Source organism: Burkholderia sp. MSh2 (assembly GCF_000731655.1).
Lineage (GTDB): Bacteria > Pseudomonadota > Gammaproteobacteria > Burkholderiales > Burkholderiaceae > Burkholderia > Burkholderia paludis.
The window spans coordinates 113,969-169,464 of the sequence record NZ_JPGM01000013.1; the positions used below are offsets into that span (position 1 = coordinate 113,969).

General features: G+C 67.8%; 50 protein-coding genes (1 of these 50 cut by a window edge). 20 read left to right on the top strand and 30 right to left on the bottom strand.

What is annotated here, in order from left to right; translation table 11 throughout:
* Positions 1-443, top strand: partial view of a transcriptional regulator FtrA gene (gene ftrA, locus GQ57_RS10340; protein WP_425321988.1) — the end only. 535 nt of this gene lie to the left of the window's left edge; only the last 443 of its 978 coding nucleotides appear in the window; its start codon lies beyond the left edge, outside the window; it ends in the stop codon at positions 441-443.
* 285 nt (positions 444-728) lie between these two features.
* Here the strand turns inward: ftrA and GQ57_RS10345 are convergent, their stop codons facing one another.
* Together GQ57_RS10345 and GQ57_RS10350 are read right to left on the bottom strand one after the other, a co-directional pair.
* The gene (locus GQ57_RS10345; RefSeq protein ID WP_034197794.1) at positions 729-1,172 is read right to left on the bottom strand and encodes a GNAT family N-acetyltransferase; all 444 of its coding nucleotides are present in this window, start codon (positions 1,170-1,172) and stop codon (positions 729-731) included.
* A 153-nt stretch (positions 1,173-1,325) separates the two neighbouring features.
* On the bottom strand, positions 1,326-2,333 hold the full coding sequence (locus GQ57_RS10350) for a serine hydrolase domain-containing protein (protein WP_034197795.1): 1,008 nt from the start codon (positions 2,331-2,333) through the stop codon (positions 1,326-1,328).
* A gap of 700 nt (positions 2,334-3,033) precedes the next feature.
* On the opposite strand from GQ57_RS10350, the gene GQ57_RS10355 reads away from it, so the two are divergent.
* The 3 genes from GQ57_RS10355 (at position 3,034) to GQ57_RS10365 (ending at position 5,905) form a co-directional block, all read left to right on the top strand.
* Positions 3,034-4,650 (top strand): tyrosinase family protein, encoded by a 1,617-nt coding sequence (locus GQ57_RS10355; RefSeq protein WP_034197796.1) that lies wholly within the window; start codon positions 3,034-3,036, stop codon positions 4,648-4,650.
* Positions 4,651-4,726: 76 nt separating this feature from the next.
* Positions 4,727-5,158 (top strand): hypothetical protein, encoded by a 432-nt coding sequence (locus GQ57_RS10360; protein WP_034197797.1) that lies wholly within the window; start codon positions 4,727-4,729, stop codon positions 5,156-5,158.
* 333 nt (positions 5,159-5,491) lie between these two features.
* On the top strand, positions 5,492-5,905 hold the full coding sequence (locus GQ57_RS10365) for a hypothetical protein (RefSeq protein WP_152601881.1): 414 nt from the start codon (positions 5,492-5,494) through the stop codon (positions 5,903-5,905).
* Between the two features lie 119 nt (positions 5,906-6,024).
* Here the strand turns inward: GQ57_RS10365 and GQ57_RS10370 are convergent, their stop codons facing one another.
* The 4 genes from GQ57_RS10370 to GQ57_RS10390 all read right to left on the bottom strand — a co-directional run bounded on the left by GQ57_RS10370 (position 6,025) and on the right by GQ57_RS10390 (position 13,327).
* On the bottom strand, positions 6,025-9,186 hold the full coding sequence (locus GQ57_RS10370; RefSeq protein WP_034197798.1) for a multidrug efflux RND transporter permease subunit: 3,162 nt from the start codon (positions 9,184-9,186) through the stop codon (positions 6,025-6,027).
* A gap of 22 nt (positions 9,187-9,208) precedes the next feature.
* Entirely contained in the window at positions 9,209-10,570 is a 1,362-nt protein-coding gene (locus GQ57_RS10375; protein ID WP_034197799.1) for a metallopeptidase TldD-related protein, read from the bottom strand.
* Positions 10,570-12,021 (bottom strand): TldD/PmbA family protein, encoded by a 1,452-nt coding sequence (locus GQ57_RS10380; RefSeq protein ID WP_031401740.1) that lies wholly within the window; start codon positions 12,019-12,021, stop codon positions 10,570-10,572. Before GQ57_RS10380 ends, GQ57_RS10375 begins: the two co-directional genes overlap by 1 nt.
* 820 nt (positions 12,022-12,841) lie before the next feature.
* Positions 12,842-13,327, bottom strand: coding sequence for an aminoacyl-tRNA deacylase (locus tag GQ57_RS10390; protein WP_031401741.1), 486 nt, complete (start codon positions 13,325-13,327; stop codon positions 12,842-12,844).
* A gap of 455 nt (positions 13,328-13,782) precedes the next feature.
* On the opposite strand from GQ57_RS10390, the gene GQ57_RS10395 reads away from it, so the two are divergent.
* A complete protein-coding gene (locus GQ57_RS10395) occupies positions 13,783-14,070 on the top strand; it encodes a YciI-like protein (protein ID WP_031401742.1) in 288 nt (95 codons plus the stop codon).
* 13 nt (positions 14,071-14,083) lie between these two features.
* On the opposite strand, the gene corA is transcribed toward GQ57_RS10395, so the two are convergent.
* Complete coding sequence (corA, locus tag GQ57_RS10400; protein WP_034197801.1) at positions 14,084-15,061, bottom strand: magnesium/cobalt transporter CorA; 978 nt, start codon at positions 15,059-15,061, stop codon at positions 14,084-14,086.
* A gap of 199 nt (positions 15,062-15,260) precedes the next feature.
* On the opposite strand from corA, the gene cydX reads away from it, so the two are divergent.
* Positions 15,261-15,407: a cytochrome bd-I oxidase subunit CydX gene (gene cydX / locus GQ57_RS38480; protein ID WP_034197802.1), complete on the top strand. Its 147-nt coding sequence runs from the start codon at positions 15,261-15,263 to the stop codon at positions 15,405-15,407.
* Complete coding sequence (locus GQ57_RS10410; RefSeq protein ID WP_031401745.1) at positions 15,404-16,021, top strand: AAA family ATPase; 618 nt, start codon at positions 15,404-15,406, stop codon at positions 16,019-16,021. The genes cydX and GQ57_RS10410 overlap by 4 nt, the downstream gene beginning before the upstream one ends.
* Positions 16,022-16,113: 92 nt before the next feature.
* Here the strand turns inward: GQ57_RS10410 and GQ57_RS10415 are convergent, their stop codons facing one another.
* Together GQ57_RS10415 and GQ57_RS10420 are read right to left on the bottom strand one after the other, a co-directional pair.
* Positions 16,114-17,214: a saccharopine dehydrogenase family protein gene (locus GQ57_RS10415; protein WP_031401746.1), complete on the bottom strand. Its 1,101-nt coding sequence runs from the start codon at positions 17,212-17,214 to the stop codon at positions 16,114-16,116.
* A 493-nt stretch (positions 17,215-17,707) separates the two neighbouring features.
* Complete coding sequence (locus GQ57_RS10420; protein WP_031401747.1) at positions 17,708-18,172, bottom strand: Lrp/AsnC family transcriptional regulator; 465 nt, start codon at positions 18,170-18,172, stop codon at positions 17,708-17,710.
* A 255-nt stretch (positions 18,173-18,427) separates the two neighbouring features.
* Here GQ57_RS10420 and GQ57_RS10425 point away from each other — a divergent pair, with 255 nt between their 5' ends.
* On the top strand, positions 18,428-18,973 hold the full coding sequence (locus tag GQ57_RS10425; RefSeq protein ID WP_031401748.1) for a Spy/CpxP family protein refolding chaperone: 546 nt from the start codon (positions 18,428-18,430) through the stop codon (positions 18,971-18,973).
* Positions 18,974-19,101: 128 nt separating this feature from the next.
* Positions 19,102-19,533 carry a PGDYG domain-containing protein gene (locus tag GQ57_RS10430; RefSeq protein ID WP_031401749.1) on the top strand — a complete coding sequence of 144 codons (432 nt, stop codon included), beginning with the start codon at positions 19,102-19,104 and terminating at the stop codon, positions 19,531-19,533.
* Positions 19,534-19,566: 33 nt separating this feature from the next.
* Here GQ57_RS10430 and GQ57_RS10435 read toward each other — a convergent pair whose 3' ends face one another.
* The 8 genes from GQ57_RS10435 to GQ57_RS10470 all read right to left on the bottom strand — a co-directional run bounded on the left by GQ57_RS10435 (position 19,567) and on the right by GQ57_RS10470 (position 27,598).
* Positions 19,567-19,929 carry a DUF3022 domain-containing protein gene (locus tag GQ57_RS10435; protein WP_031401750.1) on the bottom strand — a complete coding sequence of 121 codons (363 nt, stop codon included), beginning with the start codon at positions 19,927-19,929 and terminating at the stop codon, positions 19,567-19,569.
* Between the two features lie 13 nt (positions 19,930-19,942).
* Positions 19,943-20,731, bottom strand: coding sequence for a YhfC family intramembrane metalloprotease (locus GQ57_RS10440; RefSeq protein WP_031401751.1), 789 nt, complete (start codon positions 20,729-20,731; stop codon positions 19,943-19,945).
* A 54-nt stretch (positions 20,732-20,785) separates the two neighbouring features.
* Entirely contained in the window at positions 20,786-21,829 is a 1,044-nt protein-coding gene (locus tag GQ57_RS10445) for a LacI family DNA-binding transcriptional regulator (RefSeq protein WP_031401752.1), read from the bottom strand.
* Between the two features lie 340 nt (positions 21,830-22,169).
* A complete protein-coding gene (locus GQ57_RS10450; RefSeq protein ID WP_031401753.1) occupies positions 22,170-23,135 on the bottom strand; it encodes an NAD(P)-dependent oxidoreductase in 966 nt (321 codons plus the stop codon).
* Positions 23,136-23,140: 5 nt separating this feature from the next.
* The gene (locus GQ57_RS10455; protein WP_031401754.1) at positions 23,141-24,421 is read right to left on the bottom strand and encodes an MFS transporter; all 1,281 of its coding nucleotides are present in this window, start codon (positions 24,419-24,421) and stop codon (positions 23,141-23,143) included.
* A gap of 361 nt (positions 24,422-24,782) precedes the next feature.
* Positions 24,783-25,775, bottom strand: a complete 993-nt coding sequence (locus GQ57_RS10460; RefSeq protein ID WP_031401755.1) for a sugar kinase — start codon at positions 25,773-25,775, stop codon at positions 24,783-24,785.
* A 28-nt stretch (positions 25,776-25,803) separates the two neighbouring features.
* Positions 25,804-26,568 (bottom strand): xylose isomerase, encoded by a 765-nt coding sequence (locus GQ57_RS10465; protein WP_031401756.1) that lies wholly within the window; start codon positions 26,566-26,568, stop codon positions 25,804-25,806.
* A gap of 136 nt (positions 26,569-26,704) precedes the next feature.
* Positions 26,705-27,598, bottom strand: coding sequence for a LysR family transcriptional regulator (locus tag GQ57_RS10470; protein ID WP_031401757.1), 894 nt, complete (start codon positions 27,596-27,598; stop codon positions 26,705-26,707).
* A gap of 112 nt (positions 27,599-27,710) precedes the next feature.
* Between GQ57_RS10470 and GQ57_RS10475 the strand changes: the two genes are divergently transcribed.
* Positions 27,711-28,778: a YeiH family protein gene (locus GQ57_RS10475; protein ID WP_031401758.1), complete on the top strand. Its 1,068-nt coding sequence runs from the start codon at positions 27,711-27,713 to the stop codon at positions 28,776-28,778.
* A gap of 103 nt (positions 28,779-28,881) precedes the next feature.
* Positions 28,882-30,615 carry a ClcB-like voltage-gated chloride channel protein gene (locus GQ57_RS10480; protein WP_031401759.1) on the top strand — a complete coding sequence of 578 codons (1,734 nt, stop codon included), beginning with the start codon at positions 28,882-28,884 and terminating at the stop codon, positions 30,613-30,615.
* A 74-nt stretch (positions 30,616-30,689) separates the two neighbouring features.
* Here GQ57_RS10480 and GQ57_RS10485 read toward each other — a convergent pair whose 3' ends face one another.
* Complete coding sequence (locus GQ57_RS10485) at positions 30,690-31,310, bottom strand: TetR/AcrR family transcriptional regulator (RefSeq protein WP_031401760.1); 621 nt, start codon at positions 31,308-31,310, stop codon at positions 30,690-30,692.
* A gap of 179 nt (positions 31,311-31,489) precedes the next feature.
* On the opposite strand from GQ57_RS10485, the gene GQ57_RS10490 reads away from it, so the two are divergent.
* The 4 genes from GQ57_RS10490 (at position 31,490) to GQ57_RS10505 (ending at position 38,446) form a co-directional block, all read left to right on the top strand.
* Entirely contained in the window at positions 31,490-32,599 is a 1,110-nt protein-coding gene (locus GQ57_RS10490) for an efflux RND transporter periplasmic adaptor subunit (protein ID WP_031401761.1), read from the top strand.
* Positions 32,596-35,745 carry an efflux RND transporter permease subunit gene (locus GQ57_RS10495; RefSeq protein WP_034197804.1) on the top strand — a complete coding sequence of 1,050 codons (3,150 nt, stop codon included), beginning with the start codon at positions 32,596-32,598 and terminating at the stop codon, positions 35,743-35,745. The genes GQ57_RS10490 and GQ57_RS10495 overlap by 4 nt, the downstream gene beginning before the upstream one ends.
* Positions 35,746-35,747: 2 nt before the next feature.
* Positions 35,748-37,307 (top strand): efflux transporter outer membrane subunit, encoded by a 1,560-nt coding sequence (locus GQ57_RS10500; RefSeq protein WP_034197805.1) that lies wholly within the window; start codon positions 35,748-35,750, stop codon positions 37,305-37,307.
* A 110-nt stretch (positions 37,308-37,417) separates the two neighbouring features.
* Positions 37,418-38,446: a MerR family transcriptional regulator gene (locus GQ57_RS10505; protein ID WP_034197806.1), complete on the top strand. Its 1,029-nt coding sequence runs from the start codon at positions 37,418-37,420 to the stop codon at positions 38,444-38,446.
* 48 nt (positions 38,447-38,494) lie between these two features.
* Here the strand turns inward: GQ57_RS10505 and GQ57_RS10510 are convergent, their stop codons facing one another.
* The 5 genes from GQ57_RS10510 to GQ57_RS10530 all read right to left on the bottom strand — a co-directional run bounded on the left by GQ57_RS10510 (position 38,495) and on the right by GQ57_RS10530 (position 42,085).
* Positions 38,495-39,076 (bottom strand): hypothetical protein, encoded by a 582-nt coding sequence (locus GQ57_RS10510; protein WP_326929125.1) that lies wholly within the window; start codon positions 39,074-39,076, stop codon positions 38,495-38,497.
* 103 nt (positions 39,077-39,179) lie between these two features.
* A complete protein-coding gene (locus tag GQ57_RS10515; RefSeq protein WP_034197808.1) occupies positions 39,180-39,404 on the bottom strand; it encodes a helix-turn-helix domain-containing protein in 225 nt (74 codons plus the stop codon).
* 8 nt (positions 39,405-39,412) lie between these two features.
* The gene (locus GQ57_RS10520; protein ID WP_034197809.1) at positions 39,413-39,973 is read right to left on the bottom strand and encodes a DUF2975 domain-containing protein; all 561 of its coding nucleotides are present in this window, start codon (positions 39,971-39,973) and stop codon (positions 39,413-39,415) included.
* Between the two features lie 130 nt (positions 39,974-40,103).
* Positions 40,104-40,631, bottom strand: coding sequence for a M949_RS01915 family surface polysaccharide biosynthesis protein (locus tag GQ57_RS10525; RefSeq protein ID WP_031401768.1), 528 nt, complete (start codon positions 40,629-40,631; stop codon positions 40,104-40,106).
* A 71-nt stretch (positions 40,632-40,702) separates the two neighbouring features.
* A complete protein-coding gene (locus GQ57_RS10530) occupies positions 40,703-42,085 on the bottom strand; it encodes a sigma-54 interaction domain-containing protein (RefSeq protein ID WP_034197810.1) in 1,383 nt (460 codons plus the stop codon).
* A 217-nt stretch (positions 42,086-42,302) separates the two neighbouring features.
* On the opposite strand from GQ57_RS10530, the gene GQ57_RS10535 reads away from it, so the two are divergent.
* The 3 genes from GQ57_RS10535 to GQ57_RS10545 are packed head-to-tail and all read left to right on the top strand — an operon-like array spanning position 42,303 to position 45,742.
* The gene (locus tag GQ57_RS10535; RefSeq protein WP_425321987.1) at positions 42,303-43,220 is read left to right on the top strand and encodes an MBL fold metallo-hydrolase; all 918 of its coding nucleotides are present in this window, start codon (positions 42,303-42,305) and stop codon (positions 43,218-43,220) included.
* 29 nt (positions 43,221-43,249) lie between these two features.
* Complete coding sequence (locus tag GQ57_RS10540; protein WP_034197812.1) at positions 43,250-44,917, top strand: bifunctional protein tyrosine phosphatase family protein/NAD(P)/FAD-dependent oxidoreductase; 1,668 nt, start codon at positions 43,250-43,252, stop codon at positions 44,915-44,917.
* 18 nt (positions 44,918-44,935) lie between these two features.
* Positions 44,936-45,742 (top strand): sulfite exporter TauE/SafE family protein, encoded by an 807-nt coding sequence (locus tag GQ57_RS10545; RefSeq protein ID WP_034197813.1) that lies wholly within the window; start codon positions 44,936-44,938, stop codon positions 45,740-45,742.
* A gap of 494 nt (positions 45,743-46,236) precedes the next feature.
* On the opposite strand, the gene GQ57_RS10550 is transcribed toward GQ57_RS10545, so the two are convergent.
* The 4 genes from GQ57_RS10550 to GQ57_RS10565 form a co-directional block, all read right to left on the bottom strand.
* On the bottom strand, positions 46,237-47,061 hold the full coding sequence (locus tag GQ57_RS10550; RefSeq protein WP_031401773.1) for an ABC transporter permease subunit: 825 nt from the start codon (positions 47,059-47,061) through the stop codon (positions 46,237-46,239).
* Positions 47,058-47,984 (bottom strand): ABC transporter permease subunit, encoded by a 927-nt coding sequence (locus GQ57_RS10555; protein ID WP_034197814.1) that lies wholly within the window; start codon positions 47,982-47,984, stop codon positions 47,058-47,060. The genes GQ57_RS10550 and GQ57_RS10555 overlap by 4 nt, the downstream gene beginning before the upstream one ends.
* The gene (locus GQ57_RS10560) at positions 47,981-49,141 is read right to left on the bottom strand and encodes an ABC transporter ATP-binding protein (RefSeq protein ID WP_031401775.1); all 1,161 of its coding nucleotides are present in this window, start codon (positions 49,139-49,141) and stop codon (positions 47,981-47,983) included. The genes GQ57_RS10555 and GQ57_RS10560 overlap by 4 nt, the downstream gene beginning before the upstream one ends.
* Before the next feature lie 86 nt (positions 49,142-49,227).
* The gene (locus GQ57_RS10565) at positions 49,228-50,322 is read right to left on the bottom strand and encodes a polyamine ABC transporter substrate-binding protein (protein WP_031401776.1); all 1,095 of its coding nucleotides are present in this window, start codon (positions 50,320-50,322) and stop codon (positions 49,228-49,230) included.
* A gap of 394 nt (positions 50,323-50,716) precedes the next feature.
* On the opposite strand from GQ57_RS10565, the gene GQ57_RS10570 reads away from it, so the two are divergent.
* The gene (locus tag GQ57_RS10570) at positions 50,717-50,920 is read left to right on the top strand and encodes a DUF1289 domain-containing protein (RefSeq protein ID WP_010095552.1); all 204 of its coding nucleotides are present in this window, start codon (positions 50,717-50,719) and stop codon (positions 50,918-50,920) included.
* Positions 50,921-50,995: 75 nt separating this feature from the next.
* Here GQ57_RS10570 and GQ57_RS10575 read toward each other — a convergent pair whose 3' ends face one another.
* From GQ57_RS10575 to GQ57_RS10585, 3 genes are all read right to left on the bottom strand, one after another.
* Complete coding sequence (locus tag GQ57_RS10575; RefSeq protein WP_034197815.1) at positions 50,996-51,637, bottom strand: OmpW/AlkL family protein; 642 nt, start codon at positions 51,635-51,637, stop codon at positions 50,996-50,998.
* A 65-nt stretch (positions 51,638-51,702) separates the two neighbouring features.
* Entirely contained in the window at positions 51,703-52,893 is a 1,191-nt protein-coding gene (locus tag GQ57_RS10580; protein WP_034197816.1) for an NAD(P)H-dependent flavin oxidoreductase, read from the bottom strand.
* A gap of 123 nt (positions 52,894-53,016) precedes the next feature.
* On the bottom strand, positions 53,017-54,453 hold the full coding sequence (locus GQ57_RS10585; RefSeq protein ID WP_034197817.1) for an aldehyde dehydrogenase family protein: 1,437 nt from the start codon (positions 54,451-54,453) through the stop codon (positions 53,017-53,019).
* A gap of 173 nt (positions 54,454-54,626) precedes the next feature.
* Between GQ57_RS10585 and GQ57_RS10590 the strand changes: the two genes are divergently transcribed.
* Complete coding sequence (locus GQ57_RS10590) at positions 54,627-55,373, top strand: hypothetical protein (protein WP_031401780.1); 747 nt, start codon at positions 54,627-54,629, stop codon at positions 55,371-55,373.
* Positions 55,374-55,496: the final 123 nt, after the last annotated feature.

Sequence of the window (55,496 nt, forward strand, 5' to 3'; positions counted from 1 at the left end):
GCCGGGATTTCGGCGCGCAAATGGCGAATCGGGTCGCGCAACGGCTCGTTCTGCCCGCGCACCGCTCCGGCAATCAGGTTCAGCGCGTCGCCCGACCCATTCCCGCCCGCTCCGGAATGGCGCTCGGCGCGTTACTCGACCATGTGCGCGCCGATTTATCGCGTCGCTGGACCGTAACCCGCCTCGCATCGGACGCCGGCGTCAGTGTGCGCAGTCTTCACCGTCACTTTCGGGAAACGACCGGTCTCGCGCCAGGAGAGTGGCTGATTGCCGAGCGGGTTTCGCGAGCGCTCGAACTCCTGGAGGAAACCACGTTGTCGGTCGAAGACGTTTCGATCGAGGTCGGCTTCGGCAGCGCATCGACGCTACGCGCACATTTCCGCAAAACACTCGGTGTGCTGCCGTCGGCCCGTCGAAAAAACACGTCGGATCAACCGGACTGAGCCGGCGGTTTCGGAAAGACGACAATATCCGACCCGGTCGCGCCGTCACGGATTCGCGAAACGACGTGCCGTCGTGCGAGGCGGCGCACCAGTCCCATCTCGTCCAAGCCATGCCCGCTCGAGACTGCGCTTGCCCCCACATTGCCCGCCCCGCCCTTCCGCTTGCGCCGGACACCGCCGACAACCAGAGCCCGACGATGAGCCGGCGTCGATTCGACTCCGTCCAGGCCGTAGTCGTCAGAATCCGTCAGCCGTTTGCGCGAGACCTCCGGTAAAGACACCGCTCTATGAGTGAAGCTTCCTGGAAAGTCTCTGGCCGTCCCTCAAGAAGCCATGTCGCTCGTAGAAACGGTGGGCAGCCGGTCGGTGGTCGCCGCTCGTCACCTCCAGCTTTACACATCCGACCTGCCTGAACCAGTGTTCTGCCGCGGCGATCAGTGCGCTACCCACTCCGTTTCCGCGGTATCGCTCATCGACGACCATGCTGGTTATGCGCCCGAGATTGCCCGGCGCGTGGAAGAGAGGAAGTGCGTGGAGGCTGATGCTCCCGACGACCTCATCTCGCGCGGATGCCACGATGATTTTGTCGGTCGGGCTCGGGAGCAGCGCTTCAATCTTCTCGAGGACCAGCGCCGGCGTTGTCTGGTAACCGAGTTGCTGCAGCAAGCGCGCGATTGCGGCGTGATCCGACGCTCGCGGTTCGCGGATGAGGATGTCCAATGGCGTCATCAGGCACAGCGCTCCAGGATCAAATATCTTCGTAGTCCATGATAGTTTCCGCCATCGGCAGCACCCTTGGCAGGGAGATCAAACAGCAAAGCGGATCGATGCCGAGAGAGGTTCGTCAGTCTGCAACGACGGCGAAATGGCAGCCGGGTGCACTTACAAACGTCCAATGCGCAGCCACTGGATGGCCGGATGATCGCCGGCGACGACTTCCGGGGCAACTGCATGGACAAGCCGCATCCCGCGCGCCGAGTTTGCGAACCATACGACAGCATCCCGGGTCGCTCGATTGGCAAGGACGAACGCCCGGAATCCGGGGCTATTGCCCCAATGAAAGAAACAGCCCTGAGCGGGTTCGAGCCCCCAGCCCAGCCCCCAGGCAACACGAAGATCGGGCGGGTTGTCGCCTTGCAAGTCTTCCGCATCGTCACCTTGGCGCGTGTGGACGCGCGGCAAAAACCACTGATCGTAGCTCGAGCCCGACAGTCCCCGGCCTGCGAGCACATTCCGTACGAACGCGAGATAGTCGGAAGCCGTTGTCAGAAGGGACCACGAGGCCTGCGCCGTGCTTACCCGGCACTTTGGCACGGGCTCGCCCTCCCACTCATGCCCCTGCGCATGATTTTCCGAAAAGCGCTCCTGCCATTCCAGGCTCGAACGACTCATCCCCCAGGGCTCGAACACGCGCTCACGCGCGAGTGCCTCGAGCGAGCGTCCGGTCGCCGTTTCCATCGCCCGTTGCAGCCATGCGAACGCGCTGCTGCCGTAGCTGAATCGCTCGCCCGGGTTGAAATATGTCCGCAGCGGAGCCTTGTCGCGCACGATATTGGGGAGGCCGCTCGTATGGGTGAGGACGTGGAACGCGCTTATCTGCCGCGATCCTGGATCGCCCGGCACATACTCTCCGCAAATGTCGAAGAGCGATTGCCGGAGGTCCAGAAGCCCTTCCTCCGCTAGCTGAAGCGCGACAAAGGAGACAACCGGTTTGGTGAGGGACGCTGCTTCAAAAACCGTTTGAGCATCGACCGGGGCGCGGTCATGCCCGCCCCGGATCCCGAAGTGGTATTCGGTGCCTTCCGTTCCTCCGCGAAGCGTGGCGAGTGACACGCCAGGAATGGGGCCGGTTGCCGTCACTGTCGCGAGAAATTTGCCCAGATCGGTCATCTGATTACCCTTCGGGTAATTGCCGGGACGGAAATTGTACCGACCGCGCCTCTGCCCGGCGAGTCGGGGAGTCGCGGGCTGACGTCCGAGGCGATGTCAGCGACACGCATCGGTAATCCCCTCGACGCACGCCAAGCCAAGCCAACAGTCGAAGATTGCAAGGCCGTTGTCGGCCGATTGAATGAATAAGCGCCGTTATGCCTTCGCGATTATCCAGCGCCCGGATTTTACGATATCGATTCAAACAACATCGATCATTTCCAAAAACCGAACAACCCCCTTCCCCATAAACATTTTCATAACCACTCCAAACTCTTCCTTGCGGAAACATAGTCCATCTGCTTTATTTACTCATACTCAATCAGGATAAAACGCTATCGGGGTATCACGGCTATTTTGCCATTCATGCCTGGCGAATCGGCACCGATTCGCCACGGCATCCCGCGCACACTAAAAACGCAGCCCCCTTTACCAGAGGGCATGCCACGCCAGTTGCGGGTGTCCTCACCACTCATGGAGGCGATCGAACGACCGCAGGCCTGCCTATACCTGCCGATTAACGCTTTCAAAACGTCAACCATTATCTGAATAAAACGAATCCGCTTGAATGCGAGTTCCGACCACCCTTTTCATCACCTGTTCGCATTCAAACCCTGCCGGCCAAACCGCAACGTCACCCAAGAAGGACATTGGACACATCATGAATAACGCACCCGGAATCAGAGTTCGTCCGTCGATCGAATCGTTGCAGGTCGAATATCGGAAAGGCAACAAGAAGCCGCTGGAAGACGTGATGCGCGCGTGGAAAGGCATCAAGGAATTGCCGCCCGACGATCCGAACTCGTTTTTCATGATCGGCGGCTTCCACGGCGAGCCGTTCCGCGGCGCCGGCTGGGGCTCGGCGTCTTACTGGGGCGGTTATTGCAACCACGGAAACGTGCTGTTTCCCACCTGGCACCGTGCCTATCTGCTGCGGCTGGAACAGGCGCTGCAGAGCATCCCCGGTTGCGAGCACGTGATGCTGCCGTACTGGGACGAAACCAGCGAAGAGTCGCTGACGAAGGGCATTCCGTGGGCACTGACCGACCCGGATTTCGAGCTCGACGGCGTAAAGATTCCGAATCCGCTGACCTCCTTCACGTTCAACAGGGCGATCAAGGACCACATCAACGGCGACGATCCGAACTACAGCAAGCCGCTGCCTTACGTCACGGTTCGCTACCCGCTATCGGGGCTCGTGGGTACTCCCGAGGACCAGGCCGCCACCAAAGCGCACAACGACAAGTTCCCCAACGCCAACGAGAACGTCATGTTGCTGAACCGGAACATCGTGGACTGGCTCACGTCCTACATCGTCGTGAAGGGCAAGGTGGTGCCGACCAACGTGAAGAGCTTGTTCGAGCGGTGCCTGGACGCGCCCAACTACACGCTGTTTTCCAACACGTCGTCCGCGGCCCAGTGGAACGACAATGTTCCGGAAGGCACGATTCCCGTCGTCTCGCTCGAGGAGCCGCACAACAACATTCACCTTGCGGTCGGCGGGTTCGACGTACCGTCCTACAACCGCTCGCCGATTCCGGGCGCCAACGGCGACATGGGCGAAAACGACACGGCGGGCCTCGACCCGATCTTCTATTTCCACCACTGCTTCATCGATCGCGTGTTCTGGCTGTGGCAGAAGCGCCATGGCTTCACGCAGCACCTCGACGTCATCGCCGAGTATCCGGGCACCAACTCCGTCGACGGGCAGGGGCCGACGCCGGGCACGGTGCCCAACTCCTGGCTCACGCTCGAATCGCCGCTCGATCCGTTCAAGAAGAGCGAGAACGGCAAGGAGCGCGCCTATACGTCGCTCGACTGCATCAACATCGAGGAACAGCTCGGTTACACGTACGGCCCCGGTTCGCTGGAAAACCTGCCGAAGCTTTCGCTGGCGGCGATGACCGTGCCGGCGGGCAACAGCAGCAAGGTCGTGCGCGTCTCCGGGCTGAATCGTGCGCCGATTGCCGGGTCGTTCCTGGTTTCCGCGTACGTCAACATCGACGGCAAGCGGCAACTGCTCGGCACGCACGCCGTGCTGAGCCGCTGGAGCGTGCAGTCCTGCGCGAACTGCCAGACGCACCTCGAAGTGAGGGCGTTCTTTCCGCTGAACCAGTTCACGGAAAGTGCGGTGGAGGGGGCCCAGTACGAGGTCGAGGTCCATACGCGTGACGGCGTGCGCCATCAGACGCAACCCGCGTCGTCGCCCGTTACGCAAGCTGTCGCCGGCGCGGCTGCGCAAGCCGCACCGAAACTGTTCCGGCTCGAGGTCCGGTAACGACGATGCGGGACGAACCGGCGCCGTCGCCCGGCGCCGGTTCGCTACGACACTTCGATGAGGGAGAAACCCGAGCATGAGCTACACACCCGAAACCGGCAGCCTCGTGGGCCAGTGGACCTATCGCAGTTTCCTGAACGATCCCGACCCGGCCACCGCATTCAACGACCTTGAATTCGGCCTCGGCACGATCGAGATCGCACCGGCCCCGGCGGGCATTTTCAAGGGGCGCATTTTCGGCCCGGGATGGGCGTTGCAGCTCAACGGCTGGATCACTTGCGGGAACCCCGGCACCGTGCGATTCCAGGGGCGCGGCGTGGTCGACGGCGAGGAATGGGTGTACGACTACGTCGGGTACGTGAGCGCGCCCTGGCCCAACGGCATCGACCAGCGTCCGGCGCTGACCGGCTCGATCGTCCGGACGGTCCCGCATGCGAGCGGCAGCGGCGGCGTCGCGCCGGCCGGTGTGGTGTGCTCGTGGTATGCCGTCATGAGAGACGCCGCCTGAACGGCCATGACCGCTCCGACCGCACCGCCTGCCGACACGGCCAGACGTCCGACGAGGACGGCGGACGCGATCCGCGCATGCGTCGGGTTCGGGCGCGCGCGGATCGCCCGCCTTGCGGCGTCCGGCCGGATGCGCGGCTTGGCGTGGTTCGCGCTCCTCGGCTACCTGACGTGCGACTTGCCGACGAGGCTGCACGGCGCCAGCCCCGGCTGGTTCTGGCCTTGCATCGGCGCCATTGCATGCGGGTTCGCCGGCTATTCGACGAGAGACGGATCGTCAGGCAGGTGTGCGCGCCGGTCGATGCTCCGGTGCATGGCCGCCATCTGTGCGGGATTGACGCTCGATGCGCTGCGCGCGCCCCTCGATGCGATTCTCGACATCTGCGGCGGAACGCTCGCGGCGGACGCCGTGTGGAATATGCTCGTGCTCCATCTGCGCTGGTTTCCGATGTCGATGCTCGCCATGCTGATGCTGCTGATCCTGCGCGAAGCTGAACGCACGGACAGGCGGCGACGCGGCACGATGCGCGTGCTCGTCGTGCCGCCGGTGCGGGTCGCGCTCGAAGCCGCGGCGATGTTGCTCGTCATGGCGCTCGGGATGACCGCGATCAAGGCCGTGGCGTTCAGTCTGGGAATGCGCTGGGACACGAGCGGCGTCGCTTTTGCGATGCTCGTCAGCATGCTGGCGTTCTACGCATTGATCGATCGCGCCGTGCCCGGAAGGGTGTCGTCGGCAGCCCGCTCATGAAACGGCGACGGCCGCCTGACTCGGGATGACGATCCACGCGGCCCGAATCCCGTCTTGAGCCGAACACCCGGGCGCCCTGCCGACCCGCCGCGCCGACGCCCCGGGTTGCCGGCGGGCCATCAATCCCCTACCGCTTCCGCCGGACGATCGTCGCGCCCGGCCGCCACGACACGCCGGCCGCGTCGCCCGGCCGATGCCACGACCCGGAACGCCACCGGTGCGAACACGAGCCCGAACACCGTCGCCGCCAGCACGCCTCCGAACGCACCGGTGCCGATCGACCGGCGGCTTTCCGCGCCCGCGCCCGTCGCCAGCACGAGCGGCACGACGCCGAGCAGGAACGCCATCGACGTCATCACGATCGGCCGGAAGCGCGTGGCGGCCGCATCGATCACCGCCTGCCGCAGCGGCACGCCGCGCGCCGCGAGTTCGCGCGCGTACTGCACGATCAGGATCGCGTTCTTCGCCGCCAGCCCGATCACGGTGATCAATCCGACCTTGAAGTACACGTCGTTCGGCATGCCGCGCGCGAGCGCCGCCGCGATCGCGCCGATCATGCCGAGCGGCACGATCGTCAGCACCGACAGCGGAATCGTCCAGCTTTCGTACAGCGCGGCAAGCGCCATGAACACCGCGAGCACCGACAGTCCGACGAGCAGCGGCGTTTGCCGCGCGGCGACCTGCTCCTCGCGCGCCGCGTCGACCCAGTCGAAGCCGATCCCGGCCGGCAGCGCGCCGGCGAGCCGCTCCATTTCCGCCATCGCCGCGCCCGAACTCGTGCCGGGCGCCGCACGGCCGCTGATGTCGAGCGACGGATAGCCGTTGTAGCGATTCAGCATGACCGGGCCGATCGTCCAGTGCGGCGCGGCGATCGCCGACAGCGGAACCATGTCGCCGGTGCGGTTCGGCACGGTCAGCGCCATCAGTTGCGCATCGGTCGCGCGCGCGACCGGATCGGCCTCGATGATCACCCGCCGCATCCGGCCCGACGCCGGAAAATCGTTGATGTAGTTCGAACCGAACGTGCCGCCCAGCAGCCCCGCGATCCGCTCGAACGGTACGCCGAGCGCATACGCCTTCGCGCGATCGACGTCGAGCTCGATACGCGGCGCGTCCGGCAGGTCTTCGAAATGCACGGCGGCCAGCAACGGATCCGCCTTCGCGCGTTCGGCAAGCTGCGCGCGAGCCGCCTTCAGTGCATCGAGCCCGACTCCGCCGCGATCCTCGAGCCGGAACGTGAATCCGTCGGAATGCCCGATGCCGCGAACCGAAGGCGGCAGCGTCGCCTCGACGTCGCCGTCGAGGATCGCGCCGAAGCGCCGGTTGAGCCGGTCGCGCAACGCCATCGCGTCACCGTCGCGCTCCGCCCAGTCCTTCAGCTCGACGAACGCCATCCCGACGTTCTGCCCGCTGCCCGCGAAACTCCAGCCGATCACGCTCGTCACGTTCGCGATCGCCGGCTCCGCGCGCAGGATCGCCTCGACCTGCTCGACGACCGCGTGCGTGCGCGCCTGCGTGGCGCCCGCCGGCAACTGGATCATCACCTGCAGCTGCCCCTGGTCCTCGGTCGGCAGGAAGCCGCCCGGCATCATCCAGTACAGCAGCGCGCATGCGCTCACGAGCGCCGCGTAGACGGCGACGACGAGGCCCGTGCGGCGCACGGCAAACACGGCGACGCCGCGGTAGCCGGTTTCGGCGCGCGCGAAGGCCGCGCCGAACCGGTCGGCCAGACGTGCGCCGATGCCGCGCCGCGTCGTCCGGCCGGTTTCGCGCTCGGGCCGCGCGACCGGCTTCAGCAGGTTCGCGCACAACGCGGGCGTGAGCGACAGCGCCATGAACGACGACACCAGCATCGACGCGATCATCGACACCGCGAACTGCCGGTAGATACCGCCGACGCTGCCCGGGAAGAACGCCATCGGCACGAACACGGCCGTCAGCACCGCCGTCACGCCGACGATCGCCCCGCCGATCCGCTTCATGGCCCGGCGCGTGGCATCGCGCGGCGACACGCCCTCCTCCATCACGCGATGCACGCTCTCGACGACGACGATCGCGTCGTCGACCAGGATGCCGATCGCCAGCACCAGGCCGAACATCGTGAATACGTTGATCGACAACCCGAACGCCCACAACGCGACGAACGCGCCCATCAGCGTGACCGGAATCACGACGGTCGGCACGAGCGTGTAGCGCAGGTCGCGCAGGAACAGCCACATCACGCAGAACACCAGCACGACGGCCTCGACGAGCGTCAGCACGACTTCGTGAATTGCGATCCTGACGAAATGCGCGCCGTCGAACGGAATCTCGACCGCGACGCCCGGCGGCAGCGTGCGCGACAGCTCGGCGAGCCGCGCGCGGATCGCGTTCGACGTTTCGAGCGCGTTGCCGCGCGGGCCGAGCTGGATGCCGACCGTCGCGGCCGGCCGGCCGTTCAGCCGCGAATAGAACGAATAGTCGTCGCGACCGATCTCGATGCGCGCGACATCGGCCACGCGCACCGCCGAGCCGTCCTGCTTCGACTTCAGCACGATCCGGCCGAACTCCGCGGGCGACGCGAGCTGCCCCTTGACGACGATCGTCGCGGTGAGCTGCTGGCCGCGCACGAACGGCGCGTCGCCGATCGCACCGGCCGTGACCGTCGCGTTCTGCGCGCCGATCGCCGCGATCACGTCGTCGGCGCCGAGGTTGTATTCGCGCAGCTTGCCCGGATCGAGCCAGATCCGCAGCGCCTCGTCCGCATCCCACAGCTCGGCCGCGCCGACGCCCGGCGCGCGTTTCAGCTCGCGCAGCACGTAGCGGTTCAGGTAATCGCCGAGCTGCGCGGAATCGCGCGTGCCGTCGGTCGACGTCAGCGTGACGAGCATCAGGAAGGTGTTCGCCGCCTTGAACACGCCGATCCCCTGCTGGACGACCTGCTGCGGCAGCCGCGGCTCGACCTGCTTCAACCGGTTGTTGACGTCGACGAGCGCGATGTCCGGATCGGTGCCGGGCGAAAACGTCACGTCGATCTCGAGGTTGCCGTGGCCGTCGCTGCTCGTCTCGTAGTACAGCAGCCCGTCCGCGCCGTCGAGGCTTTCCTCGATGATGCTGCCGACGTCGGCGTCGACCGTCTCGGTCGACGCGCCCGGGTAGGACGCGTCGATCACGACCCGCGGCGGCGCCAGGCGCGGATACTGCGCGATCGGCAACTGCGGAATGGCCAGTACGCCCGCGACGACGATCGCGAGCGCGACGATCCATGCAAATACGGGGCGATCGATGAAAAACGACGGCATCGGCAGGTGTCGTCGATACGTGCTACAGCGTCAGTTCGAACGAGCGTGCGAGCAACCCCGGCAGCTTCGCGCCTCCGGTGGCGCGCTCGCCATACGTGCTGTCGTTCGCGAGCAGCGCCGGCGCCGCGCCGAGCTGCTCCAGCTCCGAACCGAACAGCCGGTAGGCGCTGTCGTCGAACCGCATCGCATCGACCGGCGCGACGATTCGCCCGCCTTCGACCCAGAACGTCGCGAAACGCGTCATCCCTGTCATCCGGCAGGCGATCGGGTCCGAGAAGTTCAGGTACCAGAGGTTGCCGACGTAGAGCCCCGTATCGAGCGCGGCAAGCACGTCGGTCTCGGCGAGCGTTCCGCCGGCGATCGTCAGCGACTGCGGCGATTCGCCGTCGTCCGCGCCGTTCGGCGCTTGCCCGTGCTCGCGGGCCGTGCGTGCGCACACGAGCTGGCCGGCGCCCCGCCCGGCGACGACGAGCGGCACGCTGTCGCGCCGGTAGCCGTCCGCGTTGAACGCCGGCGCGATGCCCAGCGAGAAATCCTCGGTGATCGACACGCGCGGGTCGAGCGCGACCTCACCCGCGTACAGGCGGTGCAGCGGGCTGCGGGCGCTCGCCAGCGCGCGCGCCGAAAAGCCGCTCCAGCCGAGCAGGTTCGTCATTTCGTGCACGGCGTCCGGTGCGAAATACGCGCGGTAGCGCCCGGGCGCGAGCGCCTTCGGCGTACGGCCGAGCACGGGCAGCCGCGCGGCAGCCGCATCGACCCGGGCCGCAAACGCCGCATCGCTCCAGTCGTCACCGGCATAGACGGTCTTGATCGCGCGTCCGCTCGGGTCGTACAGCGACCAGCTGAAATCGAAATTCTCGACCTCGTACCAGCCGCGGCTGCCGGTCGACGACGCGAAACCGCGCGCCTGCGTGCCGCCCGCGTAAAAACCGACGAAGTCGAAACCGCGCGCGCATTCGGCCACGACCCGTGCGAGCCCGTCCGCATCCGGCAGGCGCCCGGTCCGGCGCGTTTCCTGCACCCACGACGAGGTGTCGAACAGCAGGTGCGGATCGTCCGGCGCATCGCGCAGGCCGTCGCGCAGTACGGCCAGCGCGGCCGCCAGTTCGGGCAGGTCGGCCGCCGGATCGCCGCAGACGGTCAGCGACGAGTGCGCCTGCCGCGCCCCGTCGACGAGCCGCACGGACAGTCGCCCCTGCATCACGCGCCCGGTCTGGCGAATCCTGCCGCCATTGAAGCGAATGAAGTCCGACGTCTCGCAGGAAAAGCCGAGCAACACGGTTTGCGCCGGCGCGATCAGCCGTTGCGCGTCGTCGGCCAGCCGGGTGAAATGCGCACGCCAGTCGATGCCGGCTCGTTGCACCATCGAATCGATTGCCGCCATCACGCGCCTCCGAATACGTCGACGCCGGCGAATACGCAGGCCGGCGCTGCGTGGCCGACGCGGATGATCTGCGCCGGTTCGCCTTTCCCGCAGTAAGGCGTGCCGTAGATGCCGAACGTGCTCGCGTCGCCGACCGCGCGCAGGCTGCGCCAGAACTGTGCGGAGATGCCGCGGTAGTTCGGGCGCTTGACGACCTGCGTCAGCCGGCCGTTCTCGATCAGTTGCCCGAATTCGCAGCCGAACTGGAATTTGTTGCGGTGGTCGTCGATCGACCAGGACGTGTTGGTGCGCATCAGGATGCCGCGCTCGGTGCCCGCGACCAGCGCGTCAAGCGACTGGTCGCCGGGCTCGACGTTCAGGTTCGCCATCCGGTCGATCGGCGCGCGGTTCCAGCTCGAGGCGCGCGAGTTGGCGACGCCCGGCAGGCCCGCGCGCTGCTGCGACAGCGCCCCGCCCAGCAGCCGTTCGAGTACGCCGTTGCGAATCAGGTACTGCTTGCGCGCCGGCGTGCCGTCGTCGTCGAACGCGTAGGACGCGGCTTCGGCGGCCGGTTCGGGATCGAACGTGACGTTCAGCAACGGCGAGCCGTACTGGTAGTGGCCGACCATCTCCGGCTTGACGAAGCTCGATCCGGCGAAGTTGCGCTCGTCGCCGAGAATCCGGTCGAGTTCGAGCGGATGGCCGATCGACTCGTGGATCTGCAGCATCATCTGGTCCGGCATCAGCAGCAGGTCGCGCGGGCCGGTCGGGCAGTTCGGCGCGGCGAGCAACTGCAGCGCCTCGTCGGCGACGCGCGCCCCGGCGCCGTCGAAGCCGTAGCGCGCCAGCACGTCGAGCCCGCCCTGCGCCAGCGTGCCCGATTGACCGAGCGAGCGCATCTGCGTGTCGCCGTCGCCGTGGGCGACCGCGCGCAGCTCCGGCATCAGGAAGCGGAACCGCTGGTCGATCCGCACGCCGTCGCTCGTCACGTAACACTGCTCGGTGCGCACGATCATCACGCTCGCCGCGCGCTCGACGATGCGCGCGCCGAGATTCGCCGCCGCGCATTCGTGCGCGAGACGTTCGATCCATTCGGCCCGGGACGGCAGCGCCGCATCGACGTCCGGCGACGCGTACTCGCCGCTCGCCTGCGGCCGCGCGGCCTGGCGATGATCGACCAGCGCCCACGGCGCGCTCGCCCGCGCCCGCGCGGTCGCGATGTCGAGCGCCGCCTGCAGCCCGGCCGCAGACAGGTCGGGGGTCGCCGCGTAGCCGGCGCCGCTGCCGGCCCAGGCCGTCAGCATCGCACCGCGCTCGCGCGCACGGGAGAACGGCTGCGCGACGTCGTTGCGCACCGCATGTTCGTCGATCGTCTCGTCGACGATGCGCAGCGACCAGAAATCGGCGTCGCTGCGCAACGCCTGCGCGGCCTGCACGGCTCGGGCGGCCGGCGCCCGGTTCTCGTCAATCATCGGTTCTCTCTTGCCTCTCCCGCGGGCCGCGCCCCGGGCCCGGCATGGGCGACGCGAGCAGCACCTGCGGATACGGTTGGAACGACGCGTGCAACACGTCGGGCGTAACGCCTCCTCGACCACGCACCCCGCCTTCGGCGCGATGACCCGGCGGGCCGTCGCGCGCATCGCCGCCCGATCACGGGCGATGAACAGGTAGCCGAGTGTGTACTTCTTTTGCGGATTCGTCAGCAGATTCGCCGCCGGCCTCCGGATCGACGCGGAAAGGATCGGCGGGGCCGAGGCCGGCGGCGCGCGCCGGCTCCCGATCGGGTGCTGAAGATAGCAAGGAAGAAAATTTGCCGTCAAACTTTATTTGATGGCCGGGTGCCTGGCATGGGCGCAATGCGACGGTCCGGCAAGCACGCACCCACCTTTCATTCATGAAGGTCGATCGATGCGCATGCGTGCGAAACCGGGTATCCCGCCGTTGCGGCGGACATATCGGCGCGATTTGCCGCACCGCATCAAAACGATGCCGCCGCGGGGACGACGGGCCGGGTGTCAGCCGGGTGCAAGCCGCATCTCGTCGGCATCGATCGCGGACATCCGATACCACGCTCGCCGGCACTCCGAGTGCCTCTCGTCGCCGAAGCATCCGGCAAACGACAGATACGCGAACCGTTGCACTTCGATCCGGTGCAGGTCTCGAACCGCGCATTTCAACGGGAATTCACGGCCCATATTTCGCACAACGAATCAGTTGAATCGCGCACTTCCCGCCGATGCCGCGCGCAACCCGGTCACACACGCATCGGCAAGCAAGCACGCGCCGCACGCGTCACGAATGCATCCCCTGCATCTTGTGCGAGAAATGCGCGCGCTCGGCCGTCTCCATCAGCATCAGGAATTCATCCTGCATCATGTGGATGAGCGCTTCGTGGTCGCCGGCCTCGAAATACACTTCCGGCTGCTGCGCGAGACGCTCCTCGAGGAACGTCTTCATCCCGTAAGCCATGCAGACCGGCGGCAGCGCGCCCATGTCGCAATCCTTGAACAGCTCGCGCAGTTCGACCTCCCGGGCGAGCACGAGATGGCGTCCCGTCTTCACCCAGAGATCCGACAGGCGCACCGCGTGCGTCGTCGGCAATACGGCGGCGACGTAACCCTCGTCGTCCTCGAGGAGCACGGTTTTCGCGAGGCGATCGCCGGGAATGTGCGCGGCGGCGGCCGTCTCCATGCTGGTATGGCTATAGGGGTGGTACACGACTTCGTACCGCGACGACTTCTGGCGCAGGCAATCCTGCAGGGTGGCTGAGACTGGCATGACACACCTCGTCTGGGCGAATCGGGCGAACGGAGTTCGCACCGGATTCGTTCAGCATAGGTCGCATTCGGGCCAATGGAAACGCCTTCGCGCGGCGCCCGCTCCGGTGGCCCGATGCCCGGCTCCGATCCTGTTCCGGTCCGGCCGGCCGACGGCACCGGCACGTGAAATCCGGCGCCGGAATGCGCCGGGCGCACTCTCTTTTCCTGCAGGCAAATAATGGGCACTGCGATGGCGGTGCGGCGACGCACAACAAGGTGCCGACGTTGGCGCGATTGACCGTTAGTTGCGTTTATAACGTGACCGACAAGAATCTGCCCTTTATCAATCCGCGCCCGACACCGGCTGACGGCTGACGGCAGGGACGCGAACCCGCGCCGCCCGACGCGGCACGGTGGCCTATACTGAGCCGGCCTGCCCGCCATCCGGAGACGGCAGCCATTTCTGGAGCGACCATGCATTACCAGTTGACCTACGAACTCGTCGACGATTACCTGACCCGCCGCGAACCGTTCCGCGCCCAGCACCTCGCCCTGGCCCAGGCCGCGACCGAGCGCGGCGAACTCGTGCTCGCCGGCGCGCTGGCGGACCCGGCCGACCAGGCCGTGCTCGTGTTCGAAGGCGATTCGCCGGAAGCGGCCGAATCGTTCGCCCGCGCCGATCCGTACGTGCAGAACGGCCTCGTCAAATCGTGGCGCGTGCGTCCGTGGCGCGTCGTGATCGGCAAGCACGCGCCGCGCTAGGCGTGCGGCGCGATTACAGCCACCCTGCCCGCCTGAACCGCCACCACAACGCGAAGTCGGCGACGACCATCACCGCGATGCAGCCGTAGAAACCGTATTTCAGGTGCAGTTCGGGCATGTTCGCGAAGTTCATCCCGTAGATGCCGGCGATCATCGTCGGTATCGCGAACAGCGCGGCGAACGAGCCGAGCCGCTTCGTCACTTCGCTCTCGGCCAGCGAGATCATGCCGAGATTGACCTGGATCGCCGTCACGACCATCTCGCGGCGTCCTTCGATCGTCTTCACGATCCGCTGCAGATGGTCGTACACGTCGCGGAAATACGCGTCCATCCCGCTGCAGACCTGCGGAACGCGACCGCCGGTGAGCTTCGCGAGCGGCTCGATCAGCGGCGCCGTGTGCTGGTACAGCATCACGAGCCGGCGCTTCAGCGAATAGAGATCCTCGATGATCGCGCGCGACGCCGCGGGCGTGGCCTTCGCGAAGATGCGGTCCTCGAGCGCCTCGAGTTCGTTGCCGAGCGTTTCGAGGATCGGAAAGTAGCGGTCGACGACCTGATCCATCAGCGCATAGAACACGAACGCCGAACCTTCCTGCAACAGATGCGGCTCGCGCTCGCAGCGCTTGCGCACTTCGCGGAAATCCTGCTCGGTGTGGTTGCGGATCGACAGCACGTAGTTCGGGCCGACGAACACGTTCAGTTCACCCACCTTGAATTCGTCGTCGTCGTCGAGCTCGACCGTATGCAGCACCGCGAACAGCGAATCGCCATACTCCTCGATCTTCGGCCGCTGATGCCCCTTGCGGGCATCCTCGAGCGCCAGCTCGTGCAGCCCGAACTCCTCGCCCATCAGGTCGATTTCGTCGGGAGTCGGATCCTTCAGCGCAACCCACACGAAACATTCGGGCTTCGACACGTAGTCGCTGATGGCCTCGATATCGATGTCGGCCAGCTTGCGGCCGTCCTGGTATGCAGCACAGTTGATCAGCATGTTGTCCGTGATGTTGCGGTTTGCGCATCAGTTTACCGGTTTGCTGCGCGGGCAGCCCGGCTTGCGCGCCACGGCGATATTGGTCATGATCGGGCTGCGTGCGCCGCCGCACGCGCACCGGGGTACTTCGCAGGCACGCGCGGCCTGGATTGCGCAACGCGCAATGGCCATGCGGCCCAACCGTCAAGGAGACAGACCTATGTGGTATTTCTCGTGGATACTCGGCATCGGCGTGGCGCTCGGCTTCGGCATCATCAACGCGATGTGGCTCGAGGCGGAGGTGTTCCCGCGCGGCGACAAGCGCGGCGACACGTCGAAACAGGGCGCCGGAGGCAAGTATTCGTGACGCACCTGGTGTTCTTCTGCGGTCACGCCGGCACCGGCAAGACCACGCTCGCGAAGCGGCTCATCGGGCCGCTGATGCGCGCAACCGGCGAGGCCTTCTGCCTGCTCGACAAGGACACGCTGTACGGCCGCTACAGCTCGGCCGCGATGGGCGCGCTCACCGAGGATCCGAACGATCGCGACAGCCCGCTCTACCTGAAACACCTGCGCGATCCCGAATACCAGGGCCTGCTCGACACGGCCCGTGACAATCTCGCGCTCGGCATCGGCGCGCTCGTGGTCGGGCCGCTGTCTCGCGAAGTACGCGACCGGCGCATCCTCGATCGCGCGTGGCTCGGCATCGGGCCCGACGTCACGCTGACGGTCGTGTGGGTCCACACGGCGGAAGACGTCGCCCACCAGCGGATCGTCGCGCGCGGCAATCCGAACGACGCGTACAAGCTCGCACACTGGGACGAATACCGGCAGCGACGCTTCGTGCCGACCGGCCACGAATGCGACGGTATCGTGATGTTCGACAACACCGCGCCGTCCGACGCGGAAGTCAACGCGCTGCTGTACCGCATCGCGCCGCCTCCGCCGGCGGCAACGATCGTCCCGCCGCTGCCGGCCTGACCGGCGCCCGGCCGGCTCTCCAAAAAACAACGCCGGAAGCGCTGCTGCGCTCCCGGCGTCGCACGGCCCTCAAGCCGCAGGCTGGCTGGCGCTCAGGCCACCGCGTGCATGCGCTCCATCGTGCCGCCGTCGTACAGCTTGCCGAAGCGGTTCGACAGGAACGCCTTCAGCGACACCTTTTCCTGCGGGATGAAGCCGTTCTGCGGCAACTTCTTCTCGCGGAACAGATCCAGCACCGCGCACATCGCGCCGGCCGTCGTGATCTGGATCGCGCTCATGTGCATCCCGCACACGTCCTTCGCGAAGATCTTGCGCGTGAACACGTCCTGCACGAGCTGACCGTCCTTCACGCCCGTCACCGTGACGAACACGAGCACGACGTCCTGCTTCGTCGACGGCACCGCGCGGCGCATGATCGACTTCAGCGTATCGCGGTCGGTCGACAGGCGCAGGTCCTCCAGCAGGAACTGCACGAGTTCGCGATGGCCCGGGTAGCGCACCGACTTGTAGTCGAGCGTCTCGACCTTGCCCGACAGCGTCTCGCACAGCGTGCCGAGGCCGCCCGACGTGTTGAACGCTTCGTATTCGGTGCCGTCGAGCGAGAAGTGCTCGAGGCCTTCGAGCGGCTGCACCCACTGCTTGCGGCCGTCGCGGATCGCTTCGCACGGCTGGCAGTATTCGTTGATCAGGCCGTCGACGCTCCACGTCAGGTTGTACTTCAGCGCGTTGGTCGGATACTCGGGCAGCGCGCCGACGCGCATCTTCACGTCGCGCACTTCGCTGAAGCCGTTCACCAGCTCGTGGGCGGCGATGCCGATGAAGCCCGGCGCGAGGCCACACTGCGGCATGAACGCGCGGTCGGAGCCGTCGGCCAGTTCGCGGATCGCGTGGGTCGCGCGCACGTCTTCGGTCAGGTCGAAGTAATGGACGCCGGCCGCCTTCGCAGCGGCCGCCACGTTCACCGCGAGGTAGTAAGGCAGCGCATTGACGAGTGCGTCGAAGCCCTTCACCGCTTCGCGAATCGCGTTCGCATCGGCCGAATCGACCCGTTGCGTCGCGATGCCTTCGCGCGACAGCTTCGCGAGCGCATCGGCGTCGCGGTCGAACGCGACGACCTCGTAGTCGCCCGTTTCACGCAGCATGTGAGCAATGGTGTGGCCGATCAGACCTGCGCCGACGATGGCGATTTTCATGCGCTTATCTCCTGATGATGGGTTGGTGTTGTGTACGGCGTCGAGCCATGAACACAGTGTAGGGACGCGCAAAATCAGTTCCAAGACGAAGAATGATGCGAAACGACCGATAATTTCGACGGAATGACGATGCATTTGGTCTGAACGACCAAATCATCTAAAAATCGTGTAGATGCGCCGCTGCGTGCGGGCCGTTGCAGGCCGCATTCGGGAGAAGGACAAAGGGAGATGAGTGGCGCGGCACCGTACGCGCGTCATGAGCGACACGCCGGCAAGGGCCGATGCAGAAGGATCGCCGGCGCACGGCGCCGAATGAGACGGAAAGCGCGACCGCGAGCGCCGCGCCGTTCATGAAATACGGCGGCGTCGCATGCGAAAGCCCGATGCGCGCGCATGCGCCGGACACACGCAAACCGGTGCGCCCGCAACGGCGAGACGGCCGCTGCCACGCATGCGCCCGAGCGAGCGGGCGCGGCGGCGCACGCGCCGGACGTCAGCCGCCGACCGTCCCGCGATCGATCTTGCGCGACAGAATGATCGACGTGGTCGTACGCTCGACGCCTTCGAGCATGCCGATCTGGTCGAGCAGGTCGTTGAGCCGCTCGGGCGAATCGGCGCGCAGCCACGCGACGTAGTCGTATTCGCCGCTCACCGCGCACAGCAGCTGCACCTCCGGCATCCGGTCGAGCTTGCGCAGTACGTCCTTGCCGAATTTCGGCGTGAGGATGATGCCGACGTACGCATAGATGCTCGCGTCGAGTACGTCCTGCCCGAGCCGGACGCTGTAGCCGGCGATCACGTTGGTCCGTTCGAGCCGCGCGATGCGTGCGACCACCGTCGTGCGCGCGACGTCGAGCTGGCGCGCGAGATCCGCGACGCTCGCGCGCGCATCGGCCTGCAGCAGCGCGACGAGTTGCCGGTCGAGATCGTCGAGTTGGTCGAGGCGAGGTGGACGCATGAGGCTGGGCCGGAGCGCGACGCGCCGGCTGAGTGAAAGGTGACGCGATGATAGCGCCGAACGCCGGCGCGCCCAAACGGCACCGTCCCGAACCGATACGAACCTTTCAGTTTCGATTCGTATCGGATGTAAGCAAGTGTCGCATTCACTGCCGCATCGCACGCAACGTGCTACTAATAGCGGGCGACGCGAGATGCGCGCCTGCGGCCGTCGCCGCCGCGCCCGCTCGCAAGACACTACCCCGGAGAGCCAACCATGAAGAAAATCTCGCTCACCCTCGCTACGCTCGCCGTTGCAGCCAGCGCGTTCGCGCAAACCCCGGCGCAGCCGCAGGCGCCCGCCCAGGTCGCGGCCGCCACGGCGTCGGCCCCGAGCGCCGAGCAGCGCGCGGAGCGCCGCGAGGCGCGCGTCGAGCAACGCATCAAGTACCTGCACGACCAGTTGAAGATCACGTCGGCGCAGGAGCCGCAATGGAAGGCGTTCGCCGACACGATGCGCGACAACGGCGACACGATGGGCCGCCTCTATCGCGAGCGGATGGCGAAGCACGACGTCTCCGCGCTCGACGACATGAAGCAGTATGCGGAACTGTCGCAGGCGAACGCCGACGGCGCGAAGAAACTCGCCGACGCCTTCGCCCCGCTCTACGAGAGCTTCCCGGCCGACCAGAAGGCGCTGGCCGACACCACGTTCCGCAGCTGGCTGCACAACGGCGGCGAGCATCGCGGCAAGGGCAAGGCGAAGGGCAAGGACGGCAAGGCGGCCGCCGCCCAGGCCGCCAGCGCACCCGCGCAGCCCTGATACCCTCCCCGCCGGCGCCGCGCCGCCCGTCCGGGCCGAACGGCGCCGCGCCTCCGCTGGCGAGCGGCGCGCCACACGGCGCGCCGATTTCGAGATAAGCTCCCGGCTTTTCCCGCACTTCCCCCGCCATGCTCGAACTCAAGCACATCGATCTACGCACCGATCCGCAGGCCCGTCGCGTCGTCAAGGACGAAACCGTCGCCGTTGCCTTCGCGGAAGCCGACGGCGAACTGATGAGCCTCGAAGGCCCGAACCGGTATGTCGCCGGCGACGCGCTGATCACGGGATCGACCGGCGACCGCTGGGTCGTGTCACGCGCGCGCTTCGACGCCAAATACCTGCCCGCCGATCCGGCGCTTGCGCACGGCGCCCCCGGCGCCTACCGCAACCGGCCCGCCGTCGTGCTCGCCCGTCGCATGGACGAGCCGTTTACGATCGCCCGCTCGGAAAACGGCGACACGCTGCGCGGCGTCGCCGGCGACTGGGTCATGCAGTACGCGCCCGGTGACTACGGTGTCGTGCAGGCGCAGCGCTTCGCGCAGGTCTACCGCGACGCGTAAGGCGGTGCGCCGGCACCGCGCCGGCGCGAACGTTCACGCGAAGTCTTCGTCGAGCTCGAGTTCGGCGTCGCGCTCGACGGCCTCGCCGGCCGCATGGCGCTCCTCGAGCGACCCCAGCATCGCTTCCGTGTATGCGTGCAGCACCGCATGGCTGCGCGCGCGCTGCATCGGCTTGAGCGCCAGATAGCGGGCGAGCGCGGCCGGCACGATGCGGATCGAGAGCGTCATCCGTTTCGGCGCCGAACCGAAACGCATCGCGAGCCAGTGCACGGCCAGGAACCGTCCACGCGCGTCGCTGTTTTCGGCGAATCGCGTCTGCTCCGGAAAGAGATCGCAGATCACGCGCGCGAGCGCGTCGAATTCCGCGCTCTGGCATTCGATCAGATAGTCATCCATCCCGTCTCTCCTGTCAGGCCGCCGTGCGCGGCGGCCGGCACACCTTCACCAGCACGACCACCAGGACCGCGGCCAGCACGAAATGCCCGGCCTCGACCCACGCGGCCGGCACGGCGCGCACCTGGTACAGCAACGCCGGCGCGGCCGCGAGCGCATGCAGCACGATCGCGACCGGCAACACGCTCGCCCGGCCTGCGCGCACGCCGCGCCACACCAGCACCGACAGCGCGAGCTGCAGCACGAATGCCGCGCAGCGCTCGAGCAGCAACAGCAGGATCGACTGCGCCGACAGCGTCGCGAGCATCACGTGCAGCCGCACGACCGTATCGCCCGGCAGATCGGCGAGCTGCGCCTCGAGTTGGCCGCGGCTCGCCAGCCACGCAAGATACGACCACTGGCCCCATACCAGCACGCCGACGAACCATGCTTCGGCGCCGGCGTGACCGATCCCGTAGCCGATCCCGCGGCTGTCGCCGGCCGACGGGCCGTAGCGGCGGTTCAGGAAGCGCATCCCGAGATAGCGGCCGACTTCCTCGAACACGGCGGTCGCAAGCGCGCTGTATGCCACGAACGCGAGCGGCTGCGTCAGCCAGCCGTCGGGCGGGGTCTGGCTCAGCACGAGCCCGTGAAATGCGCGTTCGACGATCATCGCGAACAGCGTGAAGACGGCAACGCCGACGATCGTGTCGCGGCGGTTCAGCGCAAGCGGCTTGCGCAGGATGCGGAAGAGGACGAGCGGCAGGAGCGCGATGATCAGCGTGGCGGCGATCAGCACCGCCAGCGTGACGGGAGCGACAGTCATGTATTTCCTTGTTCGGGGCAGCGCACCTGGCGCGCTGCGTGCCCCGAATGATACTCAGCTTGCGGTCGACGCGCGCGCAACCAGCTCGCCAGGCAGCAGCGAGACGCGCACGTCGCCCGCCGCGCCGTCGATCCGCTCGTGCACGAATTCGACGGCCTTGTAGCCGATTTCGTAGGTTGGCTGGCGGATCGTCGTGATGCCGATCAGCTCGGCCCATTCCGGATCGTCGATCGACAGCAGCGCCGCCTTCTGCTGCCATGCGGCGCCGAAGCGCGCGCGCAGGTGGCGTGCGATCGCGAGCGCGACCGGCGCGTTCGCGGCGAACAGCGCCGCCCGCACGCCGCGCCGTGCCGCGTCGTCGATGCGGGCGTCGACGTCGGCGAGCGCCGCCTCGGCCGCGTCGGGCGTGTTCAGGTCGAGCACCACCGTCGACGGCACCGTCAGGCCGCGCGCGGCCAGCGCCGCACGGAACGCGGCCTCGCGCACGCGCCGCGAGCTGACGCGCTCGAACGGCTGCACGACGAAGTGGATCGCGTCGAAGCCGTGTGCGATCAGATGCGCGAGCGCCACCTCGATCGCGTCGGCATTGTCGAGGCCGATCAGGTCGGCCTCGAAGCCCTCGACGGTCCGGTCGACGAGCACGGCCGGGATGCCGGCGCCGCGCAGCGGGCGCAGCACGTCCTCGTCCGCGCCGAGCGCGTTGACGATCAGCCCTTCGACGCGATAGGTCGTGAGCAGCTGCAGGAAGCGACGCTCCATCTCGACCTCGTTCGCCGCGTGACAGATGAGCGGCATGTAGCCGAGCGCCTGGCATGCGGCTTCGACGCCCTGCAGCACTTCGATGGTGTAAGGATTGGTCAGGTCGGCCGCGAGCATGCCGAGCAGCCGGTTGCGGCCGCGCTTGAGCCCGCGCGCCATCTGGTTCGGCCGGTAGTTGAGCCGCGCGATCGCCGTCTCGATCCGCTGGCGCAGATCGGCGGACAGCACGTGCGTCTCGCCGTTCAGGTAGCGCGACACGCTGGTCTTGCCCGTGCCGGCCTCGCGTGCGACGTCGCTGATCGTCGCCGGACGCATCGTGGTAGGTTGCGAATCGGTCACTGTCGTGCCTCGCGACGTACGATCCGCGCCGCTTCGTGAGCAGACGGACCTTTGTTGTTGGAAACGTAAGCCATCCGGGGGACTCTCCTGTCGGTCAGCGCGTGGCAGACCCATGCTTCGCGGTCGGTCAGCGTCCGCCCTCCGGCGCTTGCGCTGCTCCCTTGCTTCACAGTCGATCCACCGAAGCCGGCGTGGATGTCCATCGCGCGACGCCGCCGGCAGCACTGCCGAACCGTCGACGCGACAAGCGGGCGATCATAACGCAGCCCGCCCGCCAGCACCACGATCATGAACTCTAACAGCGCCGCCGCCCCGCCGGCAGCCTGTCGTCCGCCGCCACTCAGGCGCGCGCGAGCACGTCCGGATTGACCAGGTTCGTGCGCAGCGTGCCGGCCAGCGCGCCGACCAGGTTTTCCGCGGCGCAGCGCGCCATCGCGTGGCGCGTCTCGTGCGTCGCCGAACCGATATGCGGCAGCGCGACGACGTTCTTCATCTGCAGCAGCGGCGAATCCGCCGGCAACGGCTCCTTCTCGAACACGTCGAGCCCCGCGCCGCGGATCGTGCCCGCACGCAGCGCGTCGACCAGCGCCGCTTCGTCGACGACCGGCCCGCGCGATGCGTTGATCAGGATCGCGCCGCGCTTCATCTTCGCGAATTCGGCCGCGCCGATCAAGTGGTGCGTCTGCGGCGACAACGGCACCTGCAGGCACACGAAATCCGACTGCGCGAGCAGTTCGTCGAGCGTGACGCGCCGCGCGCCGTACTGCGTCTCGGCGTCGGCATGCGCGGACCGGTTCGCGTACAGCACCTGCATCCGGAAGCCGAGCGCCGCGCGTCGCGCGACCGCGCCGCCGATCCGGCCGAGCCCGACGATGCCGAGCGTCTTGCCCTGCACGTCGGTGCCGTACAGGTCGGGGCCGATGCTGCGCTGCCAGTGGCCGGCCTTCACCCACTCGGCCAGTTCGACCACGCGGCGCGCGGACGCGAGGATCAGCGAGAACACCGTATCGGCGGTCGACTCGGTCAGCACGTCCGGCGTATGCGCGAGCAGGATGCCGCGCCGTGTGAGATCCGCCACGTCGAAGTTGTCGTAGCCGACCGAGATCGTCGACCACGCCTTCAGCCGCGGCGCGCGGTCGAGCATCTGCGGCGTCACCTTCAGGCTCGCGCCGATCGCGCCGTCCGCGTCGCCGAGGGCATCGGCGAGGGCGTCGGGGCCATCGGCCTGCACGACGTCCGCGTGCTCGCGCAGGTAGGCGAGAACGTCATCGGGCAGCGGCTTGTACGCGACGATACGGGGCTTCATCGGTTTCATTTTCCTTGCAGGGGCGCCGCGAGCGAATGCGTGTCGGGCGCCTGGGGTTTGACGGACAGCGTGAGGATCACCGCGGCGACGAGGGCGGCGCTCATGAAGGCATACGACGCGACGGGCGAGCCGGTCGCCCCGTTCAGGTAGCCGACGAAATACGAGCCGACGAACGAGCCGAGCGCGCCCATGCTGTTGATCAGCGCCATTGCACCGCCGGCGACGTTCTTCGGCAGCAGTTCCGGCACGATCGCGAAGAACGGGCCGTACGGCGCGTACATCGCGGCGCCCGCCACGACCAGCAGCGCATACGAGATCCAGAAATGCGACGAGCCGAGTGCGTACGATGCGGCGAACGCGGCCGCGCCGATCAGCAGGAACGGCCACACGAAACCGCGCCGCGAGCCGACCTTGTCGGACGCCCACGATGCGGCCACCATCGCGATCGTCGCCGCGAGATACGGCAGCGCGGACAGCCAGCCGGTCGCGACCATTCCGAGGGCGGAGCCGTTCTTGACGATCGACGGCAGCCACAGCACGAAGCCGTACACGCCGATGCTCCAGCAGAAATACTGTGCGCACAGCTTGATCACGGCCGGCGAGCGAAACGCCTCCGTATAGTTGCGCACGGGCTTGATCGCGGCCTGCTCGGCTGCGAGCGCGGCGTCGAGGTCGCGCTTTTCCTGGGCGTTGAGCCACGGCGAATCGGCCGGCTTGTCCTGCACGAGGACCCACCAGCAGAAGGCCCAGATGATGGCCGGCACGCCTTCGGCGATGAACATGTGGCGCCAGCCGAATTCGTGCACGAGATAGCCCGACACGATCGACATCCACAGCACGGTGACCGGGTTGCCGAGAATCAGGAACGTGTTCGCGCGCGAGCGTTCGTTCTTCGTGAACCAGTTGCTGATGTAGATCAGCATCGCCGGCATCACGGCCGCCTCGACGACGCCGAGCGCGAAGCGGATCGCCATCAGCGACGGGATGTTGCTGACCACGCCCGTGAGCGCCGCGCAGGCGCCCCACAGAATGAGGCTGACGAACACGAGCTTCTTCACGCTGCGGCGTTCGGCGTAGATCGCGCCGGGAATCTGGAAGAAGAAGTAGCCGAGGAAGAACAGTGCGCCGATCAGCGACGACAGGCCTTTGCTGATGCCGAGGTCCTGGTTGATGCCGGCCGCGGCCGCGAACCCGTAGTTCGCGCGGTCGAGGTAGGCGAGGCTGTACGTGATGAAGACGATCGGCATGATCGTCCACCAGCGTCGGGCTGCGAGAGTGTTAGCCATCAGAATGTCTCCTGTGTCGATCAGAGTTAGCGCTTTAGCGCTTACTCTGATCCCATGCTTCGCGGTCGATCAGAGTTGGCGCTTTAGCGCTTACTCTGATCCCATGCTTCGCGGTCGATCGGAGTTGGCGATTTAGCGCTTGCCCCGATCCCATGCTTCGCGGTCGACCCGAGTCAGCCCTTTTGGCGCTTACCCGGGTCCCATGCTTCACGATCGACCCGAGTCAGCCCTTCAGGCGCCGACCCAGGCCCCATGCTCCGCATTCGACCGGAACAGACGCCTCAACGCATGTCCCGGCCCCGTACGTTGCCGTGCGCGTGCACGACAAAATGAGTCCGCGGATTGTGCCGTGTCCGGCCTCTCATTGCGCGGTGAAGGTTTCCTCTAAGCGATCGGCGCGATTGCTGACGTTTTCGAACCGATCAAGCGCTTCGCGCGTCGGCAGGCCTTCCGAATCGCCGATCACCTGGACCGCGAGCGCGCCGATCCGGTTGCCGCGCGCCACCGCCTGCTCGATCGCCTTGCCTTCCAGCAGCGCGCTGACCACGCCGACCGCGAAGCCGTCGCCGGCGCCGACCGTATCGACGACCTTGTCCACCCGCTCGCCGGCAACCGTCCCTTCGCGGCCGTCGGCCGTGCGATAGTACGCGCCCTGCGCGCCGAGCTTGATGACGACGCCGCGCGCGCCCTGCGCAAGATAGAAGCCCGCGATGTCCGCCGGCGTGTCGTGCCCGGTGAGCTGCCGCCCTTCGGCAAGGCCCGGCAGCACCCAGTCGGCAAGCGATGCGAGCGCGTTCAAAGTCGTCGCCATCGCATCGGCGGACGGCCACAGCGTCGGGCGCAGGTTCGGGTCGAACGAGATCGTCTTGCCGGCCGCGCGCATCTCGCGCGCCAGCTTGAAGGCAAGCTCGCACGACGTCGCGGAGATCGCCGGCGCAACGCCCGTCAGGTGCAGGTGGCGCGCGCCGAGCACGTAGTCGGCCACGTAGTCGTCGCACGACAGGTGGCTCGCGGCCGAGCCCTTGCGGAAATATTCGACGGTCGGATCGCTGCCGTCGTCGTTGCGCGACTTCAGCTGGAAGCCGGTCGGGTAACACGGATCGACGGTCACGCACGACGCATCGATGCCTTCGCGCGCCAGCGTGTCGAGCACGTAGCCGCCGAACGAATCGCTGCCGACCCTGCTCATCCAGCCGACCCGGAAGCCGAGCCGCGACAGGCCGATCGCGACGTTCAGGTCGGCGCCCGCGATCCGCTTCGCGAATTGCGTCGCGTTCGCGAGATGGCCCGGCTCGGTCGCGACGAACATCGCCATTGCCTCGCCGTAGGTCACGACATCGAGTGCTGCTTTCATGAATGCATTCTCCAGGAAGCGTCCGTCGTCATGCGGTCGCGAGCCACGCGACGCGCCGGCCGGCATCGCCCGCCAGGTCGGCCGCGTCGAACGGAAACTCGATGCCCCGCGGCGCCTGCCGCGGCAGCGCCGCGAGCACGCCGGTCACGAGCGGATCGTTCGGCGCCGGCGCGACGGCAAAACGGCGCGCGCCCTCGCCTGCGACCGCCTTGCAATGAATGTATTCCACATGCGGCGCGAGTACCTGCGCGCAATCAAGCGGCGCTTCGCCCGGCCACTGCCAGTTGCCGATGTCGAACGTCATCCCGAGCGCATCGGGCAGGCCCGCCGCGGCCAGCGCCTCGAACAACCCGCGGAATTGCGCGAGCGCGCCGCCGACCGGCAACTGGCCGTTCTCGACCACCAGGCGGGCCCGCGCGCCGCGCGACAGCGCAACGATCTCGGCCGCGTGCGCGTCGCCGACGAAACCGCCGAGCTGGAATTTCACGAAGCGCGCGCCGAGCGCGTCGGCTTCCTCAAGCGCGCCGCGCAATGCGTGTGCATCGAGCGCGCCCGTTTCCGTATACAGCGTGGCCGGCGTCGAATAGACCGACCACATCCCGTGGCCGGTCAATTGCGCGCCGAGCGCGGCCAGCGCGCCGGGTGTCGCGTCGTCGTCCGATGCGAACAGTTCGCGCCGCACCTCGAAACCGGTCGCGCCCGATGCCGCCGCAGTGGCGACGAATGCGCCGTGGCCCTCCTGGCGCACGCGGTCCGTCCCGAATGCGCTCGCCACGATCACGATGTCTGTCATGGTGTCCCTCTCACCGGATTGGAACCGGTTCCATTTACGTGAAGCGGATGGTGCGCTTCGCTTCGGACGCACGCCATAGAGGAAATCCCTAGGGCCGGACCCGGCGCAAACGCGCACCCGGGCCCGCTTCGCCGGTTCAGGCGACGTCGTGCGCGAGGCTCATTTCGAGGAATTGCGCGGCGACCCGCGACGGTGCGCCGCCATGCGGCACGAGGATGGAGAAATGACGCGTCAGCGGCATGGGCGCGAGCGAGCGCAGGACGAGTGCCGCGTCGTCGTGACGCAGCGACATCGCGGAGACGAAGCCGATGCCCATTCCGGCCCGCACGGCCTCCTTCACGGCCTCGACGCCCGCGATCTCGAACGCCACCCGCATCGGCGCCGCGCCGTGCGCGAACGCACGCTCGACGAGTTGCCGCACGGCGGAGCCCGCTTCGCGCAGCACGAGCGGATGGGCCGCCAGCGCGTCGAGCGTCACCCCCGGCGCGTATTCGGGCGCCGCCAGCGGATGGCCGGTCGGCACGATCGCCACGATCTCGTCCTCGCGCCACGCGTGCACCGCGGTCCCCGGCGGCAGCGCCTCGCCGGGCGGCCCTTCGATCATCGCGATATCGAGCGTCGGCAGCGCCGCGACCACGTCGGCGGTATTGCCGCTCATCGTCTGGATCGCCACGCGCGGCGCGCGCGGCTGGAACGCCGCGATCAGGTACGGCAGCAGGTAGCTGGCGGGCGTCGTGCTCGCGCCGATGCGCAGCGTGCCGGCCTCCAGCCCGCGCACCGCATCGCGAAACGCGCGCGCCTGCGCGAACGTGTCGCGCTGCGCCTTCGCGTACTGCGCAAGCTGTTCGCCGACGGGCGTCAGGCGGATGCCGCGGCCGTCGCGCTGGTACAGCGGCTCGCCGAATTCGTCCTGCAGCAGCCGCAGCTGGCCCGACACGGCGGGCTGCGACAGATGCAGCGCCACGGCGGCGTGGCTGATGTTCAGGTGTTCCGCGACGGCGGCGAACGTTATCAGTTGATCCGGGGTCATGGGGATAAATTATCGGCTTTCCGGATAGTTTACGTCACAAATCACAATTTTTCATATCGATATAACGAAATTAGGATTACACCATCGCAACGACGCTCCTCACGGTGCTGCCATGTCCACTGCCCCGACTCAACCTCTCAACCACGCCGCGCCGTCGATGCGCGGCCAGTTGAACGGCGTCCTGTTCGTCGCGCTATTCGCGGCCGCCGTCACCAGCCTGTCGCAACTGCCCGCGATCGCGGGCCTCGGCCTGTCGCCGCTGATCGTCGGCATCGTCGCCGGCGCGCTGTACGGCAACGCGCTGCGCGACGGCATGCCGGCAAGCTGGGCTGCCGGCGTCAACTTCTCCGCGCGCAAGCTGCTGCGCATCGCGGTCGCGTTCTTCGGGCTGCGCGTGAGCCTGCAGGAAATCGCGCAGGTCGGCCTGCCGGGCCTGACCGTATCGGTGCTGGTGGTTGTCAGCACCCTCGTGATCGGCACCTGGGCCGGCATGAAGATCATGAAGCTCGATCGCGATTCCGCGCTGCTGACCGCCGCCGGCAGCGCAATCTGCGGCGCGGCCGCCGTGCTCGCGTTCGAATCGACGCTGCAGTCGAAGCCGCACCAGAGCGCGATGGCCGTGGGCAGCGTCGTGCTGTTCGGTACGCTGTCGATGTTCCTGTACCCGGTCGCCTATCACGCCGGGCTGCTGAACCTCAACCCGGCCGGCCTCGGCCTGTTCTTCGGCGGCACGATCCACGAAGTCGCGCAGGTGGTCGGCGCCGCGAGCGACATCAGCCCGCAGGTCGCCCACATCGCGACGATCGTCAAGATGACGCGCGTGATGCTGCTGGTGCCGGTGCTGCTGGTGCTCGGCTGGTGGCTCGCCCGCTCGGCGCGTGCGACGGCCGGCGGCGCGCAAGGCAAGCGCAAGGTGGCGGTGCCCTGGTTCGCGCTCGGCTTCCTCGGCTTCGTGATCGTCAATTCGCTGAACGTGCTGCCCGCCGACGTCACGCACACGCTGAACATGCTCGACACCTTCGCGCTGACGATGGCGATGACCGCGCTCGGCATCGAAACCCGCGTGGCGCAGATCCGCGCCGCCGGCCCCCGGGCCCTGATGACCGGCCTGATCCTGTACGTGTGGTTGATCGTCGGCGGCTACGGGATCACCTGGGCCGTGCAGCACTGGCTTGGCTGAGCTGCCCGCCCATGACACTTCGCGCGCCGCGCCCGACGGGATGGTCCCGCGGGCGCGGCGCAGTGCTATGCTTCGCGTCGTTTTCCATCGCCCTCTTTCAGCCGTGCTCTCGTTCCTGCTGAAGCTGCGCACTCGCGCCCAAACGCTGCTCCGCCTGTCGGACGCCCATACGATGCTGATCTGGTCGGCCATCGTCGGCGTCGGCGGCGCCTTTGCCACGATGGCGTTCCGCGAAGGCATCGACCTGATGCAGCACCTGATCTCCGGGCAAAGCGGCAGCTTCGTGGAGATGGCGAAACGCCTGCCGTGGTACGTGCGGTTCTGGATGCCGGCCGCGGGCGGCTTCCTCGCCGGCTGCGTGCTGCTGCTCGCCACGCGCGGCGACAAGCAGGCCGCCAAGACCGACTACATGGAATCGGTCGCGCTCGGCAACGGCGTCGTCCCCGTGCGGCAGAGCCTGTGGCGCAGCGTGTCGTCGCTGCTGACGATCGGCAGCGGCGGCTCGATCGGCCGCGAAGGCCCGATGGTGCAGCTCGCGGCGCTCGCCGCGTCGCTCGTCGGCCGCTTCGTGCATTTCGACCCGCCGCGCCTGCGCCTGCTGGTCGCCTGCGGGGCGGCGGCCGGCATCACGTCCGCGTACAACGCGCCGATCGCCGGCGCCTTCTTCGTGTCGGAAATCGTGCTCGGCACGATCGCGATGGAGAGCTTCGGGCCGATGGTCGTCGCGTCGGTCGTCGCGAACATCGTGATGCGCGAATTCGCCGGCTACCGGCCGCCGTACGAAATGCCGGTGTTCCCGGCCGTCACCGGCCCCGAGGTGCTGCTGTTCGTCGTGCTCGGCGCGCTGTGCGGCGTGCTCGCGCCGCAGTTCCTGCACCTGCTCGACGCGTCGAAGAACCAGTTCAAGCGGCTGCCCGTGCCGCTGCCCGTGCGGCTCGCCATCGGCGGCCTTGTCGTCGGCGTGATCTCGGTATGGATTCCGGACGTGTGGGGCAACGGCTACAGCGTGGTGAACCACATCCTCCATTCGCCGTGGACGTGGCAGGCGCTCATCGCGGTGCTCGCGTTCAAGGTGATCGCGACCGCCGCGACCGCCGGCTCCGGCGCGATCGGCGGCGTGTTCACGCCGACGCTGTTCGTCGGCGCGGTGTTCGGCTCGCTGTTCGGGCTCGCGATGCAGGCGCTGTGGCCCGGCCACACGTCGGCGTACTTCGCCTACGCGATCGTCGGGATGGGAGCGTTCATGGCCGGCGCCACGCAGGCGCCGCTGATGGCGATCCTGATGATCTTCGAGATGACGCTGAGCTACCAGGTCGTGCTGCCGCTGCTGGTGTCGTGCGTCTTCGCGTATTTCGTCGCGCGCGCGACGGGCACGACGTCGATGTACGAAATCACGCAGCACCACTACCAGGACGCGCAGGAAAAGCTGCGGCTGCGCACCACGCAGATGCGCGAACTGATCCAGCCCGCGCAGACGGTCGTGCCGCTCACGGCGAGCGTCGCCGACATGACGCGCGTGTTTCTCGAATATCCGGTGAAATACCTGTACGTGACCGACGACGCCGGACGCTTCCGCGGCGCGGTCGCGCTGAAGGACATCACGTCCGACCTGCTCGACAAGCGCGACACGACCGACAAGACGGCCGCGCACTACGCGCACACGCCGTTTCCGCTCCTCACGCCCGACATGCCGCTCGCGACCGCGCTCGAACGCTTCATGGCGTTCCAGGGGGAACGGCTGCCGGTGATCGAGAGCGAAGCCGAACCGACGCTCGCGGGGGTCGTCTACAAGACGTCGCTGCTCGACGCCTACCGGCGCATGACCGGCGAGCGCTGACCGGGCGGTTCACTGACTGCCGCGCGAGCGCGAACCTCGAGCGAGCGCGAACCGGACCGCCGGCCCGATCCGGTTCAATCCGGCGCACGCCCCAGCACGACCCGTGCGAAGAAGCCGGCCAGCACCGACTCGGCCACCTCGGCCGACACGTGCTGCGGATCGGCCGTGTAATACGACTGCACACCGTCGCACAGACACATCAGCCCGAACGCGAGGGTCTCCGCCGGCAGCAGCAGCGGCGTGCCCGAGCGCTCGGCGAAACGCCGGATGAACTCGGCCATCTGCAGGCGCTTGCCGTGCAGGAACTGGTTGAAGCGCACGCGGAATTTCGCGTCGCGCGCGGCCTGCAGCTTCGCCTCGCCCCACAGCAGCGCGTATTCGTCGTCGTGGAACAGCGTCCGGTAATACGCGAGCGTCATCGATTCCATCTGCTCGCGCGATCCGCCCTCGTCGAAAATCGCCTGGAAGTCGGCCTGCACCCCCGCGTGGTCGCGCTCCAGCAACTCCAGCAACAGGTCGGACTTGCTGCGGAAGTTCGAATAGAACGCGCCGCGCGTATAGCCGGCCGCCGCCGCGATGTCCTCGACGCTCGCGGCGACATAGCCTTTCTTCAGAAAAATCCGGTGCGCGGCAATCAGCAGACGTTCGCGCGTCTGGTCCCTGCTCTGCTCGCGAGTTAAACGCTGTGGTTTCATGGCGCGCAGTCTAGCACCCTTTCGCATTCGGATTCACCTTTGCATTCAGATACAGGTGTGTATTAGAATCCACCGCAGTTTCCGAAAGATGTTGTCCGTGCGCCCATGTCGGCGCCGCTCGGGGCAAGTGCGCGTCGCGCTTGCCGGCTTCGTTCCGCTTCACCTCACCTGGGGGTTTCGTGAATCGCTCCGGTTCCCGCGCCGCGCTGCTGGTCAGCGCCGCGTTCGTCCTTGCCGCCTGTCATCCGAAAGAATCCGCGCCGCCCTCACCGCGCCCCGTCGTCGCGCTGCCCGCGCGGGCCGACACCGCCGCGGCCGCCCGCACGCTCCCCGGCGAGATCCAGCCGCGCTACGCCACCCCGCTGTCGTTCCGCATCGCCGGCAAGATCGTCGAGCGCAAGGTGCGCCTCGGCGATACGGTCAAGGTCGGCCAGGTCGTCGCGCTGCTCGATCCGTCCGACGTCGAGAAAAACGCCGCGAGCGCGCAGGCGCAACTCGATGCCGCGACGCACAGCCTCACGTTCGCGAAGCAGCAGCTCGATCGCGACCGTGCGCAGGCCCGCGAAAACCTGATCGCGACCACCCAGCTCGAGCAGACCGAGAACAGCTACACGTCGGCGCTTGCGCAGCGCGACCAGGCGCAGCAGCAACTCGCGCTCGCGAAGAACCAGCTCCGCTACGCGACGCTCGTCGCCGATCACGCGGGCTACATCACGGCCGAGCAGGCCGACACCGGCCAGAACGTGTCGGCCGGCCAGCCCGTGTACCAGCTTGCGTGGTCGGGTGACGTCGACGTCGTCAGCGACGTGCCCGAGGCCGCGCTCGCGTCGCTCGCGCCCGGCCAGGCGGCGACCGTCACGCTGCCGTCGCTGCCGGGCCGCACGTTCGCCGCGAAGGTACGCGAGATCGCGCCGGCCGCCGATCCGCAAAGCCGCACCTATCGCGTGAAGCTGACGCTCGCCACGCCCGATCCGGCGATCCGCCTCGGGATGACCGCCGGCGTCGCATTTGCCGGCGCCGCGGCCGCCGGCGACGCGCCGCCGGTCACGCTGCCCGCGACCGCGCTGTTCCACGACGGCGCGCAACCGGCCGTCTGGGTCGTGCGCACGAAGGACGACACGCTCGAGCTGCGCCGCGTCGACGTCGCGCGCTTCAACGAGCGCACGGTGACCGTGTCGCACGGGCTGCAGCCGGGCGAACGCGTGGTGCTGCTGGGCGTGCACACGGTCAGCGCGGGCGAGAAGGTGCGCCCGATCGCGCCGCTGCATCCGGAGGACTTCGCATCGTGAGCGTCTCCCACGAAGAAGGCCGCTTCAACCTGTCGGCGTGGGCGCTGCGCCACCAGGCGCTCGTCGTCTACCTGATCGCGCTCGCGACGCTCGCGGGCATGCTCGCGTACACGCGGCTCGCGCAATCCGAAGACCCGCCGTTCACGTTCCGCGTGATGGTGATCCGCACGTTCTGGCCCGGCGCGTCCGCGCGCCAGGTGCAGGAACAGGTGACCGACCGGATCGGCCGCAAGCTGCAGGAAACGCCGGCCATCGACTTCCTGCGCAGCTATTCGCGCCCCGGCGAATCGCTGATCTTCTTCACGATGAAGGATTCGGCGCCCGTGAAGGACGTGCCCGACACCTGGTACCAGATCCGCAAGAAGGTCGGCGACATCGGCTACACGTTGCCGCCCGGCGTGCAGGGCCCGTTCTTCAACGACGAGTTCGGCGACGTCTACACCAACATCTGGACGCTCGAGGGCGACGGCTTCACGCCCGCGCAGCTCCACGACTATGCGGACCAGCTGCGCACCGTGCTGCTGCGCGTGCCGGGCGTCGGCAAGGTCGATTATTTCGGCGACCCCGACCAGCGGATCTTCATCGAGGTGAACAACGCGCAGCTCACGCGCCTCGGCATCTCGCCGCAGCAGCTCGGGCAGGCGATCAACGCGCAGAACGACATCTCGTCGGCCGGCGTGCTGACGACCGCCGACGATCGCGTGTTCGTGCGGCCGGGCGGCCAGTTCGACAACGTCGACGCGATCGCCGATACGCTGCTCCGCATCAACGGCCGCACGTTCCGGCTCGGCGATCTCGCAACCGTGAAACGCGGCTACGACGATCCGGCCGTCACGCAGATGCGCGCGAACGGCAAGGCGGTGCTCGGCATCGGCGTGACGATGCAGCCCGGCGGCGACGTGATCCGTCTCGGCAAGGCGCTCGACGCCGAATCGAACGACCTGCAGGCGCAGCTGCCGGCCGGCCTCAAGCTGACCCTCGTATCGAGCATGCCGCACGCGGTGTCGCACTCGGTCGACGACTTCCTCGAAGCCGTCGCCGAAGCCGTCGCGATCGTGCTGGTCGTGAGCCTCGTGTCGCTCGGCCTGCGCACCGGGATGGTCGTCGTGATCTCGATCCCGGTCGTGCTCGCGGTCACCGCGCTGTTCATGTTCCTGTTCGACATCGGGCTGCACAAGGTGTCGCTCGGCACGCTCGTCCTCGCGCTGGGGCTGCTCGTCGACGATGCGATCATCGCGGTCGAGATGATGGCCGTGAAGCTCGAACAGGGTTACACCCGCGCGCGCGCAGCCGCGTTCGCCTATACCAGCACCGCGTTCCCGATGCTGACCGGCACGCTCGTCACGGTGTCGGGCTTCCTGCCGATCGCGCTCGCGAAATCGAGCACCGGCGAATATACGCGCTCGATCTTCGAGGTGTCGGCGATCGCGCTGATCGCGTCGTGGTTCGCGGCCGTCGTGCTGATCCCGCTGCTCGGCTATCACATGCTGCCCGAGCGCAAGCGGCACGCGCACGAGGCGCACCTGCCCGACGACCACGAGCACGACATCTACGACACGCGCTTCTACCGCCGGCTGCGCGGCTGGATCGACTGGTGCATCGAGCGGCGCTTCGTGGTGCTGCTGATCACCGGCGCGCTGTTCGTCGTGGCGCTGGCGGGCTTCTCGCTGGTGCCCCAGCAGTTCTTCCCGAGCTCCGACCGGCCCGAGCTGCTGGTCGACCTGCGGCTGCCCGAGGGCGCGTCGTTCGCGGCCACGCTGCGCGAGACCGAGCGCCTCGAGAAAGTGCTCGACAAGCGCCCGGAGATCGACCATTCGGTGAACTTCGTCGGCAGCGGCGCGCCGCGCTTCTACCTGCCGCTCGACCAGCAGCTGCAACTGCCGAACTTCGCGCAATTCGTGATCACCGCGAAATCGGTCGAGGATCGCGAGAAGCTCGCGACCTGGCTCGAAACCGAGCTGCGCAACCAGTTCCCGGCCGTGCGCTCGCGGCTGTCGCGGCTCGAGAACGGCCCGCCGGTCGGCTACCCGGTGCAGTTCCGCGTGAGCGGCGACAGCATCGCGACGGTCCGCTCGATCGCCGAGAAGGTCGCGGCGACGATGCGCGGCGACGCGCGCACGGTCAACGTGCAGTTCGACTGGGACGAGCCGGCCGAGCGCTCGGTGCGCTTCGAGATCGACCAGAAGAAGGCGCGCGAGCTGAACGTCACGTCGCAGGACGTGTCGAGCTTTCTCGCGATGACGCTCTCCGGCACGACCGTCACGCAGTACCGCGAACGCGACAAGCTGATCGCGGTCGACCTGCGCGCGCCGAAGGCCGACCGCGTCGACCCCGCGAAGCTCGCGGGCCTCGCGCTGCCGACCCCGAACGGCCCGGTGCCGCTCGGCTCGCTCGGCCGCTTCGAGCCGACGCTCGAATACGGCGTCGTGTGGGAGCGCGACCGCCAGCCGACCATCACCGTTCAGTCGGACGTGCGCACCGGCGCGCAGGGCATCGACGTCACGCACGCGGTCGACGCGAAGCTGGACGCGCTGCGCGCGCAGCTGCCGGTCGGCTATCAGATCAATATCGGCGGCTCGGTCGAGGAAAGCGCGAAGGCGCAGAAGTCGATCAACGCGCAGATGCCGTTGATGGCGATCGCGGTGTTCACGCTGCTGATGATCCAGTTGCAGAGCTTCGCGCGCGTGCTGATGGTCGTGCTGACCGCGCCGCTCGGGCTGATCGGCGTGGTCGCCACGCTGCTGCTGTTCGGCCAGCCGTTCGGCTTCGTCGCGATGCTCGGCGTGATCGCGATGTTCGGGATCATCATGCGCAACTCTGTGATCCTCGTCGACCAGATCGAACAGGACATCGCAGCCGGGCACGGCCGCGTCGACGCGATCATCGGCGCCACCGTGCGGCGCTTCCGCCCGATCACGCTGACGGCCGCGGCCGCCGTGCTCGCGCTGATCCCGCTGCTGCGCTCGAACTTCTTCGGGCCGATGGCCACCGCGCTGATGGGCGGCATCACGAGCGCCACCGTGCTGACGCTGTTCTACCTGCCCGCGCTGTATGCGACGTGGTTCCGCGTGAAGCGCGACGAGCGCGATCCGCAGGACGGCCCGCCGCATCAAGGCGGCACGCCGGCCGCCTCGCCGGGAGCCTGACCATGGATCGATCGATGAACCTGAAAACGAAAGCCGCGCGGGCGCTCGCGGCCGCGAGCCTCGCCGGCCCGCTCGCGGGCTGCGCGTGGTTCGCGCCAAGCGGCGAGCCGCCGGCGATGCCGGCGCCCGCGCACTACGGCACCGCGCCGCAAGTGCGTCAGACCGTGTCCGCGCAAGGCGTCGCGCAGCAGTTCGAGGTCGGCGCGCAGCCGGTGCCCGACTGGTGGACGCAGTACCGCTCCGATGCGCTGAACGCGCTCGTCGACGAAGGGCTGCGCAACAGCCCGACGCTCGGGGCGGCGTCGCACTCGCTGGATGCCGCACGCGAGCAGTTGCGCGGTCAGATCGGCAGCTCGATGCTGCCGTCGATCGACGCGGGCGGCCAGGCGGCGCGCCAGCGGGCGCTCGGCGTGCCGATTCCCGCGCTCGGCGCGCCGACGTTGCTGTACGACTCGTTCGTCGGACAACTGCAGGCGAGTTACACGATCGACCTGTTCGGCGCCACCCGCTTCGCGAACCGCGCGCTCTCGAAACGCGTCGACGTCAGCGCGTTCCAGCTCGAATCCGCGCGGCGCGCGCTGGCCGCGAACATCGTCACCGCGTCGATCACGGTGTCGGTGCTGAATGCGCAGATCGGCACGACCGAGCGGCTCGTCGCGCTCGCCAACGACCAGGCGCACGACGCGGAGCGCCGCTATGCGCTCGGTTCGGCATCGCGCAGCGACGCGCTGAACGCGCGGCAAAGCGCCGACACGTTCGCGGCGAGCCTGCCGGCGCTGCGCCAGCAGCGCGACTCGGCGCGCCATGCGCTCGCGGTGCTGATCGGCCGCACGCCCGACCGGCCGCCGGCCGATCTCACGCTCGCCGATCTGCACTTGCCCGAACAGGTGCCCGTCGTCGTGCCGTCGGATCTGCTGCAAAGCCGTCCGGACATCCAGGCGGCCGACGCGGGGTTGAAGGCGGCCGCGGCCGAAGTGGGCGTCGCGACCGCGCAGATGTTCCCGCAGCTGTCGCTGTCGGCGGCGATGGGCAAAGGCGGCTTCAGCTGGCCGGCGATGCTGTCGGGCGCCGGCGCGATCTGGAACGTCGGCGCGTCGCTGAGCCAGCCGATCTTCCACGGCGGCGCGCTGCTCGCGCAGCGCCGCGCGGCAAAGGCGACCTACGAGGCGGCGGTCGACCAGTACAAGCAGGCCGTGCTCGGCGCGTTCCAGAACGTCGCCGATTCGCTCGCGGCGCTCGAGCACGACGCGGAAGCGCTCGACGCGTCGTCCCGCGCCGCCCTTTCGGCGCGCGGCGCGTACGACGACTCGGCGGCCCGCGTGCGGCTCGGCGCGCTGCCGCCGTCGGCCGCGCGCGCCAGCGAGCTGCAGTACCGCAATGCGCGGCTCGACGAGATCCGCGCGACCGGCGCGCGATTCGCCGATACCGCGCGGCTCTACCAGGCGATGGGCACGCCGCCGGCCGGACAGGCCGGCACGGCCACCCCGACCGGCAACGCGACCGGCCAGCCGGCGCACGCCGATACCGCCGCCCGCGCCGAGACTCCGCCTGCGCCGCAATAGGCCGGCCCTGCCGTCGGGTGCGCACCGGGCGCCCGACGGCCGATCTTCCGCTTGACCCTCACGTAGCGTAACGTTCGAGACTCCAGGGTGCGCACCGAACGGAGGGACGAATGCGACTGAAGGTGGGAGAACTGGCGAAACGCAGCGGGCTGACGGTCCGCACGCTTCATCACTATCACGCAATCGGTCTGCTGACGCCTTCGGCGCGCGCCGACAACGGCTACCGGCTGTACGACCGCGACGACGTCGCCCGGCTCCACCGGATCCAGGCGCTGCGCCGCTTCGGCCTGTCGCTCGCCGAAATCGGCGACCACCTGAACCGGCCCGGCGCCCCGCTCGCCGATCTCGTCGCGAAGCAGATCGCCCTGCTCGACCGCCAGCTTGCGCAGACCGCGCAGCTGCGCGAGCGGCTCGTGAGCCTGCATGCGCAGCTCGCCGCGGGCGCGGAGCCGGAGCTGGCCGACTGGCTCACCACACTGGAATTGATGACCGTGTACGACAAATATTTCTCCGAGGAAGAACTCGCGCGCCTGCCGATGTACCGGAAAAGCCAGGCGGGCGACGCGGAATGGATCGCGCTCGTCGGCGAGGTCCGCGCGCTGCACGACGCGGGCGTGCCCGCCGAGGACGCGCGCGCCCGCGCGCTTGCCGCGCGCTGGATGGCGCTGCTCGTGCGCGACACGAACAACGACCCGCGGCTGCTGGCGAAGCTGAACCTGATGCACGAACACGAGCCGGCGATGCAGTCGAAGGTCGGCATTTCGACCGCGCTGCGCGACTACGTGCTGCGCGCGTCGTCGGAAGCGAAGATGCGGATCTTCGAGAAGTACCTCGCCCCGGACGAGATCCGCTTCATGCGGGCGCACTATGGCGAACGCGCGATGGAATGGCCGCAGCTGATGGGGGATGTGCGCGACGCGATCGAGGCGGGCGCGCAACCCGGTTCGCCGCAGGGCCGCGCGCTCGCGCAGCGCTGGCTCGACCTGTTCTGCAGCTACGCGGGCCACGATCCCGCCACGCACGCGAAATTCCGCCGTGCGCTGGCCACCGAGCCGCTGCTGACGCAGGATTCGTGGGCCGACGAGACGCTGATCGGCTTCGTCCGCGAAGCGATGGCGCAGCTTGCGCCCGCGCGCTGAACGCATGAAGGTACGGGTGGCAGCCGGGTTTCCCGCGCGCCGCCCGCCTCACCATCGGCAGCCGGTGTCGCGAACCGCATCCAGCGCGAGCATCGGCAATGCGAGCAGGCCCGCGCCCGCATGCGCTTGCCGGCAGTCGGCGCGACCGGCGTCCGACATGCCGCCGGCCAGCCTCGCATCGACGGTGTCGCGGCGCGGCGCAAGGCCGCCGGACGACGCGCCCAACGCACCGACCGCCGCCTGCGCCGGGCTGCGCGCGACGGCTTGCCGCGCGCCGATGGCATCGAGGTCGCGCTGCCAGTCGACCCCGGCGTCCGATGCGGTCTGCACACGGTTTTCATCTCCGCTTGCGGCCGCGCCTGCAGGTGTCTCGCGTTGTCGCGGCGGATCCGGCGCGCGCGGGGTGTCCGACAGCGCGCTCGCATGCAGCGCCAGGCGCGAGATTGCGATCGCGGCGGATCGCTGCGTCGCTCGCCCAGTGCTGCGCCCCCCTTCGGACGGGCCGGCTTCCCCATCGGCCGGCGCATTCGCCACGAGCGTCGCACGCGCGGGAATCAGCTCGACGCGCAGCGCGATCCCCGGCCGCGCGTCGGCTTTCGGGCCGGCCGCCGATAACGCCCGTTGCAGCACGAACCATCCGGACAGGTGAATCGAGACGGAGGCCGCGACGGCCAGTGCAACGATGCGTGCCCGTCGGCGTCGCGCCGGATCGCCCCGCCGCGGTCGCGATGCGTCAGTCCGGCGCGCCGCCGCCGTCATCGCTGAACGCGAGCAGGTCGCCCGGCTGGCAGTCGAGATAGCGGCAGATCGCCTCGAGCGTCGCGAAGCGGATGCCCTTGACCTTCCCTTGCTTGAGCAGCGACAGGTTCTGTTCGGTGATGCCGACGGCCGCCGCGAGGTCCTTCGAGCGCACCTTACGCGTTGCGAGCATCACATCCAGCTTGACCACGATCGACATGGCGCGCCTCAGACGAACTGCCGATGCTCGGCATCGAGCTCGCTCGCCTGCCGCAGGATGTGCGCGATGACCGCTATGCACGCCGCCGTGAACAGCGCGACCACGTACGGCAGGCTGAAGCCGATGCTGACCACGCGGTGGCCGACCGGCTCGCGCAGCGTCGCCCATACGCTCAGCAGCGGCTCGCACAGCAGGCTCAGCAGCACCCACAGGCCGATCGCACGGCCCGTCTTGCCGAGATGGCCGGCCGCCAGCACGGAGAAATAGTCGCGGCGCGCATAGGTGCGGAACAGCGCGCGCAGATGACGCAGGCCGTTGGCAAGCACGATCAGCGGGATGCTGGACAGCAGGATGCCCACTGCCTTCTGCCACCACGGGAACGCGTCGACATCGACGCGCAGGTTCGACATCACCGAATCCGTCAGGCCGAACACGAAACCGGGCCCGGAGGCCGCGTTCAGCGATGGAAACGCCCAGCACGCGGCGTTGAGCACCAGCATGACGACGATGAAACCCAGCGTGACGGTGGCCATCCGCTGGCTGATACGGGCGATGCGATCGGAATGCATGCGAAGTCCTCGACGAAAGTGAACGTGCGCCGATTGTACGCCATGAATTATCGTTAAACGATAATTAATTGTCGCATCTCCACCATTTCTTATCGCATGACAGGTTCACCCGGCATCGACGGCCGCGCGCCTAGCGATAGTCGTGCAGGCTGATCCCGCGCCAGTGCTTCGTCATGTAGCGCAGGAACACGGGATGGGCCTTCAGGTCCGCATTCGGCACGGGCGCCGCGCCGCCGTCCATGAACTTGCCGTTGACGGTGACGGTTTCCTCGCCGCGCAGCACGTACTTCCTGCCCGCGTCGATCAGGAAATACTTGACCTGGTCGGCGCTGACGTCGCCGCGGCAGCCGATCTTGTATGCGAACAGGAACTGCTTGCGGCCGTCGCCGAGCAGGTCGCGCATTTCGATCGACGCGGGCACGACGTCCAGGATCACGTCGACCGGGCAGGCGTTCACGTAGTCGTGCACCGTCCAGTCGGGGCGGCCGTCGAGCGTCGCGGCCACCTTCAGTTCGACGTCGTCGCCGGATGCGGTTCTGGCGAGCGTCACCGCATGCACGCCGGCCGCATCGGTCCACGTGTATTCGGCGGCCCGCGCCGGATTGCACAGCGCCGCGGCGGCGAGAAACAGGCAAGGAGAAAGGAAACGTCGGAGCATCGGCGATGGGGGGCTGGATCGAATCCGCCATTATCGGCAAGGCGGCCCGCCGCCGCCAGTCGCGCGCCCGCTCAGCGCCCGCGCATCCCGAGCCCGAGCGCCTTCATCCGCCGGTACAAGGTCCGCTCGCTCATCCCGACCTGCTCGGCAAGCGCCTTGCGCGTGCCGTCGAACGTGCGCGCGATGCGCACGAGTTCCGCGTCCGACACGCCGCGCACCTCCGTCGCGTGGTCCTGCGGCGCCGCCGCCGCGGCGACCAGCTCGGCCGGCAGGTGCTCGACGCGGATCGTCCCGTCGTCCGCGAACAGGCACGCGCGTTCGAGCACGTTGCGCAGCTCGCGGATGTTGCCCGGCCACGCATAGGCATCGAGACACGCGCGTGCGCGCTCCGTCAGCACGAACGGCCGCGCGCCGGCATCGCCCGCGCTCACGCGCGCATTCGCGATCCGCCGCAGGATCGACTCGGCCAGCAGCGCGACGTCCCCGCGCCGGTCGCGCAACGCCGGCAACGGAATCGGAAACGCGTTGATCCGGTAGTACAGATCCTGGCGGAACCGGCCGTCGTCGATCATCTCGCGCAGCGGCTTGTGCGTCGCCGCCACCAGCCGGAAATCCGCGCGCAGCGCCTCGACGCCGCCGACGCGGCGGAACGTGCCCGATTCGATCAGCCGCAACAGCTTCACCTGCATCGGCAGCGGCACGTCGCCGATCTCGTCGAGAAACAGCGTCCCGCCCTGCGCGGTCTCGACGAGGCCCGGCTTGCGCTGGTTCGCCCCCGTGAACGCACCCTTCTCGTAACCGAACAGTTCGCTCTCGAACAGCGTCTCCGCGATCCCCGAGCAATCGACGACGACGAACGGCCCCATCGCGCGATCGCTCGCCTCGTGCAGCGCGCGGGCGAACAGTTCCTTGCCGGTGCCCGATTCACCGAGCAGCAGCACCGGCAGCATCGACGGCGCGACGCGCTGCAGTGCGCCGAGCGCCGCGTTGAACGCGTCGGCGCCGCCGACGAGACCTTCCGCGCTCGGCTGCGCGGACGCGCTGCGCACCGTCGTCAGCCGCTCGACATACGCGATCACGCTGCCGAGCGCATCGAAGATCGGCCGCAGCTCGACGTCGACGTGCTCGGGGCCGCGCGGCGTGTGGTGGATGTGCAGCACGCGATTCAGCCCGCGCGATTCGAGCGCCTGCTTCATCGGGCAATGCTCGCCCGCCTGATCGCACGGCACGTCGTAGTGATGCGACACCTGGAAGCAGTGCCGGCCCACGTGCTCGACGCCCGCGACGCCGAACTGGCGCCGGTAGGCATCGTTCGCCGCGAGGATCCGGTAGTCGGGATCGACGACGATCATCGGCTGCGGATCCTGCTCGAGGTAGGCGACGAGCGCACGCACGTCGGGCATGACGTCGTGGCGCGGCGCGGGGACGATCGGGATGGTGTCGTGCGGATTCATGCGGACGTTCGAAAAAGGGACAGCCTGACGGACTGCCAGGCTGACTGCCAATTCTGCCACGACACTGCCAGATATGGCAGTTCGCATCCGCGTACCGGATGCCGCCGACGCCCGCGGATCGCCTCGGCCGCGCAGAAAACCCGAGCCGAATCAAGTCCCTGACCGATTGGCCGGTGCGGCGGCGCCGGCTGGCATGCTTCTTGAATAAACCATATCGATGCAGGATGCAGAACCCGATCAAGGACACCCCGTGAGCCATGCCCCCGCCCTGTCGGTCGAAGGCTTTTTCGACCCGGCGACCCACACCGTCAGTTATCTCGTGCTCGATACCGCGAGCCACGCGTGCGCGCTGATCGACAGCGTGCTCGACTATGATCCGAAATCCGGCCGCACGCGCACGGCCAGCGCCGACCGGCTGATCGCCCGCGTCGCCGAACTCGGCGCGGACGTGCACTGGCTGCTGGAAACCCATGTGCACGCCGATCACCTGTCGGCCGCGCCGTACCTGAAGGAACGCGTCGGCGGCCGGATCGCGATCGGTTCGCACGTGCGCCGCGTGCAGCACGTGTTCGGCACGCTGTTCAACGCCGGCCCCGGTTTCGCGCAGGACGGCCGCCAGTTCGACCGGCTGCTCGACGACGGCGACACGCTCGCGCTCGGCGGCCTGACGATCCGCGCGCTGCACACGCCGGGCCACACGCCGGCCTGCATGACCTACTGTGTCGACGACGCGACCCGGCGCGCGGCGTTCGTCGGCGACACGCTGTTCATGCCCGACTACGGCACGGCCCGCTGCGATTTTCCCGGCGGCGACGCACGCACGCTGTATCGCTCGATCGCGCGCGTGCTCGGCCTGCCGCCCGACACGCACCTCTATCTGTGCCACGACTACCAGCCGGGCGGACGCGACGTGCAGTTCGTGACGACCGTCGCCGAGCAGCGCCGCGCGAACGTGCACGTGAAGGACGGCGTGACCGAGGACGATTTCGTCGCGATGCGCACCGCGCGCGACGCGACGCTCGACATGCCGGTGCTGATGCTGCCGTCCGTGCAGGTCAACATGCGCGCCGGCCACCTGCCCGAGCCCGAAAACAACGGCGTGCGCTACCTGAAGATTCCGCTCGACGCGATCTGAGCCGCGCGCCCCACCCGGAGAACCCCGACATGACCATCCGCAAGCTGACCGACGCGCTGTCGGTCTCGCCGCAGATCGCGGCGGCCGACCTGCCCGCGCTTCGCACGGCCGGCATCCGCGCCATCATCTGCAACCGGCCAGACGGCGAGGGCCCCGACCAGCCGACCGTCACCGAAATCCGCGCGGCCGCCGCGCCGCTCGGCATCGATGTGCATTACCTGCCGGTCGATACGGGCAAGGTGACCGACGACCAGGCCGCGCAGTTCGGCGCGCTCCTCGCATCGCTCGAAGGCCCGGTGCTCGCGTACTGCCGCAGCGGCACGCGTTCGGCCACGCTGTGGGCGCTGTCGCAGGCGGGCTTGCGCCCGCTGAACGACATCGTCGCGACGGCCGACGCGGCCGGCTACGACCTGCGCGCGCTCGCATCGCGGGTCGCGCACGGCGGCCGGCAGGCGACGCCGGGCGTCGACGCGCGCCACGACATCGTGATCGTCGGGGCGGGCGCCGCCGGCATCGCGGTCGCGTCGAGCCTGCTCGCGCGCGACGCGTCGCTCGACATCGCGGTGATCGATCCGGCCGACGTCCACTACTACCAGCCGGGCTGGACGATGGTCGGCGCGGGCGTGTTCAAGCCCGAGACGACCGCGCGCCGGATGACCGACGTGCTGCCGCGCGGCGTGCACCGGATCCAGGCGGCCGTCGCCGGCTTCGAGCCGGACGCGCATGCGGTCGTGCTCGACGGCTGCCGCCGCGTCGGTTACCGCAAGCTCGTCGTGTGCCCGGGGCTCAAGCTCGACTGGCACGCGATCGAAGGCCTCGCCGACACGCTCGGCCGCAACGGCGTCACATCGAACTACCGCTACGATCTCGCGCCGTACACGTGGGAACTCGTCCGCGCGTTCCAGGGCGGCAACGCGCTGTTCACGCAGCCGCCGATGCCGATCAAGTGCGCGGGCGCGCCGCAAAAGGCGATGTACCTGTCGTGCGACCACTGGCTCCGCACGGGCCGCCTCGAGGCCGCGAACGTCGAGTTCCTGAACGCAGGCGCCGCACTGTTCGGTGTCGCCGACTATGTGCCCGCGCTGATGGAATACGTGAAACGCTACGACATCGCGCTGTCGTTCGGCCACAACCTCATCTCGATCGACGGGCCCGCCCGCCGCGCGACGTTCGCCCGTGTGCTGCCGGACGGCGCGAAGGAAACCGTCGTACGGTCGTTCGACATGATCCACGTCGTGCCGCCGCAGAAGGCGCCCGACTTCGTCCGGTCGAGCCCGCTCGCCGACGCGGCCGGCTGGATCGACGTCGATCCGGCAACGCTGCGTCACAAGCGCTTTCCGGACGTCTATGCGCTCGGCGACGCGACCAACACGACCAACGCTAAAACGGCGGCCGCTGCCCGCAAGCAGGCGCCCGTGGTCGCGCACAACCTGCTCGCATCGCTCGGCCGCGCGCACGGCGACGCCGCGTACGACGGTTACGGCTCGTGCCCGCTCACCGTCGAGCGCGGCAAGATCGTGCTCGCCGAATTCCTGTACGGCGGCAAGGTCGCGCCGACCTTCCCCGCATGGCTGATCGACGGCAAGCGCCCGTCGCGGCTCGCGTGGCTGCTCAAGGAACGCGCGTTGCCGCCGCTCTACTGGAAGGCGATGCTCAAGGGCCGCGAATGGCTGGCGAAGCCCGCGGTCGCGCGTTGACCGGAGCGCGATGACGTCATGCTGATTTCCCTCGTACTGGGCGGCTTCGTCGGCGCCGTGCTCGGCCTGACCGGCGCCGGCGGCGGCATTCTCGCGGTGCCCGCGCTCGTCGTCGGCATGGGCTGGCCGATGCAGCAGGCCACGCCCGTCGCGCTCATCGCCGTGGCCGGCAGTGCCGCGCTCGGCGCGCTCGAAGGCTTTCGTCGCGGACTCGTGCGCTATCGCGCGGCGCTGCTGATGGCCGTGGCCGGCGTGCCGCTGACCACCGTCGGCGTGCGGCTCGCGCACATCCTGCCGCAACGCCTGTTGCTCGCGCTGTTCGCGCTGACGATGCTGGTCGTCGCCGGCCGCCTGCTGCACCAGGCGTTGCGGTACGCGAGCGTCGACGCGGAAGCGTCGCCGCTGTGCGTCGGCCGCGTGAATCCCGATACGGGCCGGCTCATCTGGTCCTGGCCGGTCGGCCTCGCGTTGGCGTCGACCGGCGCGGCGACGGGCCTGATGACGGGGCTGCTCGGCGTCGGCGGCGGCTTCGTGATCGTGCCGATGCTGCGCAAGTTCACGAACGTGTCGATGCACGGCATCGTCGCGACCTCGCTGATGGTGATCGCGCTCGTCGGCACCGGCGGCGTGTTCGCGACGCTCGTGTCGGGCACGCGCGCGCCGCTCGACGTGACGCTGTGGTTCGCCGTCGCGACCGCGCTCGGCATGGCCGCCGGCCGCGGCGCATCGCGGCACCTGTCGGCGCGGCACGTGCAGGCCGGCTTCGCGGCCGTGCTCGTGTGCGTTGCGCTCGGGTTGCTGGCGAAGGCGGCATTCGGCGCGTAAACATCAACGCCCGGGCCGGGCGCGGCGGGTGTGCGCCCGGCTTCCCGAATCAATGCTTCCGCGCCGCCACGCCGACATAGTCGTAGAGCGCGGTGGCCCACAAACCCGGCATCACGAACGAAAGGCCGCTGCTTCCTTCGTGAAGGGGCGACGCAAGCCCGACGACCGACAAGACAACACTTGGTCAATCCCGCACCAGAAAACCGATCTGGCCTCGTCTTTTTCGAGTTCAATCATTCGCAGTCCACATCGAAAGATTGTCGACATGCCCCCCGGCAGCGCCAATCAACGACAATCACTCACACGATCAGCTCACGAAATTGCCGGTGCGGCATCAAACCGGGAATGCAGGGTTCATCCTTTTCCTGTGCTGCGCTGCGCCGCACCGCGCCGCCAATCAGGCGGGACCGCAAGATCCGGAGGAAAAAACAAAACGGGCGGCCCTTCCATCGAAGAACCGCCCGTTCAGGCAATCGAACCCGGCCGGCGCGATGTTACGCCGCCGCGGCCCCCGCCATCCGCTTGCGCTCCTGGCGCAGCATCACGAAGTTCGCGATCACGACGCCGGCCGTCACCGCGACGATGAACAGCGTCGCGAGCGCATTCATCTCCGGGTTCAGCCCGAGCCGCACGCGCGAGAACACCACGAGCGGCAGCGTCGTCGAGCCGGGGCCCGACAGGAACGCGGACAGCACGAGATCGTCGATCGACAGCGTGAACGACAGCAGCCAGCCCGCGATCAACGCCTGCGAGATCAGCGGCAGCGTGATCGTGAAGAACACCTTCAGCGGCGTCGCGCCGAGATCGAGCGCAGCCTCTTCCAGCGACGGGTTCAGCTCGCGCACGCGCGACTGCACGATGATCGCGACGTACGAGATGCACAGCATCACGTGGCCGAGCCAGATCGTGAACACGCCGCGCTCGGCCGGCCAGCCGATCCACTTCGCCAGCTCGATGAACAGCAGCAGCAGCGAGATCCCCTGGATCACCTCGGGAATCACGAGCGGCGCGTTGATCATCCCGCTGAACAGCGCGAAGCCGCGAAACCGCCCCATCCGCGCGAGCACGAAGCCGGCCCACGTGCCGATGAACACCGACGCGAACGCGGTCAGCACGCCGATCTTCAGCGACAGCCATGCGGCCGTCAGCAGTTCGTCGTCGTCGACGAGCGCCTGGTACCAGCGGAACGAGAAGCCCGACCACACGGTGACGAGCTTCGACTCGTTGAACGAATAGACGATCAGGCTGATGATCGGGATGTACAGGAACGCGAAGCCGGCGAACAGCGCCGCAAACTGCAGGTAACGATTCGGCTTCATCGGCGGCCCCCTTGCTCCTTCGCCTGGAAGTGCTGGAACATCGCCATCGGCACGAGCAGCAGCAGCACCATCGCACAGGTCACGGCCGACGCCATCGGCCAGTCCGCGTTGTTGAAGAACTCGTTCCACATCACGCGGCCGATCATCAGCGTGTTCGCGCCGCCGAGCAGCTCCGGAATCACGTACTCGCCGACCGCCGGGATGAACACCAGCAGGCAGCCCGCGATGATCCCGTTCTTCGACAGCGGCAGCGTGATCCGCACGAAGGCCTTCCACGGTTTCGCGCCGAGGTCGTAGGCGGCTTCGAGCAGGCGCAGGTCCATCTTCACGAGGTGCGCGTAGAGCGGCATCACGAGGAACGGCAGGTACGAATACACCATCCCGATGTACACCGCGTAGTTGGTGCGATACAGCTCGATCGGCGTATGCGTCAGGCCGATCCACATCAGGAAGTTGTTCAGCAGCCCGTTGTTCTTCAGGATGCCGATCCACGCATACACGCGGATCAGGAACGACGTCCAGAACGGCAGCATCACGCCCATCATCAGCAGGTTGCGGGTCGCCGGGTTCGAACGTGCGATGTAGTACGCCATCGGATAGCCGATCAGCAGGCACAGCAGCGTCGTCATCGCGGCCACCCACACCGAGTTCACGTAGGTCGCGAAATACAGGCTGTCCGTGAACAGGAACGCGTAGTGCGACAGGTTCAGCGCGACGTGCACGACGCCGTCGGTATACGACGCCAGCTCAGTGTAAGGCGGGATGCCGAGCTGCAGTTCGGCGAAGCTGATCTTGACGACCAGCACGAACGGCACGAGGAAGAACAGCACGAGCCACGTGAACGGCCCGGCGACGACCGCCGTGGCGCCCGTCAGGTTGAAGCGCCGCACCGGCCACTCGAGCAGGGACTTGAACGCCTTCATGAGGTCAGCACCACACCTGCGGTCGCGCTCCAGCGCACGTAGATCTCGTCGCCGAGCGCCGGCGTCTCGAGCTCGGAAATCGCGAGGCTCGACACGTTCGCGATCACCGTCTTGCCCGCGTCGAGCTTGACGTGATACAGCGAATAGCCGCCCATGTACGCGACGTTGCTGATCCTGCCGCGCGCCCAGTTGAACGCGCCTTCCGGCGGCTTGCGCGTGAGCGCGATCCGCTCGGGCCGCACCGACACCGTCACCGGCATCCCGAGCGGGCCCGAGATCCCGTGGCTCACGTACAGCCGGCTCGGCAGCTCGGGCGACTCGATGTACACGTGATCGGGCTCGTCCTCGACGGTCAGGCCGTCGAACAGGTTCGTCGAGCCGATGAATTCGGCCGAGAATCGGCTGTTCGGATATTCGTACACTTCGTTCGGCGAGCCGATCTGCACGATCTGGCCTTCGCTCATCACCGCGAGGCGGTTCGCCATCGTCATCGCCTCTTCCTGGTCGTGCGTGACCATGATGCAGGTGACGCCGACCTTGTTCAGGATGTTGACGAGCTCGATCTGCGTCCGCTGGCGGATCTGCTTGTCGAGCGCGGACATCGGCTCGTCGAGCAGCAGCAGCTTCGGCCGCTTGACCAGCGAGCGGGCCAGCGCGACGCGCTGCTGCTGGCCGCCGGACAGCTGGTGCGGCTTGCGCTTCGCGTACTTGCCCATCTGCACGAGTTCCAGCGCGGAGGCGACGCGCTCCTTCAGCTCGGCCTTCGGCGTGCCTTCCTGCTTCAGGCCGAACGCGACGTTCGATTCGACCGACATGTGCGGAAACAGCGCGTACGACTGGAACATCATGTTCACGGGCCGCTTGTACGGCGGCATCTGCGCCAGATCCTCGCCATCGATCAGGATCTTGCCCGACGTGACCGTTTCGAGGCCCGCGAGCATCCGCAGCAACGTCGACTTGCCGCAGCCCGAGCTGCCGAGCAGCGCGAACAGCTCGCCCCGGCGCACGGTCAGGTTGACGCTGCGCACGGCTTCGGTGTCGCCGAATTTCTTGACGACGTCGACGATCTGGACAAAGTTCTCGGCGCGCGCATCGGCGCCGGAGGAGGAAACGGAGAACGGCGCGCCCGCAACCGGCGCACCCGACTGGCTATTCATGATGTGCTGCTTCTCTCCTGCGTTAGACGAACAAAGCCCCCGGGGGTGCCAGGGGCTTCATGACTGCCGGTTCACTTCGGCTCGCGTCAGCGGCCCGACTTCAGCTCGGTCCACAGACGCGTCTGCAGACGCTGGATTTCAGGCGGCAGCGGCTTGAGCAGGAACAGCGTCTTCACGACGTCGGCGGGCGGGTAGACGGCCGGGTCGTTCGCGACGTCGGGCCGCACGTACTTGCGGGCCTCGGCATTGGCGCTCGGGTAATACACGGCGTTCGTGATCGCCGCGTGCACCTTCGGATCCTCGATGTAGTTGATCCACTGCAGCGCGGCATCCTTGTTCTTCGCGTCCTTCGGGATCGCCATCACGTCGAACCACACCGGCGCGCCGCCCTTCGGAATGTAGTACTCGACCTTGTACGGCTTCTTCGCTTCCAGCGCGCGGTGCTTCGCGATCACGACGTCGCCCGACCAGCCGAACGCGAAGCAGATGTCGCCGCCGACCAGATCGTTGATGTAGCCCGACGAGTTGAATTGCGTGATGTACGGGCGGATCTTCTTCAGCACGTCCATCGCGGCCTTGTAGTCGGCCGGGTTCGTGCTCATCGGATCCTTGCCGATGTAGTGCAGCGCCGCGGCGAACATCTGGTCGGGCGCGTCGAGCACCGATACGCCGCAGGTCTTCAGCTTCGACAGGTTCTCCGGCTTGAACAGGATGTCCCAGTTGTCGAGCGGCACCTTGCCGAGCGCCTGCTGCGCCTTGGTCACGTTGTACGCGAGGCCGGTCGTGCCGTACGCCCAGGGCACCGCGAACTTGTTGCCCGGATCGGCGCCGGCGACGAGCGCCATCAGTTGCGGATCGAGGTACTTGAGGTTCGGCAGCTTCGACTTGTCGAGCGGCGCGAAGATGCCGGCGGCGATCTGCTTGCCCGCGTAGTTGCTGGTCGGCACGACGATGTCGTAGCCCGAGCTGCCCGTCAGCAGCTTCGCCTGCAGCGTGTCGTCGCTGTCGTAGTTGTCGTAGCGGACCTTGACGCCCGATTGCTTCTCGAAGTTCGGGATCGTGTCCTTCGCAATGTAGTCCGACCAGTTATAGACATTGAGCTGCGTATCCTTCGCCGCGGCCGCCGATGCACCCACGCACAGCGCGAGCGCTGCGAACCGGCCCACTACCTTTGCTTTCATCCCGTTCTCCCTCCGGCCGGGCTCACTGCCCGGCTGCCGTCTGCCTCGTCACGGCGGCGCATTCTGGCGCGCCGCCCCTCGAAAACCCCGAAAACTACCATCATTCGCGCGCCGTCACAAAAAAATCATGCCGGTGTCGCGCAAACGGAACAGATTCCCGCCGCCGGCCGCTCAGGCCGCCCGTGCGGCGGGGTGTTCCCGGGGAATTCTATCGGGTAATCGGCGGCTGTCCACCTGGAAAAACGGACGGCGGCGAAACCGCGCTCGCGTGCCGGGCGCGCGACCGGACAGTCGCGTGCGCGCGGCCGGACAGCATGCCGGCGGACCTCGCCCGACCGAACGGGCACGATGGATTAAAATGGCGGCTGACGATTCAACTGCGCGAACCCTTCCGATGGCCTCCAATCTCCACGACCTGCCCGACAGCCCCTGCATCGGCGTATGCTCGACCCTCTTCGACGAAGTCTGCAAGGGCTGCGGCCGCACGGCCGCCGAAGTGTCGAACTGGGTGTTCCTGAGCGACGACGAAAAACGCGCGGTGTGGGAGCGCATCTCGCGCGAAGGCACCGCGATGCGTTTCCAGTACGACAAGCTGTAAAGCCGTCGCGCAAAAAAAAAGCGGCATGCCGACCGCCATGCCGCCAACCCCAACTCTGTTCTTTTTCCGCTGCGTCTAGAACTTCATCCCGACGCCCACGCCGACGATCAGCGGATCGATGTGCAGCGTGCCGATGCCCTTGTCGCCGAGCGTCGCATCGGTGCTCATCCAGATCTTCTTCACGTCGACGTTCATGAACACCTTCTTCGTCAGCTGCACGTCCACGCCGAACTGCAGCGCCGGACCGAAGCTGCTCTTGTTGATCGACACGCCTTCGCCGCCGACGTTGAGACCGTTGTTGTAGAAGTACGTGTAGTTCACCCCCGCGCCGACGTACGGACGCACCTTGCCGGCGTGGTTGAAGTGGTACTGCAGCAGCAGCGTCGGCGGCAGCACGCCCACGCCGCCGAGATTGCCGACACTCGACGTCAGCTGGTGCCGCGAGGTCGCGAGGATCAGCTCGACGCCGAGGTAGTCGCGGATCATGTACGTGAAGTCGAGCTCCGGCACAATCGCGTTGTTCACGCCGACGTTGAGCGCGCCCAGCGTGTCGCTCGCGCGTTCGTTCGGCTGGATGCTGATCGCGCGCAGGCGCACCAGCACGTCGCCCTGGTTGATGCCGTCGCCCGGCGAAGCCGCGTGCGACAGCGAAGGCAGCATGGCGAAACCTGCCGCAACGGCGGCAGCGGTGACACAAGTACGAATCGTTTTAAGCATGGTACGGACCCCCAAAGAATGGTTTCCATTCTCCCTGTAGGGTCTTTTCCGCATCTTGATATCCATCAAGCCAGCGTAAACGTGGGACGGTTTGCCGCAGGCTCCGCCGCACTGCCCGTCAGCAGCAGATCGAGCAGATCGCGCACGCTGCGGATCGCACGGCCGAACGGCAACGCTTCGCGGCCGCGGAAAAACAGCCCGTTGGCAACGTCGCCGCGCAGCGCGGCCGCCAGCCGCGTGTCGATGCAGAAGTGGCCGAACTTCTCGATGCCGTCGCGCAAGCCGCATACGCTCAGGCATTCGAGCGAGGTCGGGCAGCGCTGCTTCAGCGCGCCGAGCTTGGTGCGGATGCGCGTCTCGTTGCGCAGGTAACGATCGAGCCACGGCGTCTTCACCGCGCGCGCGGGCAAGCCCGTCACGCTGACGAATTCGACGATGTCCTCGGGCGTCGCGTCGGTCAGCACGCGCTTGAAGTGCGGATGCGCGTCGCCCTCCTCCGTCACCGCGAACGGCGTCCCGACCTGCACGGCGTTCGCGCCGGCCGCGAACGCCGTGCGCACCGTGTCGTGACTGTTGATCCCGCCCGCAACGATCAGCGGGATCGTTTCGCGCTCGAGACCGAGCGACGCCATCACCTGTGCCGTCTCGTCGAGCACGCGCGCGAAATCGAAGCGCCCGTCGTGCATGTCGTCGATCTGCGTGACGCCGAGGTGCCCGCCCGCATGCGCCGGGTGCTCGATCACGATCGCATCGGGCAGGCGCCCCTTCTTCATCCACTTCTTCAGCACGAGCGCGATCCCGCGGCTGTCCGACAGGATCGGGATCAGCGCGATGTCGCAGCCCTGCGTGAGATCGGGCAGGTCGAGCGGCAGGCCCGCGCCCATCACGATCGCGTCCGCGCCCTGGTCGCACGCGACGCGCACGTAGTCAGCGTGCGCGCTCACCGCCTTCATCACGTTGACCGCGATCATCCCGCGCCCTTCGCTGTAGGTCTTCGCGAGGCGGATCTCGCGCGCCAGCGCCTCGCGGTTCGCGGCTTCGAGCGTCGCGCGGTCGGGTTGCGCGCGGCAACGCGCGAGCAGGTCCGCATGATGGTGGCGCAGGTCGATGCTGGCGATCGTGCCGACCGCGCCCTCGCGCGCGACGCTGCCCGCCAGCCGGTGTGCGGAGATGCCGACGCCCATGCCGCCCTGCACGACAGGCAGCAAGGTGCGGCCGCGAATCGTCAGCGGCGGAAAGGAAGTGCGTACGGTCATCTGAAACCTCGTCGGAACATCGGAACCGCGATGATCGACGATTCACCGACGCGCACCTTGACGCCCGTCAATAAAAAAACGGCACGCGAGCGTGCCGTTTCCGGTTCGGGCCGCGCGGCGCGCTCAGTCCGGCTTCGACGGCTTGAGCTGCATCGACTTGTACTCGAGATACTCTTCGAGCCCGTACACGCCGTTCTCGCGGCCGTGCCCCGACTGCTTGTAGCCGCCGAACGGCGCGGCGGCATTCCACGTGCCGCCGTTGATGTCGACCTGCCCGGTGCGGATGCGGCGCGCGATGCCCATCGCACGCTCGTCGGTGGCGGCCCACACCGCGCCGCCGAGCCCGTACGGCGAATCGTTCGCGATCCGCACGGCCTCGTCTTCATCGCGATACGTGATGATCGACAGCACCGGCCCGAAGATCTCCTCCTGCGCGATCGTCGAGTTCGGATCGACGCGGCCGAACACGGTCGGCTTCACGAAGAAGCCTTTCTCCCGCCCTTCCGGCAGGCCCGTGCCGCCCGTCACGAGTTCCGCGCCTTCGTCGATCCCGCGCTGGATGTAGGCCTGCACGCGCTGCTGCTGAATGGCAGACGCGAGCGCGCCCAGGCGCGTCGTGTCCTGCCGCGGGTCGCCCGCGACGTACGTTTCGGCCGCCGCCTTCGCGAGCGCACGCGCCTCGTCGTAGCGGGCTTCCGGCACCAGCATGCGCGTGTGCGCCGAGCAGGTCTGGCCCGCGTTCAGATAGCACGCGTTGACCGTGCCCTTCACCGCGGTCGCGAAATCGGCGTCGTCGAGGATCACCGACGCCGACTTGCCGCCCAGCTCGAGCGCCACGCGCTTGACGCCCGCGGCCGCCAGCTCGGCCACGCGCTTGCCGGCGCGCGTCGAGCCCGTAAACGACACCATGTCGACCTCCGGGTCGCCGGCCAGCACCTCGCCGACCACCGGGCCGTAGCCGCATACGAGGTTGAACACGCCGGCCGGCAGGCCGGCTTCGTGAATCGCCTCGGCAAGCATGAACGCATTGAGCGGCGCGACTTCGGACGGCTTCAGGACGACCGTGCAGCCCGCCGCGAGCGCCGGCGCGACCTTCAGCGTGATCTGGTTGAGCGGGTAGTTCCATGGCGTGATCGCCGCGACGACGCCGACCGGCTCGCGCACGACGAGCGAATTGCCGACCTGCGCCTCGAATTCGAACGACTCGGCAAGCTTCGCGTACGCCTTCCAGTTATAGAGCGGGCCGCCGACCTGGATCGCGCGCGACAGCTTGATCGGCATCCCGACTTCGCCGGTGATCGACTGGGCGAGTTCCTCGCTGCGCGCCTGCAGATGCTCGACGATCTTGCGCAGGTAACCCGCGCGCGTCGCGGCCGGCGTGGCCGCCCAGGCGTCGAACGCCGCACGCGCCGCGCGGATCGCGTCCTGCGCGTCGGATGCGACGCCTTCCGGAATCCGGCCGATCACGGCCTCGGTGCCCGAATCGATCACGTCGATCGTGCCGGTTCCGGCCGGTTTGCGCCATGCGCCGTCGATATAGAACTGGTCGTAGATTTTCATCGTGTTTCGTCTCCTGTCGGCCGGGGCCGGCGCGTCAGCGCCCGCCCGGGTCCCATGCGTTGCGGGAAAGCCGACATTCTAGCGAGCCTTGCGGTTGTCCGGCGTGACGATTGACAGCCATTGGAAAGGTCTTTAGCCTCGGCGCCTCATTCATCATAAGAAAGGAGAATGCCTTGAGCATCCTGACCAAAATCGAGGGCGGCTATCTTCAGGTACTGCGCGTGATCGTGCTGTTGTTCGCGACCGTGGTACTGATCGGCGGGGGCATTTTCGGCGCGATCGCACTCGATGCGCGCCTGTCGAAAGCGCCGAAGGTCGATTCGGCCATCCAGGTCGATCCGGCCTCGTTCGCGTGGCAGAGCGACGCGCCCGCCAAGACCGAGGCGGCCGCGAAGGACGACAGCGAGTCGCCCGCACAGCGCCTGTCGACGCAATTGTCCGGCATCGTGCAGAAACACGGCCGGGCGGCGCTGTCGGCGGATTACGCCGTCGATCGCGACGCATACGAGCCGTCGTTCCAGAACGTGCTCGGCGACGAGGAACATCCTGACATCGCTTACTACCAGCAGCAGATCGCGTATCTCGACAAGGTGCTGTCGCGCGCCGACGTTGCTGCCAGCATCAAGAAGAAGGTTGCCGGGCATGGCGACGAGTATGCGCGCGAACAGGCGTACACCGACATCGTGTCGGCGGTCATGCGCGACTTCTCCGAGCGCTACGAGGCCCGCCGGACCGCGGTCGAGAACGAGAAGAAGGCAGCGGAAGAAACGGCTGCCGAGCACGACCAGACCGCACGCTACGCCGGCATCGCCACGCTCGTCGCGCTGTATTCGTTCGTGTCGCTTGCCGTGCTGATCATCCTGGTGCGCGTCGAGCGCAGCATCCGCTCGATCGCGCGCACCACCCACACCGCCACCTGAAGACGTTCGTCAGGCAGCCCGCACGCCGGGCTGCGGCGGGTCCGGCAGCGGGCCCGCCCAACGGCGCGAGCCACCGCCCCCCCGCCGCGCCGCGCGAGCCGCTCCATGCCTCGCCGTAGCCAA

Bases quoted from the DNA above. Each gene is read 5' to 3' on its own strand.
- GQ57_RS10515 (WP_034197808.1), bottom strand. From the start codon at position 39,404: ATGTCGATCGTGGTCAAGCTGGATGTGATGCTCGCAACGCGTAAGGTG.
- GQ57_RS10380 (WP_031401740.1), bottom strand. From the start codon at position 12,021: ATGATTGACGAGAACCGGGCGCCGGCCGCCCGAGCCGTGCAGGCCGCG.
- GQ57_RS10345 (WP_034197794.1), bottom strand. From the start codon at position 1,172: ATGACGCCATTGGACATCCTCATCCGCGAACCGCGAGCGTCGGATCAC.
- GQ57_RS10540 (WP_034197812.1), top strand. From the start codon at position 43,250: ATGACCATCCGCAAGCTGACCGACGCGCTGTCGGTCTCGCCGCAGATC.
- GQ57_RS10460 (WP_031401755.1), bottom strand. From the start codon at position 25,775: ATGAAAGCAGCACTCGATGTCGTGACCTACGGCGAGGCAATGGCGATG.
- GQ57_RS10525 (WP_031401768.1), bottom strand. From the start codon at position 40,631: ATGCTCCGACGTTTCCTTTCTCCTTGCCTGTTTCTCGCCGCCGCGGCG.
- GQ57_RS10350 (WP_034197795.1), bottom strand. From the start codon at position 2,333: ATGACCGATCTGGGCAAATTTCTCGCGACAGTGACGGCAACCGGCCCC.
- GQ57_RS10395 (WP_031401742.1), top strand. From the start codon at position 13,783: ATGCATTACCAGTTGACCTACGAACTCGTCGACGATTACCTGACCCGC.
- GQ57_RS10520 (WP_034197809.1), bottom strand. From the start codon at position 39,973: ATGCATTCCGATCGCATCGCCCGTATCAGCCAGCGGATGGCCACCGTC.
- GQ57_RS10570 (WP_010095552.1), top strand. From the start codon at position 50,717: ATGGCCTCCAATCTCCACGACCTGCCCGACAGCCCCTGCATCGGCGTA.
- GQ57_RS10370 (WP_034197798.1), bottom strand. From the start codon at position 9,186: ATGCCGTCGTTTTTCATCGATCGCCCCGTATTTGCATGGATCGTCGCG.
- GQ57_RS10555 (WP_034197814.1), bottom strand. From the start codon at position 47,984: ATGAAGGCGTTCAAGTCCCTGCTCGAGTGGCCGGTGCGGCGCTTCAAC.
- GQ57_RS10435 (WP_031401750.1), bottom strand. From the start codon at position 19,929: ATGGATGACTATCTGATCGAATGCCAGAGCGCGGAATTCGACGCGCTC.
- GQ57_RS10550 (WP_031401773.1), bottom strand. From the start codon at position 47,061: ATGAAGCCGAATCGTTACCTGCAGTTTGCGGCGCTGTTCGCCGGCTTC.
- GQ57_RS10560 (WP_031401775.1), bottom strand. From the start codon at position 49,141: ATGAATAGCCAGTCGGGTGCGCCGGTTGCGGGCGCGCCGTTCTCCGTT.
- GQ57_RS10415 (WP_031401746.1), bottom strand. From the start codon at position 17,214: ATGAAAATCGCCATCGTCGGCGCAGGTCTGATCGGCCACACCATTGCT.
- GQ57_RS10530 (WP_034197810.1), bottom strand. From the start codon at position 42,085: ATGAATCCGCACGACACCATCCCGATCGTCCCCGCGCCGCGCCACGAC.
- GQ57_RS10455 (WP_031401754.1), bottom strand. From the start codon at position 24,421: ATGGCTAACACTCTCGCAGCCCGACGCTGGTGGACGATCATGCCGATC.
- GQ57_RS10565 (WP_031401776.1), bottom strand. From the start codon at position 50,322: ATGAAAGCAAAGGTAGTGGGCCGGTTCGCAGCGCTCGCGCTGTGCGTG.
- GQ57_RS10465 (WP_031401756.1), bottom strand. From the start codon at position 26,568: ATGACAGACATCGTGATCGTGGCGAGCGCATTCGGGACGGACCGCGTG.
- GQ57_RS10470 (WP_031401757.1), bottom strand. From the start codon at position 27,598: ATGACCCCGGATCAACTGATAACGTTCGCCGCCGTCGCGGAACACCTG.
- GQ57_RS10430 (WP_031401749.1), top strand. From the start codon at position 19,102: ATGCTCGAACTCAAGCACATCGATCTACGCACCGATCCGCAGGCCCGT.
- GQ57_RS10475 (WP_031401758.1), top strand. From the start codon at position 27,711: ATGTCCACTGCCCCGACTCAACCTCTCAACCACGCCGCGCCGTCGATG.
- GQ57_RS10580 (WP_034197816.1), bottom strand. From the start codon at position 52,893: ATGACCGTACGCACTTCCTTTCCGCCGCTGACGATTCGCGGCCGCACC.
- GQ57_RS10440 (WP_031401751.1), bottom strand. From the start codon at position 20,731: ATGACTGTCGCTCCCGTCACGCTGGCGGTGCTGATCGCCGCCACGCTG.
- GQ57_RS10585 (WP_034197817.1), bottom strand. From the start codon at position 54,453: ATGAAAATCTACGACCAGTTCTATATCGACGGCGCATGGCGCAAACCG.
- GQ57_RS10425 (WP_031401748.1), top strand. From the start codon at position 18,428: ATGAAGAAAATCTCGCTCACCCTCGCTACGCTCGCCGTTGCAGCCAGC.
- GQ57_RS10500 (WP_034197805.1), top strand. From the start codon at position 35,748: ATGGATCGATCGATGAACCTGAAAACGAAAGCCGCGCGGGCGCTCGCG.
- GQ57_RS10390 (WP_031401741.1), bottom strand. From the start codon at position 13,327: ATGCCAGTCTCAGCCACCCTGCAGGATTGCCTGCGCCAGAAGTCGTCG.
- GQ57_RS10485 (WP_031401760.1), bottom strand. From the start codon at position 31,310: ATGAAACCACAGCGTTTAACTCGCGAGCAGAGCAGGGACCAGACGCGC.
- GQ57_RS10360 (WP_034197797.1), top strand. From the start codon at position 4,727: ATGAGCTACACACCCGAAACCGGCAGCCTCGTGGGCCAGTGGACCTAT.
- GQ57_RS10505 (WP_034197806.1), top strand. From the start codon at position 37,418: ATGCGACTGAAGGTGGGAGAACTGGCGAAACGCAGCGGGCTGACGGTC.
- corA (WP_034197801.1), bottom strand. From the start codon at position 15,061: ATGCTGATCAACTGTGCTGCATACCAGGACGGCCGCAAGCTGGCCGAC.
- GQ57_RS10450 (WP_031401753.1), bottom strand. From the start codon at position 23,135: ATGAAGCCCCGTATCGTCGCGTACAAGCCGCTGCCCGATGACGTTCTC.
- GQ57_RS10575 (WP_034197815.1), bottom strand. From the start codon at position 51,637: ATGCTTAAAACGATTCGTACTTGTGTCACCGCTGCCGCCGTTGCGGCA.
- cydX (WP_034197802.1), top strand. From the start codon at position 15,261: ATGTGGTATTTCTCGTGGATACTCGGCATCGGCGTGGCGCTCGGCTTC.
- GQ57_RS10535 (WP_425321987.1), top strand. From the start codon at position 42,303: ATGCAGGATGCAGAACCCGATCAAGGACACCCCGTGAGCCATGCCCCC.
- GQ57_RS10545 (WP_034197813.1), top strand. From the start codon at position 44,936: ATGCTGATTTCCCTCGTACTGGGCGGCTTCGTCGGCGCCGTGCTCGGC.
- GQ57_RS10420 (WP_031401747.1), bottom strand. From the start codon at position 18,172: ATGCGTCCACCTCGCCTCGACCAACTCGACGATCTCGACCGGCAACTC.
- GQ57_RS10375 (WP_034197799.1), bottom strand. From the start codon at position 10,570: ATGGCGGCAATCGATTCGATGGTGCAACGAGCCGGCATCGACTGGCGT.
- GQ57_RS10355 (WP_034197796.1), top strand. From the start codon at position 3,034: ATGAATAACGCACCCGGAATCAGAGTTCGTCCGTCGATCGAATCGTTG.